45 protein-coding genes, 1 tRNA gene and 1 rRNA gene (1 of these 47 running past the window's edge) are annotated in these 57,671 nt (G+C 42.2%); 21 read left to right on the top strand and 26 right to left on the bottom strand.

Annotated elements, in window-relative coordinates; translation table 11 throughout:
- On the top strand, window positions 1–4,020 hold the 3' portion of the coding sequence (locus tag G5B43_RS18060) for a translocation/assembly module TamB domain-containing protein (RefSeq protein ID WP_165296202.1). Its footprint begins 312 nt before the window's first position; 4,020 of the gene's 4,332 nt are visible here — the last part of the coding sequence; the start codon falls outside the window, past its left edge; the stop codon is at window positions 4,018–4,020.
- Window position 4,021: 1 nt separating this feature from the next.
- Here the strand turns inward: G5B43_RS18060 and G5B43_RS18055 are convergent, their stop codons facing one another.
- Complete coding sequence (locus G5B43_RS18055) at window positions 4,022–4,321, bottom strand: hypothetical protein (protein ID WP_165296201.1); 300 nt, start codon at window positions 4,319–4,321, stop codon at window positions 4,022–4,024.
- Between the two features lie 206 nt (window positions 4,322–4,527).
- On the opposite strand from G5B43_RS18055, the gene G5B43_RS18050 reads away from it, so the two are divergent.
- On the top strand, window positions 4,528–8,013 hold the full coding sequence (locus G5B43_RS18050; protein ID WP_165296200.1) for a SusC/RagA family TonB-linked outer membrane protein: 3,486 nt from the start codon (window positions 4,528–4,530) through the stop codon (window positions 8,011–8,013).
- A gap of 20 nt (window positions 8,014–8,033) precedes the next feature.
- Complete coding sequence (locus tag G5B43_RS18045) at window positions 8,034–9,401, top strand: RagB/SusD family nutrient uptake outer membrane protein (protein ID WP_165296199.1); 1,368 nt, start codon at window positions 8,034–8,036, stop codon at window positions 9,399–9,401.
- Window positions 9,402–9,436: 35 nt separating this feature from the next.
- Here the strand turns inward: G5B43_RS18045 and G5B43_RS18040 are convergent, their stop codons facing one another.
- Both G5B43_RS18040 and G5B43_RS19635 read right to left on the bottom strand, forming a co-directional pair.
- Complete coding sequence (locus G5B43_RS18040) at window positions 9,437–11,668, bottom strand: Tex family protein (protein ID WP_165296198.1); 2,232 nt, start codon at window positions 11,666–11,668, stop codon at window positions 9,437–9,439.
- Between the two features lie 74 nt (window positions 11,669–11,742).
- Window positions 11,743–12,246: a twin-arginine translocase TatA/TatE family subunit gene (locus G5B43_RS19635; protein WP_165296197.1), complete on the bottom strand. Its 504-nt coding sequence runs from the start codon at window positions 12,244–12,246 to the stop codon at window positions 11,743–11,745.
- Between the two features lie 124 nt (window positions 12,247–12,370).
- Here G5B43_RS19635 and G5B43_RS18030 point away from each other — a divergent pair, with 124 nt between their 5' ends.
- Together G5B43_RS18030 and G5B43_RS18025 are read left to right on the top strand one after the other, a co-directional pair.
- Window positions 12,371–13,762: an MATE family efflux transporter gene (locus tag G5B43_RS18030; RefSeq protein WP_165296196.1), complete on the top strand. Its 1,392-nt coding sequence runs from the start codon at window positions 12,371–12,373 to the stop codon at window positions 13,760–13,762.
- A 102-nt stretch (window positions 13,763–13,864) separates the two neighbouring features.
- A complete protein-coding gene (locus G5B43_RS18025; protein WP_165296195.1) occupies window positions 13,865–14,158 on the top strand; it encodes a hypothetical protein in 294 nt (97 codons plus the stop codon).
- Between the two features lie 39 nt (window positions 14,159–14,197).
- Here the strand turns inward: G5B43_RS18025 and G5B43_RS18020 are convergent, their stop codons facing one another.
- The 3 genes from G5B43_RS18020 to G5B43_RS18010 form a co-directional block, all read right to left on the bottom strand.
- Window positions 14,198–15,592: a dihydrolipoamide acetyltransferase family protein gene (locus G5B43_RS18020; RefSeq protein ID WP_165296194.1), complete on the bottom strand. Its 1,395-nt coding sequence runs from the start codon at window positions 15,590–15,592 to the stop codon at window positions 14,198–14,200.
- 100 nt (window positions 15,593–15,692) lie between these two features.
- On the bottom strand, window positions 15,693–16,934 hold the full coding sequence (locus G5B43_RS18015; protein WP_165296193.1) for a competence/damage-inducible protein A: 1,242 nt from the start codon (window positions 16,932–16,934) through the stop codon (window positions 15,693–15,695).
- A 228-nt stretch (window positions 16,935–17,162) separates the two neighbouring features.
- On the bottom strand, window positions 17,163–19,835 hold the full coding sequence (locus G5B43_RS18010) for a putative LPS assembly protein LptD (RefSeq protein ID WP_240904920.1): 2,673 nt from the start codon (window positions 19,833–19,835) through the stop codon (window positions 17,163–17,165).
- Window positions 19,836–20,040: 205 nt separating this feature from the next.
- On the opposite strand from G5B43_RS18010, the gene G5B43_RS18005 reads away from it, so the two are divergent.
- From G5B43_RS18005 to G5B43_RS17995, 3 genes are all read left to right on the top strand, one after another.
- The gene (locus G5B43_RS18005) at window positions 20,041–20,901 is read left to right on the top strand and encodes an N-acetylmuramoyl-L-alanine amidase (RefSeq protein WP_165296192.1); all 861 of its coding nucleotides are present in this window, start codon (window positions 20,041–20,043) and stop codon (window positions 20,899–20,901) included.
- 62 nt (window positions 20,902–20,963) lie between these two features.
- Window positions 20,964–21,755 carry an N-acetylmuramoyl-L-alanine amidase gene (locus G5B43_RS18000; RefSeq protein WP_165296191.1) on the top strand — a complete coding sequence of 264 codons (792 nt, stop codon included), beginning with the start codon at window positions 20,964–20,966 and terminating at the stop codon, window positions 21,753–21,755.
- A 62-nt stretch (window positions 21,756–21,817) separates the two neighbouring features.
- Window positions 21,818–22,765, top strand: a complete 948-nt coding sequence (locus tag G5B43_RS17995; protein WP_165296190.1) for an MlaD family protein — start codon at window positions 21,818–21,820, stop codon at window positions 22,763–22,765.
- A 45-nt stretch (window positions 22,766–22,810) separates the two neighbouring features.
- Here G5B43_RS17995 and G5B43_RS17990 read toward each other — a convergent pair whose 3' ends face one another.
- The 4 genes from G5B43_RS17990 to G5B43_RS17975 all read right to left on the bottom strand — a co-directional run bounded on the left by G5B43_RS17990 (window position 22,811) and on the right by G5B43_RS17975 (window position 27,836).
- Window positions 22,811–24,907, bottom strand: a complete 2,097-nt coding sequence (locus G5B43_RS17990; RefSeq protein WP_206367416.1) for an alpha/beta hydrolase family protein — start codon at window positions 24,905–24,907, stop codon at window positions 22,811–22,813.
- 483 nt (window positions 24,908–25,390) lie between these two features.
- Window positions 25,391–26,863, bottom strand: coding sequence for a cell envelope integrity protein CreD (creD, locus tag G5B43_RS17985; RefSeq protein ID WP_165296189.1), 1,473 nt, complete (start codon window positions 26,861–26,863; stop codon window positions 25,391–25,393).
- A 50-nt stretch (window positions 26,864–26,913) separates the two neighbouring features.
- The gene (locus G5B43_RS17980; protein ID WP_165296188.1) at window positions 26,914–27,216 is read right to left on the bottom strand and encodes a winged helix-turn-helix domain-containing protein; all 303 of its coding nucleotides are present in this window, start codon (window positions 27,214–27,216) and stop codon (window positions 26,914–26,916) included.
- Window positions 27,217–27,218: 2 nt separating this feature from the next.
- Entirely contained in the window at window positions 27,219–27,836 is a 618-nt protein-coding gene (locus tag G5B43_RS17975; protein WP_165296187.1) for a hypothetical protein, read from the bottom strand.
- A gap of 204 nt (window positions 27,837–28,040) precedes the next feature.
- On the opposite strand from G5B43_RS17975, the gene G5B43_RS17970 reads away from it, so the two are divergent.
- The 3 genes from G5B43_RS17970 to G5B43_RS17960 all read left to right on the top strand — a co-directional run bounded on the left by G5B43_RS17970 (window position 28,041) and on the right by G5B43_RS17960 (window position 30,171).
- Window positions 28,041–28,122 (top strand) — tRNA-Leu (locus G5B43_RS17970).
- Window positions 28,123–28,194: 72 nt separating this feature from the next.
- Window positions 28,195–29,538: a trigger factor gene (locus G5B43_RS17965; protein ID WP_165296186.1), complete on the top strand. Its 1,344-nt coding sequence runs from the start codon at window positions 28,195–28,197 to the stop codon at window positions 29,536–29,538.
- A 69-nt stretch (window positions 29,539–29,607) separates the two neighbouring features.
- The gene (locus G5B43_RS17960; RefSeq protein WP_206367415.1) at window positions 29,608–30,171 is read left to right on the top strand and encodes a GNAT family N-acetyltransferase; all 564 of its coding nucleotides are present in this window, start codon (window positions 29,608–29,610) and stop codon (window positions 30,169–30,171) included.
- 20 nt (window positions 30,172–30,191) lie between these two features.
- On the opposite strand, the gene G5B43_RS17955 is transcribed toward G5B43_RS17960, so the two are convergent.
- Window positions 30,192–31,670, bottom strand: a complete 1,479-nt coding sequence (locus tag G5B43_RS17955; protein ID WP_240904919.1) for a DUF3943 domain-containing protein — start codon at window positions 31,668–31,670, stop codon at window positions 30,192–30,194.
- A 116-nt stretch (window positions 31,671–31,786) separates the two neighbouring features.
- Here G5B43_RS17955 and G5B43_RS17950 point away from each other — a divergent pair, with 116 nt between their 5' ends.
- Entirely contained in the window at window positions 31,787–32,482 is a 696-nt protein-coding gene (locus G5B43_RS17950) for a hypothetical protein (RefSeq protein WP_165296184.1), read from the top strand.
- 5 nt (window positions 32,483–32,487) lie between these two features.
- Here G5B43_RS17950 and G5B43_RS17945 read toward each other — a convergent pair whose 3' ends face one another.
- The 11 genes from G5B43_RS17945 to G5B43_RS17895 form a co-directional block, all read right to left on the bottom strand.
- Complete coding sequence (locus G5B43_RS17945; protein WP_165296183.1) at window positions 32,488–33,084, bottom strand: RNA polymerase sigma factor; 597 nt, start codon at window positions 33,082–33,084, stop codon at window positions 32,488–32,490.
- A gap of 104 nt (window positions 33,085–33,188) precedes the next feature.
- Window positions 33,189–34,193, bottom strand: a complete 1,005-nt coding sequence (locus G5B43_RS17940; RefSeq protein WP_165296182.1) for an MBL fold metallo-hydrolase — start codon at window positions 34,191–34,193, stop codon at window positions 33,189–33,191.
- A gap of 13 nt (window positions 34,194–34,206) precedes the next feature.
- A complete protein-coding gene (locus G5B43_RS17935; protein ID WP_165296181.1) occupies window positions 34,207–34,872 on the bottom strand; it encodes a DUF4998 domain-containing protein in 666 nt (221 codons plus the stop codon).
- Between the two features lie 40 nt (window positions 34,873–34,912).
- The gene (locus G5B43_RS17930; protein ID WP_165296180.1) at window positions 34,913–36,259 is read right to left on the bottom strand and encodes a DUF5126 domain-containing protein; all 1,347 of its coding nucleotides are present in this window, start codon (window positions 36,257–36,259) and stop codon (window positions 34,913–34,915) included.
- A 16-nt stretch (window positions 36,260–36,275) separates the two neighbouring features.
- Window positions 36,276–38,297 carry a RagB/SusD family nutrient uptake outer membrane protein gene (locus G5B43_RS17925; RefSeq protein WP_165296179.1) on the bottom strand — a complete coding sequence of 674 codons (2,022 nt, stop codon included), beginning with the start codon at window positions 38,295–38,297 and terminating at the stop codon, window positions 36,276–36,278.
- Between the two features lie 22 nt (window positions 38,298–38,319).
- Window positions 38,320–41,856: a SusC/RagA family TonB-linked outer membrane protein gene (locus G5B43_RS17920; RefSeq protein WP_206367414.1), complete on the bottom strand. Its 3,537-nt coding sequence runs from the start codon at window positions 41,854–41,856 to the stop codon at window positions 38,320–38,322.
- A gap of 179 nt (window positions 41,857–42,035) precedes the next feature.
- Window positions 42,036–43,187 carry a FecR family protein gene (locus G5B43_RS17915; protein WP_165296178.1) on the bottom strand — a complete coding sequence of 384 codons (1,152 nt, stop codon included), beginning with the start codon at window positions 43,185–43,187 and terminating at the stop codon, window positions 42,036–42,038.
- A gap of 134 nt (window positions 43,188–43,321) precedes the next feature.
- Window positions 43,322–44,194, bottom strand: a complete 873-nt coding sequence (cysM, locus tag G5B43_RS17910; protein ID WP_165296177.1) for a cysteine synthase CysM — start codon at window positions 44,192–44,194, stop codon at window positions 43,322–43,324.
- On the bottom strand, window positions 44,194–45,003 hold the full coding sequence (epsC, locus tag G5B43_RS17905; RefSeq protein ID WP_165296176.1) for a serine O-acetyltransferase EpsC: 810 nt from the start codon (window positions 45,001–45,003) through the stop codon (window positions 44,194–44,196). Before epsC ends, cysM begins: the two co-directional genes overlap by 1 nt.
- A gap of 63 nt (window positions 45,004–45,066) precedes the next feature.
- The gene (locus G5B43_RS17900; RefSeq protein ID WP_165296175.1) at window positions 45,067–45,450 is read right to left on the bottom strand and encodes a DUF3037 domain-containing protein; all 384 of its coding nucleotides are present in this window, start codon (window positions 45,448–45,450) and stop codon (window positions 45,067–45,069) included.
- On the bottom strand, window positions 45,428–46,225 hold the full coding sequence (locus G5B43_RS17895) for a HipA family kinase (RefSeq protein ID WP_165296174.1): 798 nt from the start codon (window positions 46,223–46,225) through the stop codon (window positions 45,428–45,430). The genes G5B43_RS17900 and G5B43_RS17895 overlap by 23 nt, the downstream gene beginning before the upstream one ends.
- Before the next feature lie 148 nt (window positions 46,226–46,373).
- Here G5B43_RS17895 and G5B43_RS17890 point away from each other — a divergent pair, with 148 nt between their 5' ends.
- The 5 genes from G5B43_RS17890 (at window position 46,374) to G5B43_RS17870 (ending at window position 50,287) form a co-directional block, all read left to right on the top strand.
- Window positions 46,374–46,922, top strand: coding sequence for a DUF1599 domain-containing protein (locus tag G5B43_RS17890; RefSeq protein WP_165296173.1), 549 nt, complete (start codon window positions 46,374–46,376; stop codon window positions 46,920–46,922).
- A 4-nt stretch (window positions 46,923–46,926) separates the two neighbouring features.
- Window positions 46,927–48,126 (top strand): BT_3928 family protein, encoded by a 1,200-nt coding sequence (locus G5B43_RS17885; protein ID WP_165296172.1) that lies wholly within the window; start codon window positions 46,927–46,929, stop codon window positions 48,124–48,126.
- Entirely contained in the window at window positions 48,126–48,647 is a 522-nt protein-coding gene (locus G5B43_RS17880) for a shikimate kinase (protein WP_165296171.1), read from the top strand. Before G5B43_RS17885 ends, G5B43_RS17880 begins: the two co-directional genes overlap by 1 nt.
- Window positions 48,631–49,578, top strand: a complete 948-nt coding sequence (locus G5B43_RS17875; protein WP_240904918.1) for a glycerophosphodiester phosphodiesterase family protein — start codon at window positions 48,631–48,633, stop codon at window positions 49,576–49,578. The genes G5B43_RS17880 and G5B43_RS17875 overlap by 17 nt, the downstream gene beginning before the upstream one ends.
- 130 nt (window positions 49,579–49,708) lie before the next feature.
- Window positions 49,709–50,287, top strand: a complete 579-nt coding sequence (locus G5B43_RS17870) for a hypothetical protein (protein WP_165296170.1) — start codon at window positions 49,709–49,711, stop codon at window positions 50,285–50,287.
- A 71-nt stretch (window positions 50,288–50,358) separates the two neighbouring features.
- On the opposite strand, the gene G5B43_RS17865 is transcribed toward G5B43_RS17870, so the two are convergent.
- Window positions 50,359–51,855, bottom strand: a complete 1,497-nt coding sequence (locus tag G5B43_RS17865; RefSeq protein WP_165296169.1) for a succinate CoA transferase — start codon at window positions 51,853–51,855, stop codon at window positions 50,359–50,361.
- 128 nt (window positions 51,856–51,983) lie between these two features.
- Between G5B43_RS17865 and G5B43_RS17860 the strand changes: the two genes are divergently transcribed.
- Together G5B43_RS17860 and G5B43_RS17855 are read left to right on the top strand one after the other, a co-directional pair.
- Window positions 51,984–52,799: an AraC family transcriptional regulator gene (locus G5B43_RS17860; protein ID WP_165296168.1), complete on the top strand. Its 816-nt coding sequence runs from the start codon at window positions 51,984–51,986 to the stop codon at window positions 52,797–52,799.
- Window positions 52,800–52,814: 15 nt separating this feature from the next.
- Entirely contained in the window at window positions 52,815–53,672 is an 858-nt protein-coding gene (locus G5B43_RS17855; RefSeq protein WP_165296167.1) for a DUF1080 domain-containing protein, read from the top strand.
- Window positions 53,673–53,756: 84 nt separating this feature from the next.
- Here the strand turns inward: G5B43_RS17855 and rpsT are convergent, their stop codons facing one another.
- Window positions 53,757–54,011, bottom strand: coding sequence for a 30S ribosomal protein S20 (gene rpsT / locus G5B43_RS17850; RefSeq protein WP_165296166.1), 255 nt, complete (start codon window positions 54,009–54,011; stop codon window positions 53,757–53,759).
- Window positions 54,012–54,148: 137 nt separating this feature from the next.
- On the opposite strand from rpsT, the gene G5B43_RS17845 reads away from it, so the two are divergent.
- Together G5B43_RS17845 and sucD are read left to right on the top strand one after the other, a co-directional pair.
- Window positions 54,149–54,682, top strand: a complete 534-nt coding sequence (locus tag G5B43_RS17845) for an RNA methyltransferase (protein WP_165296165.1) — start codon at window positions 54,149–54,151, stop codon at window positions 54,680–54,682.
- Between the two features lie 99 nt (window positions 54,683–54,781).
- A complete protein-coding gene (sucD, locus tag G5B43_RS17840; RefSeq protein ID WP_165296164.1) occupies window positions 54,782–55,654 on the top strand; it encodes a succinate--CoA ligase subunit alpha in 873 nt (290 codons plus the stop codon).
- 64 nt (window positions 55,655–55,718) lie between these two features.
- Here sucD and putP read toward each other — a convergent pair whose 3' ends face one another.
- Together putP and rrf are read right to left on the bottom strand one after the other, a co-directional pair.
- A complete protein-coding gene (gene putP, locus G5B43_RS17835; protein ID WP_165296163.1) occupies window positions 55,719–57,227 on the bottom strand; it encodes a sodium/proline symporter PutP in 1,509 nt (502 codons plus the stop codon).
- A gap of 148 nt (window positions 57,228–57,375) precedes the next feature.
- Window positions 57,376–57,487, bottom strand: a 5S ribosomal RNA gene (gene rrf, locus G5B43_RS17830).
- Between the last annotated feature and the right edge of the window lie 184 nt (window positions 57,488–57,671).

Genomic DNA, 57,671 nt, shown 5'->3' with positions numbered 1-57,671 from the left:
AATCTCAGTTTTTTGATTGACTACTTTTCACCTAAAAAGCAAGAGCAAACACCGAAAACAACGAAAATGCGGCTGGACTTGCAACATGTCACCTTGCACAATAATCGTTTCAAGCTTACCGACCATCGTTTTAATCACCATAATCGTGGCGTAGATTTCAGTAATCTGGATTTAACCGATATTTCGGGCGATTTTAAAGCGGTCCATTACACTGACACCACCCTGCGCGTAGACGTAGAACAACTCACATTCAAAGAAAAAAGCGGATTATACCTGCAAGAGTTTAGTGCACAATCGTATGTATCTGGCAAGAAGATGGAATTTACCGACCTTGTGTTGCACACCAACCGCTCCAAAGTAGGCGATTACCTTGCTTTTTATTATGATAATTTTAGCGACTTCTCGGATTTCATTGAGAAAGTAGGAATTGAAGGCACGCTTAGCGACGCTTTGGTGGATTCCCGAGATATTGAATTTTTTGCACCAGAAGTGGTAAACGTTCGGTTCATAACGGATGTTGTTCAAGCATCGGTATCGGGAACCGTCGAACAATTAAGGGCAAGCGATGTATATCTAAAGACGGGAACACAAACCAGTCTACAAGGCGATTTTACGATTGACGGCCTACCGGATATTGACAAAACGAGATTCCATTTCGCCTTGACCAAACTCCAAACGTCTGCAAAAGATATCGAAGAGCTTGTTCCTGCCCTATCCAACCAATCTTCGTTTTCCCTTCCAGATCAACTCCATCTTTTGGAAACGGTGGAATATCAAGGCACACTTGACGGATATTATCATCTATTTGATGTGCATGGAAAAGCTACAACAATGCTGGGTTCGTTGTCTACCGAGAGTACCGTCACCATAAAGCCCACGCTACAATATACCGGTACAGCAAAAGCGGATTCCTTTGATTTGGGAAAATTCATACATTCCAAGGAAATCGGAAAAACGGGATTTGACCTTCGGTTTGATGGTAAAGGAACAGATGCGAAATCATTACATTTAACCACGCACGGTCATTTATCCAATCTTCTCTTCAAAAACTATCCTTATCGACACGTCGAATTTGAAGGAGAGATGCTGGGTGAGGTTTTACTTGCTAATGGCGAAATTGATGACCAAAATGCTGCTTTAGACTTCAACGGCGAAGTCAATTGGCAAGATTCCATTCCGATGTACGAATTTAATTCTACCGTAGCGCACCTCGACCTAAAAAGGTTGCACCTTTACCACAAAGACAGTATTGTCGTGAGCCAATCCAATATTCAGGCAAAACTACACGGAAACTCATTGAATTCCTTAAACGGTCATATTGCCTCTGATCATGTACAGTTCAGCACCACAAGAGGCGATTTTGTTATGAACTATCTAGATTTTGAATCGGAAGGCAACGAACAGTCCAAAAAGTTGACTCTTAAATCCGACGTTGTTGATGGCGTGATGTCGGGACAAATAGATTTGTCCAGTATTGGTGCCTATTTTCGGTCGCTTGCTATGCGTTATGCCCCCGCCATCAATCTCGAAACGCAGCCCTATAATCCACAGAACTTTGATTTGCATGTCGACGTCAAATCTTTTGCTCCTATATCCGCACTGTTCGATCCCAACTTAGAGCTTGAAGACGGTGCACACCTGACGGCGAAATTCTCGTCCGATCATTATACGGCAAATTTTGAGGCTTTCAGTCCCGTTGTGACCTACAAAGGAATGAAAATCACCAATCTCGCCCTTACGGAAAACGCCGATGACCAAGCTTTTTCTTTGGATGTGACGGCCGACCGTTTTAGTATTTCTGACTCCGCGTATGTCGATCATGTCACCATCAATAATGTACTGGCAAACGACAGTCTGACCTTTCATATTTCCCTCTCGGAAACAACTCGCCCCAATTATCTTAAATTAAATGGAAACATACATTTTGCCTATAACCAGCCTGCCAATATCCGGTTTGAACAATCGCAGATTGTTTTAAACAACGAGTCATGGGACATCAATCAAGAAGCAGACCTCCGCGTCTCTAAAGGCAAGTTCTATCTAAACAACCTGCTTGTTTCCAGAGATCGCCAAGAGGTTAGCCTAAACGGGATCCTTTCCGATGAAGACGATAAGCTTGACATCGCTTTTAGAGACTTTAGTCTAGCTTCGTTATCCGGAATCACGCGACCGCTGGGTATTGACTTGATTGGGCATCTTAGTGGAGAAATGCAAGTTTATTCGGTCTTTGGTTCGCCAACGCTGTCTGCCAACGTTTCGACTACCCCTATTGTCTACAACAATCTCCCTATAGGCAACCTACAGGTCGATGCCGATTTTGATCCGCAAACCGGACTCATACAGCTCCAATCTCAATTATTGGATGTAGATGGTGACGGCATTAGGCTTAGTGGTTCGTATGACGTTAATTCCGAAGATGACGCATTACATTTAAAAGGAACAGCCAAAGATATAGATTTGGGTGTAGTGCAACCATTCCTGCGCACACTCGTTTCCAACTTATACGGCACTATGAGCGGCGACGTAACTATAAACGGTACGATCCGGCAACCAAAAATCAATGGAACAGCTCATATCAAAGAAGCGTCTTTTTTTGTTAACTACCTGCAAACGAAATACAGCATCTCGAATCAACATTCCATCATCCAACAGAATTCGATCTTTTTAAACGATTTGCTACTAAACGATGTCCGAAATGCCACAGCTACAGCAAACGGCGAAATCAACTTGAATACGCTCAGTGACCCCACGTTGGCTGTTCATGTGACAACAGATAACTTCCAGATTCTAAACACAGTTAGGAAAGATAATGAGTTGTTTTTTGGCACAGCCTACGCATCGGGTGCTTTCCGCTTCAACGGCCCCACCAGTGCGATGGTTATGGATATTGATGTACGTCCAAATCCCAATACCGTTATCACGCTTCCTTTTAATACTTCATTGAAAGTAAGTGATAATGACTTCATCTATTTCGTCAATCCGGATTCCGCCGAGCAGGAAACACCTGTCTCTAAAAGGCTTTTTCAAGGTTTAACCATGAATATGGATATTGCCGTGACACCAGATGCTGAAATTAATCTGGAAAACAATATCGGCTCCTTAACAGGTGTTGGTACCGGCGATATTTCGTTACGTATATCCAGTTTGGGCGATTTTGAGATGTTCGGAGACTATCATGTTATCTCCGGAAAATTCCACTTTACCGCACAAGATTTCTTTAACAAGTTCTTTGATCTGAAAGAAGGCGGAACGATTAGATGGGCAGGTAATCCTGGCGAAGCGACTATTAATCTGAGCGCGACTTACCAGCAACGGACGTCGATTGCTCCCCTATACAATGCAGCTGGTCGAGCGGAAAATAATGACCGTATCCTAGCACAGGCCGACATGATATTAAAAGGCACTTTATCACAACCTGATGTTTCCTTCGACCTTAATTTTCCGCAGACACCCTATATCAAAGATGAACTCCAAGGCTATTTGAGCGATATCAATAACGTCAACCAGCAAGCGATCAGTCTTATCGTACGAAGGAGTTTTACTCCTGCGTCTACACAGGAGTTTGGCCGCGAAGTCAATAATACACTTTTATCCGCAGGAACGGAAATCGCATTTAATCAGCTGAATAGTATCATCTCGCAATCGCTCAATATGAACTTTTTAGACCTCAATATCCGGTCTTTCAACGATGCGTCGGCTTCCTTACGTTTTTTCGATGACCGCTTGGTATTTACGGGGGGAGTTACCGATCGTAGCCAAAACCAGCTTAATGACCTCATGCTCTTCTCGGATCAGATAGCTACCGATGCAGAGGTCACGTTCCGTTTACGTCAAGATGGAAACCTCGTATTAAGAGCATACAATAGACTTAACACCCGAAATTTCCTGTTTACGCCTTATAGTGATTATATCAGCGCCGTGGGCGTCGTTTATCGACAGGAATTCAACTCACTATCTGAATTCTGGCGAAAATTATGGCTTTGGAACGAACGGAAGAGGACGATAAAAGATAAGCAATAAGCTATGAGTCATAAGCAATAAGCCCTTTCACCAATTGCTCCCACTCGTCTTTCAAATTGCCTTTATATTCCGGCTGTTTAGCACGGTTATACCAATAACGCGCATTCCATAAATCCCCTTCTACACGATGTAGATAAGCATGCACATGTGCTGAGACACGATCCTCCAGATGATCAATCAAATCATGGGCCGTTTGCCAATCTCCTTTCGCGTCATACCAAAGTGCCTGTAAATGGACGTTCAATTTATCTGGAACGATATCCGCATGCTCAATCGAAAATATGAATTCGTCGTAGGTCATAGTTGCTTCACTTATAAATATACAATCATTTATTCCCAACAAATTACGCCTTTTTCCTAAAATAAATACTATTTCTTACCAAAGACACGTTACTGTTAGGTGTTTGTAACAAAAATATTATAGATACAGAACTATTAAAACTAGTTGTTTGTTACACTATGTGAACATAAATAAAACAAATGATCTGAACGTAAATCGATATCCTTATGAAACACACCCTTTATGCTATTCCCTTGTTATTACTTAGCCCTTGTTGGGTCTTCTCCTCAAACGACGCTCATCTTCCTTCCAAAAAAAATTTCGACAACCCCAACTTATTTTGGACAGCATCTGTCGATGCACAAGATTCTCTGATTACCGTAAATGGTTCTGTCAAAGATGAACGGAGCAATGCTATAGCAGGTACTATTGTTTCGGTAAAAGGAGAATCCGTAAATACCGTATCCGACGATCAAGGTCTATTTACATTGGAGATGAAGCCCGATGCTTCACTGATTTTTAACAAAACAGATTTCGCACGACACGAAGAACCTGTAAATAACCGAAGCGAGATACATGTCATACTAAAAATAGCAGAAGCGGATTCATCGGCTGCAACGGATTCTGCACCCGGTACGGGGGATACTACCGTCACAGATTCAACGGTTATAGATACTACTGCCGCATCGCCGACTTCTCCGGTTTCTCCGACAACAGCCATGACATCAACTGATTCTACAGCGAATCCTCAAAACGTCGTCCAAGGCACCGTTAGTGATAAAAATGGACCAATTACGGGCGTCACCGTGTCGGTAAAAGGACAACCGGCTTCAGCGGCGACGGATGAACAAGGTCGGTTCAGTATCTCAGCCAATACCGGCGATATACTGGTGTTTAGTGCGGTTGGCTATAAGGAATATGAGGAATCGCTCAACAATAGAGAAAAAATAGATGTGTTGCTGAGTGAAGAATCAAAGACTATTGAATCTGTACAAGTAGTGGCGGTTGGCTATGGCACGATGGAACGTGCCACATTAGCCAGCTCGGTTTCCAGCATAGGAGCAGATGAGATCGAAAACGAAGTACTTCCCAGTATTCCGCAAGCTATCCAAGGAAAAGCCGGCGGAGTTCAGGTGACACAGAAATCCGGTTCACCTGGTGGCGGGCTTAGCATCCGGGTACGTGGTACCACTTCAATAAATGCGAGCTCCGATCCGCTATACGTCGTAGATGGTATTCCGGTAAATAGCACAACGAACTTTACGGGCGGTTCAGATTTTAACTTTGGTGGAGGTACGCAGGGGATCAATGTTCTTTCTTCGCTCAACCCTTCCGACGTACAGTCTGTCGAAGTACTAAAGGATGCAGCCTCCTCTTCTATTTACGGTGCTAGGGCAGCCAACGGTGTCGTCCTCATTACGACTAAAAAGGGTGAACCGGGCACAAGCCAATTTCATTTCAACATGTACGAGGGGTATTCGGAAATGCCATCCGAACGCAAATATGAAATGATGAATACGGCACAATACCAAGACTACATGCGGGATTATTATTTTTTTAGAGAACAGGACGACCCCACCTCTACCATGCCAGACCAAATTTTAGCTAATCCCCATATCAACACGGATTGGCAAGATGCGATGTTCCGGAAAGCCGGCACAAGAAGCTACGAACTTTCCGCAAGCGGGGGAAGTGAAAAAACACAATATTACACATCATTGGGCTATATGCGACAAGGGGGAATCATGCTCAACTCTGATTTTAACAGAATCAGCGGTCGAATAAACCTAAATCATCAGCACAATGATAAACTAAGGTTTGCAACGGCGATTAATGTGACACGAGCGGAAAATGATCGCATACAGGAAGAAAATTCAAAGGAAGGTCCAACGAAAACAGGTATTTTCTCTCCTCCTAATATACCGGTGTACGACAATAACGGAGATTACGTCTATGACCAGGTCAGCCTGTCACGGGAAAATCCTATAGCTATGCTCAATTTACCGGTAAATAATGCGCAGACCTGGCGCGTGTTGGCAAATGCAAGTGCTGAATATCAATTTGTCCCGTCATTAACATTGAAAACAAGTTTTGGAACCGACATCAGCTTTATCGACGAGACATTTTTTATGCCCCCGAATGGCATCCGCTCCTTTGCAAGCCAGGGGGGTATCGGTGCACGTCGCAATACACGCGACCAGCTTTGGATCAACGAAACAACTTTAACATTTGACAAGCTATTTGGCGACCATCAACTCAATGCGTTGGGTGGATTCTCCGTGCAGGAATCCCGACTGGAGTTTGTCCATGGACAACGTTCCAATTTCCCCTCCAATGATATCGAGCATATCAATGCTGGTGGTGTCATCACACGGGCAGATGCGTATCCAGAAGAGTGGGCTATCGCCTCCGCTTTCACGCGTGTAAATTATAATTATAAAAAGAAATATATCTTAACAGCCAATTTGCGGACCGATGGGTCATCCCGCTTCGGTAGCGATAACCGATGGGCGACCTTTCCTTCCCTTGCCGCGGCATGGCGTCTGTCAGAGGAAGACTTCATACAAAACCTTCCTGTTATCAGTGATTTGAAACTGCGGGCCAGTTGGGGTATTACCGGTAATCAAAATATCGGCAATTACGCCAGCTATTCCCTTTACGCGGGTGGGAACAACTACTTGGGGATGCCCGGTTTTATTCCATCGGTTTTAGGCGACAGAAACTTAAAATGGGAAACAACGGCGCAGACCGATGTCGGAATTGACGTTGGATTATTTGATGACCGAATTTTCCTTTTAGCTGACTATTACCATAAGAAAACTTCCGACCTTCTTATTGGTGTGCCTATCCTGACCAACTCTGGCTACATGAACCGATTTACTAACTCCGGCGATATTGAAAACAAAGGGTTCGAATTTGAGTTGACTACGCGCAACTTAGTCGGCGATTTTAAATGGACCACGTCTTTAAACATGACATTCAACCGCAACAGGGTTTTGGCGCTACCCGACGGGGTCGACCAAATCTTAGGTGGTGTCGGCAGTCTGAATATCGCTATGGCGGGATTACCTTTAGGTTCTTTTTATGGTTGGAAAATGATTGGTGTTAATCCCGAGACGGGTATGATCGACTACGTTGGACAAGACGGTCAACCGACTACACCGACGAGTGATGAGGACAGACAGATCATCGGCAATCCGCACCCAGACTTTTTCGGGGGTATCACGAACACCTTCCAATATAAGAACTTCGATTTTAGCGTGATGGGGCAATTTAGTTACGGTAATGAGATGTTTAACTATACATTAGCTTCGGGATTAGAGGGATATAATGCCAGTTCAAATGCTTTCATTGATTGGGTAGATCGCTGGCGTCAACCCGGTGATATTACGGACATGCCTCGTCCGAGCCCAGGTAGTTTCGATAATGGCGCCATCTCCGATCGGTTTGTGCAGGACGGTTCTTTTTTCCGTATACGTAATATCACACTAGGTTATACGCTTCCACAAGCGGTGACAGAACGGATGAAGGTAAACAGGCTTCGGGCATATATCACCGTGCAAAACGCGTATGTATTTACCAAATACCGCGGCTTCGATCCGGAAGTAAGCTCCAGCCACGGCGGAGCCAATACGGGGCTTATCTACGGATATGACTATGGTAGTTATCCGCAGCCACGCATATTTACTGCCGGTGTTAATTTATCTTTCTAATCTATTAAATGCATATACTTATGAACACGATACACAAATTATTTTTATCCGCTTTGCTGCTCTCTGGTTTTACATCATGCGAGAGCTTCCTGGATCGGGAGCCACTCGCGCAAGTCACGCAAGACGATTATTTCCATTCAGAAACCAATGCTAATTCCGCTGCAATAGGGATGTACCGCACCATGACCAGCTCGTTTACCTACGGACAGACGATGGTTATTGTACCCGAGTTTTCAGCGGGTCATGTTTCCCACGCCGCTATATTTCCAGAATACGAAAATTTTAAAACACACGAGGTTACCGCAACCAACCCGTGGGTTGCGAACGTATGGCAAGGGGTATACACAACTATCAATGCGGCCAATAACATCATCGCTCGCGTATCCGAAATGCCCGAAAACACCATTTCCGAAGAAAAAAGAGCACAATTTATCGGTGAAGCGAAATTTGTTCGTGCGCTGAACTATTTTTTCTTGGTACGCGCTTTTGGTCGTGTACCATTAAAATTAACAGCGACTACGGAGGACGAAGATATAGCTATTCCGCAGTCTGAACCGTCTGCCATCTATGAGCAACTGGTAAAAGATCTTGTCGAAAGCATTACAGAACTTCCTGAGGCGCACGAAACGACCGAAGCAACCAAAGGTAGAGCAACAAAGGCCGCGGCACAAGGCTTATTAGCCAAGGTTTATCTTTACCAAGCATCTATCACAAACGATTATGCCTTAGCTGCAAGTACAGCCGCGGACATAATCAATGCGGAAAACTTTCAATTGGTAGACGATTTCGGTAGTATTTGGGCCTCCGAAAATTCAGCTGAATCTATTTTTGAGCTGCAGTTTGATGATCAAACAACCAATACACTGGCATCGGTAAGTAACGATAATGCCAGTATGCTTTTTTATGTAAAAGACGAGTCTATCCGTGAACTATTTGAGATTGGCGATAAAAGACAAGATTTCTCCATATTTCAAGGATCAAATGATCGTTACTATATGGGAAAATTTCCAAACGCGACTCCACCAACTCAGAACCTCCCCATCATCCGTCTGGCAGAAATTTTACTCATTCATGCAGAAGCAGAAGCGAGGGTTAACAATAGTGTAAGTGATGCCGCATTTCATTCACTTCAACAAGTATTAACACGGGCAGGCGTACCAAGAAATAAGGGCGATTTTACTTCTGTAGATCGTTTTGTCAAGTTTGTACAGGAGGAAAAGGAACGGGAACTTCTCTTCGAAGGTGAGACATGGTTTGATTTCTGCCGAACAGGACTGGCGGTGGAAAAGTATGAAACATTAACAAACGAAAATCAGTTTGTTTATCCAATTCCTACAGCGCAAATCAATCTCCGTCCGGATATCCTAGAGCAGAACCCGGGGTATTAGCAACAAAGGGCAGACATTCGCGTCTGCCCTTTATATTATGATTTAAACTTACTTGCCAAGGCGGCTAATTTACTCGCCATATCGGTTTCGGGCGTCTTCGCTTTACGTTGATTGTCATGACGCTTACGTAGCAACGGAGGCTTTTCATCGGATTTCATCGACAGACCAATACGATTTCGCTTTTCATCGATTTCAGTTACCGTCACCATAACACGCTGCTGCACCTTGACAACCTCGTTCGGATCAGATACGAAGCGATTGGCAAGTTGGCTTAAATGTACCAGACCATCTTGATGGACACCAACATCCACAAATGCTCCGAAATTGGTGATATTCGTAACGATACCCGGTAATTTCATACCAATGCGTAAATCGCTTATACTGTTCACACCATCCGTAAACTTAAACTCTTCGAACTGCTCACGCGGGTCACGGCCTGGTTTAGATAACTCTGCTATAATATCGTTTAGCGTCGGAAGCCCCACTTCGTCCGAAACATATTTCTTTAGATCAATTTGCTTGCGCAGCGCGTCATCTGTTAGCAAATCCTGTACGTTGGCCCCGAGATCTTTTGCCATTTGCTCTACCAGCGGATACCTTTCAGGATGTACAGCGGAACCATCCAACGGATGTTCGCCGTGACGGATACGCAGGAAACCTGCTGCCTGTTCAAAGGCCTTATCTCCTAAACGTGGAACCTTTTTCAGTTCCTTACGTGATTTGAATGGCCCGTTCGCTACACGATAATTCACGATTTGCTGTGCAAGGGAGGGTCCAAGTCCGGAGACATACGCCAAAATCTGTTTCGATGCCGTGTTCAACTCCACACCTACCGCGTTCACACAGGAAATGACCGTATCATCCAACGAGCTTTGCAGTTTGTTTTGGTCGACATCGTGCTGATACTGGCCTACCCCGATGGATTTAGGGTCAATCTTCACCAGTTCCGCTAAAGGATCCATTAATCGTCGACCAATAGATACTGCTCCGCGAACCGTTACATCGTAGTCCGGAAATTCTTCGCGGGCTACTTCCGAAGCGGAATAAATCGATGCGCCAGATTCATTGACCATCACGACTGTAACATCTTTTAACCCCAACTTGCGGACAAATTCTTCCGTCTCGCGGCCGGCAGTACCATTACCAACAGCGATCGCTTCTACATCGTAGCGTTTCACCAACAATTCTACTGTTTTTGCAGCTTCCGCTAAACCTCCTGCGCCATTGTGCGGAAAGATGGTAGTATTCTCCAAGAGTGCACCTTGCGCATCCAATACAACCGTTTTACATCCGGTACGGAATCCCGGATCCAGCGCCAATAAGCGCTTCTGTCCCAAAGGTGCCGCCAGCAGTAATTGACGGACATTGTCTGCAAAAACGCGGATGGCTTCTTCATCTGCCTTTTGCCGGGTCAATACCCGCACCTCGGTTTCCATGGACGGCTTCAACAATCTTTTATAGCCATCCTGCAAGGCGAGTCGTACTTGCGCAGCAACATCATTACTGGCTTTTATATAGATTTTTTCGATAGTCGAAAGCACCATTTCCTCCTCTACAGTAATGTCAAGATAGAGCATTTCCTCTTTCTCGCCACGGCGCATGGCCAACACCCGGTGAGATGGCGCATTTTGAAGTGGTTCCGACCACTCAAAGTAATCTTTGTACTTCAACGCTTCCTCTTCTTTTCCAGGAACAACACGTGAAACAAACAGCCCTTTCTCCAAAAATATTTTCCGGGTTCTCGCACGAACTTCGGCATCTTCGGCAATCTGTTCCGCGATAATATCGCGGGCACCCGCCAAGGCCTCTTCTTCCGATGCCACACCCTTCTCCGAATTAATAAAATCAGCGGCCAATATCGATATATCATCTTTCTCCTGTAGCAGCAATCTGTCAGCCAACGGCTGTAGACCTTTTTCTCTCGCTACGGATGCACGGGTTTTACGTTTTGGTTTGAATGGCAGATAGATATCTTCCAGAATAGCCATTGTCTCCGCTTCTTGAATCTGCTGTTCCAGCTCGGACGTTAATTTCCCCTGCTCTGTAATAGATTTCAAGATCGCTTCCTTACGTTTGTCCAGATCGCGCAATTGCTGTACGCGATCACGAATGGAGGTAATCTGCACTTCGTCCAAACTACCGGTCATTTCCTTACGGTAACGGGCGATGAACGGGACGGTTGCTCCTTCGTCCAGTAAACTGATGGTTGTGGACACCTGACGGCTATTTACCCCCAGTTCCTGCGAAATAATAATTTCGTATGCCATATTTAAGTAAGTAAAAAAGAAAGCTGTAGGAATTTACCAACAGCTTTTCGAATAGTATTATACAATAAATAAATTTAAACGTTTTTAGGCTGCTCCGTATCGGAAGCCGACGTGTTGGTTTGCGCTTTTTCGGACTCCGAGGATTCCACCGTATTCTTTTCATCCGCAAAATGATCATTGTACCCGTAGGTGTAATGTTCATCTTCGGAAGATGGCTGTTCACCGGGGTGATGTTGCACCGTGTTCGCCGGCGTCGTAAACTTAGGAAACTCCTTCTTTGTTTCCTCTTCCTCGTCAACGGCCTCTGTTTTTGGCTGATTAATTTCGTCTGCGATTGTTTGGGATCTGGTCTTAGTAGCAGGTGTATCCTCTACGGTTACATCCAAATCCTTTTCAAAATTATTTATCTGATCTGAAATTTCCCGCTTTATGCCATCCGACGCATCTTTGAACTCGCGAATTCCGCGTCCTAATCCTCTCGCCAATTCCGGTAATTTCTTTCCGCCAAACAACAGCAAAATGACAATGACAATAAGTATCATCTCCTGTGTGCCGATATTCAAGAATCCTAAAGTCATTTTATCCTTCTCCTTTTAATCTTTCTTAACAAGCAACTAAGGTAAGTGTAAATTTACGTTTCCTCCAAATTTTGATGTAATTATTTAGTAACAAAAACGATTATCTTTGCACTCGCGAAACACTATGTTACATCATTACTACAAACAAAACAAACATTTTTACTGGAGTGCATTTGCACTTGCCGGCCCTGTCATTATTTCCCAATTGGGACATACCCTTGTGCAAACGGCGGATACGGTTGTGGTGGGTAAATTTGCGGGAACGATTCCTCTCGCGGCGGTTTCCCTCGTACACTCGGTGTTCATTGTGGTTATGGTGATCGGGCTTGGTGTTTCCTATGGTCTAACACCACTTATCGCGCAAGCCAACGGCAAAGGCGACAAGGAAGCATGTGGAAAATTACTATCCAACAGTCTTTGGTTAAATATTGCCACCGCTATTGTGCTATTTGGCCTCATTGGTTTTGGGTCGATGTACGCCATGGAACATCTTGATCAGGATCCCCTAGTCGTAAAAACGGCAAAGCCTTATTTATTGGTATTGATGTTTTCCGTTATCCCGTTGATGGCTTTCAATACCTTCAAACAGTTTGCCGAGGGACTTGGATTTACCCGGCAGGCGATGAACATCACGATCTGGGGCAATGTACTGAACGTGATTTTGGCGGTTATCTTCGTGAAAGGTATGTTCGGCATCAAACCAATGGGTATCGTGGGGGTTGGATATGCTACGTTAATTGACCGTGTTTTGATGATGTTGGCGATGGGCTTCTATGTTCTCCGTTCCGAAAGGTTCCGTTTATACACGAAAACATTTTCGTTTTTCCATGCGGAACTCGCCCGGATAAAGAGCATTTTCAAAATTGGTGCCCCCATGGCATTGCAATATGTTTTTGAAGTGGGATCCTTTGCTGCAGCTTCCTTGATTGCTGGAAAAATTGGTGCCGTGGAACAGGCCAGCCATCAGGTTGCCATTACCCTAGCTGCTATGACCTATATGATGGCAAGTGGTATCGCTTCTGCGGCAACGATTAAGACCGGTCATAGTTATGGGCGACGCAACATGATGCGTGTAAAGAAGTTTGCTACCGTTTCTTATCACCTGGTTATTGTCTTCATGTTGATCTGTGCGTTAATTTTTGCGGTCTTCAACCAATATCTGCCCCGGATAATCAGCGACGACCAAGCTGTTATCGGCCTTTCTGCACAACTCTTAATCATTGCTGGCCTGTTCCAGCTGTTTGATGGTACACAGGTTGTTGGACTGGGGGTTCTACGAGGAATGGGAGATGTCAATGTGCCCACCCTGATCACGTTCATTGCTTACTGGATTGTTGGCATCCCCGCAGCCTATCTTTTGGGCATCTATTTCAATATGGGTGTGCAGGGTGTATGGTATGGGCTTTCGCTCGGATTACTGACTTCTTCGATATTGTTGTATATGCGCTACCGTCGTATTATCCGGCAGCGGATGGATAGGTTTGGTTTCTATTCCCGAAATAACACATGCCCCTAAGGACATCGCCATATGCGTTTACGACCGTACTTTCGGGATATATTTTTCAAACAAATTACGTCCAAATACGTTTTATTATAAGGAACTAAAACAAAATGTGATATGGACAAGTTGAAAAAATTCAATCTGATGGAAAAGATTGCCAGAGAGTTGGAAGATGTACGAAATAGTCAGCAGGCTGTTTTAGAAAAGATAGGCAAAATTGAAGTAGACAACATAGAGTTGGGCGACAAACTCATAGAGTCCAAAATGCCCGATATTTATCAGCGAACCGCAGACAATGCCGATTCTATTCGGGAAATCTTGGAATCTTTTCAGGAAAAAACGGAAGAATACAGCGAAAAGAACAATATTGATAAATTGAGGGAGCAAGACGCTATTAACAATGTTAAATAACAAAAAACGGCGTGTAAAAAACACGCCGTTTTTTGTTATTTAAATCTCCCGACTTGTATCCCAGTTTTCGAGATAATCCGCAACACGTTTCAAGAAGGTACCTCCTAAAGCACCATCGATGATTCGATGGTCATAGGACATAGACAGGTACATCATATGGCGAATAGCAATGACGTCGCCGTGTTCCGTTTCCAGAACAGCAGGTTTCTTCTTAATGGTACCCACAGCCAAGATGGCTGCTTGCGGCTGATTGATAATCGGCACGCCCATAATATTTCCAAAAGCGCCAATATTGGTAAACGTAAAAGTTCCTCCTTGCGTATCATCAGGTTTCAGTTGATTCTGCCGGCTCCGGTGTGCCAGATCATTGACAGATTTGCTCAATCCCACCAAACTCAGCTGATCGGCATTTTTGATAACGGGAACAATCAAATTGCCGGAAGGCAATGCCGCCGCCATACCAATGTTAATATTCTTCCGCTTGATGATTTGATGTCCGTCAACGGACACATTAACCATTGGAAAGTCACGTAACGCTTTACTGATAGCTTCAATAAAAATGGGGGTAAAAGTAATATTTTCGCCTTCCCGCTTTTTGTAGCTATCCTTGATCTTATTTCTCCAATTGACCAAATTGGTTACGTCTGCTTCTACAAAGGACGCCACATGTGGCGACGTTTTAACGCTATGCACCATGTGATCCGCTATGAGCCTACGCATGCGATCCATTTCTACAATTTCATCACCAGATGTTACAGCTTTCGCAGCGCCATCCCTTTCCTGCCTTTCTTCCATAGGAACTGTCCGTACGTGCGCTGATGTCGTTTTAGGAGATTCTTTTGGTGATCCGATTTCGGGATAATCTGTTGCGCGTTTGGCAATGTAATCGAGTATATCCTGTTTAGTGACCCTGCCTTCTGCACCTGTACCTCGAATATGATCCAACTCCGACTGGCTAAGCCCTTCTTCTTGGGCGATATTCTTGACTAAAGGAGAATAGAAGCGCGAACCGGAATGTATCACTGTCTTTTCACGCATTTGCTCTGCCAATAGTTCCGTCCCGGGAATATCCGATGTCGGAGCCTCCTCTTCCTCTATAACCGAGGCAACCTCCGGCGGTTCTTCCGTGTTAGTATGCTGTTCTGTGATATTTTGAGATGCTTCTGGCTGAGGCTCAGGAACGGTATTTTCGCCCTCTACCTCAATCCATGCGATCACCTCGCCCACTTGTGCTATTTGGTTTTCCTCAAAGAAAATTTTGGACAATTTTCCTGCTACCGGAGCGGGAACGTCAGAATCTACCTTGTCTGTCGCTATCTCCACAATTGGATCATCCTCCTCAACGGAATCTCCAATTGCCTTCACCCATTTCGTAATGGTCGCTTCGGAAACACTTTCTCCCATCCTTGGAAGCACCACTTTATATATACCCATATTGACCTAAGTTCGTTGAATGATTTACTAAATTAACATTTAATCTAACAAATTCAATTAAACAAAACATAATATTTTATAATGAGTCAAAAATAAAATATTATTTCAATATATCCCAAAGCATCGTTAATCCTGCTACAACGGTACGTTCTATATTGATCGCTCTATCGTTTTTAAAATGGAACGTTTGTGTTCGTGTTTCGGATTTCCCCGCGACGGCTATACAGACTGTTCCAACCGGTTTTGTTTCGGTTCCTCCACCGGGCCCAGCAATACCACTTGTGGCAATAGCATAATCCGTACCGAATACACGTCTTGCCCCTTCCGCCATTTCTTTGACAGTCGGCTCGCTGACAGCGCCATATTGTGTTAATGTATCGGGTAAAACACCTAAAACATCTATCTTGGCCCGATTAGAATAAACAACTGCAGCGCCTTGAAACATTTGGCTGGCACCAGGGACTGCTGTAATCCGTGCTGAAATGGAACCGCCCGTACAACTTTCAGCAGTGGAAAGTGTAACACCTGTATCCGTAAAAGTTTGCACCAAAACTTCTTCAAATGAACGATTGTCTACCGAAACGACATGATCTTTTACGCGCTCCACCACTTGTTCCTTAACGCTATTCGTTAAACTTGTCAAAGCTTCCATATCCGTTCCTTCACCTGTAAAACGCAAACGTACCATCCCGATTCTCGGAAGATAGGCCAAGGAAATAAACGAGGGCAACGTATCTTCGATATCGGCAAGCTGCTCGGCCAAATGGGATTCCCCGATACCGACAGTCATTAAATAGGTGTTATAAATAAATACATCACTTTTGTAAGTATCGCGCAACATGGGTAGTACACGGTTGTCCATGAGAAACTTCATTTCAAATGGTACACCCGGTAAAAATGCGAAATATTTACCGTTATGTCCGACTGCCATCCCCGGCGCTGTGCCGAAATCGTTGAACAGGACCGTTGCGTTGGCCAATACATCTGCTTGACCAATATTCATAGCGGGCATGTGCTTTCTACCTGAACGATGAAAAATCTCCTGTACATGTGCCAATACAGCCTCGTTACGTACCAGTGTTGTACCAAAGTAATCTGCTACTGCAGCTTTTGTAATATCGTCTCGGGTAGGTCCCAATCCGCCGGTCATGATGATTACATCGGCACGCTCTTCAGCCTGCTGCAAAGCTTTTTTTATAGCATACGCTTTATCGGATATAGAGGTAATATGGACGACAGGAATATGGAGCTCCCCCATACGCTGGGCAATCCACGCGGAATTAGTGTCTACCACCTGACCGTTTAATAGCTCGTCACCTATCGTAATGATTTCTGCTTTCATTTTTATTCGATATTAGAGAATGAATATTAGACGCGGCTCTACCTTTTTTAATATCTAATATAAACTCCAGAAAGGACATCCACACGAGGTTGTACTATCCCTAATTAACACTTAAATGTGGCATGCGGGTATTTGAGGTATGTAGAAATTCATCCTTAGTACAGCCCTTCCTCTCAAATATCCGAAGCCACGAGTTTTTTGGTTCTTTTTCACGGGGAAAAAGAACATCTATCGATAAGTATAATGACTCTCCCGCTTCGTCAATTTCAAGTCTTGCAATATCGAAGCTTTGGCACGAATCGTTATATTGTAACTCTTATATTGTCCAAAAGGTGTCCAGCCTACCGACAGATCCCAGCAATGCAGATCACGATAAATACTAAACCGTGTTAGTGAAAGTGCTTTTTGTCGGAGGTCATAGCCCGTATTGAATTGTACTTTCCACTTCGGTGTAACGTTAAAATCGCCATTTATATTGACCGTGGCGGTAACGTTATTCTTCATCCGTCTTTCATCACGATCCCAGGACTTATTGTAGTTCATACTGAATGAACCGTTCAAATTCCATGGAATATTAAAATCCACAAACGCATTGGGGTCGGTACTGATACGCGCGAGGGCATTCGCCTGCTCCGCCGTCATATTGGGCATCTGGTTACGGAGGGAATCCAGATTGTCATTCCGGCTCTTGTTTGCATTGGGATTAAGGCTATAATCAAACGACAAACCGAAATTCGTCAGCCGGGCCAGGTTTCCATCCTGAATAGCAAACCTATTGATTTTTTGCCCTGTCTCGGGGTTAAAGGCATAAGGATCAAAGGTACCGTTGAAGTTTAAGTTTATCTTTTCCTTGAACAGGGAAGTACGCCCCGAGAAACTAATGTTGGAAAGCTTTAGGGAATCGGCCATGAAATTATAGTTTCCGCTGAAGGTCAGACCTTGCAGAATTTTCACTTTCCGAAACGCTTCATTGCCGGTGGTATCGTTATTGTTCCGAACTTTGGCTTCGATGTTATTATCCACCGAAAAACCGATACCCATAGACTTGCCTGCACCAGGGCCACCAAAGATACCTCCCTCAAAGATTGAATAACGTTCGACCACACCATTATCGTTTATAAAATCCCGATAGAAACCATAGCGGGGGTCAGAGAAATCGGGACGATAATTGAGGTTGACCGATGGAGTAATGACATGACGAATAGCTTCTACTTTTCCCATTTTAGGATACATACCATAAACCTTTGTGGAAAGACCTGCCGACATGGAATAATCATAGGCACGCTCAAAACCACTCACCGTATCACGTGTAGGCGTATAACCATTGATTTCGTTGGCCAATCTTTTACGGACACTCTGTAGATACCAACGTTCCGTATAATTTACAGATGTATTGAATTGAAAATATTTAAAGGCGTTTAAACTTAAACTAATCGGGATATTATGCTGGAAACCATTCGTGAAGTTGTTCAGCGCTTCTTTCTTGAAAAGTAAGGTATCATAAGTAGATATGGAGTTTCTTCCCTGCAAACTATATCCGACCGTAATCCGCTGATACCACTTTTGATCGCCGACACGATCTTTGGAATCGAATGGGTTAAACGTAGATACGTTCAGACTGAAAGAAGGCAGTTCCAGATCGACCTGTCCGGATGTCATGTCTTGCCGATGGCTCATATTAGCCGTGAAGTTCACTTTTCCATCGGCAAAAACTTTACCGTACGCAATTGAAGACGACATATTATTTCGTGTCAGATCTTCCATGGTATTCTGCATGTTGAAGCCTGTATTTTGGAAATAGGAACGTGTAGCGAAATTGACCGACGCAGAGAATGAGGTTCCCGGATTCGCTTCTTGTCGTTGTGTATGGTTCCAGGTCACGTTGAAATCCTTGCTACGCCCGTAGCTTTCCGTTCCTTCAACCCCCGTTGGAGTAGAACTATATCGAACGTTAAACCCACCGCTGTATTTATAATTCACGAGATAGTTTGTGCGCACACTGGCTTCCCATGCGCCCTTCGAATATAAGCTTCCTCTAATTTCGGAATCCCAATAATCACTAAATGCCAGGTACCATCCCATGTCGCGCATAGAAAAACCGCGCGCGGCATCTTCTCCAAAAGAAGGAAATAAAAGGCCGGAGGATCTTTTGTTGTTCTTCGGAAAAAAACCAAAAGGGATCGCTATAAATTTCAGGGGAATATTTTCAACCACAAGAAATGCTGGCCCCACTACAATATGGTTTTTTGCCAATAACCCCTTTGTAAACTGAATACCAAAGTGTGTGTGTGGATAGGGTAAATTACAGGTACTGTACATTCCCTTTTGCAGCGAAAGCTCATCGTATAGGTTCTTTCGGACGACTCTTGCCTGGATGTAAGCGCCGTCTTCCTCGGTCATGATACCATAGGTATTTCCTTCCCGGCTTTTGTAATCATACACTAATGAGTCAACGGATTTGGGGCTTTCGCCCGGAAATATAACTACTGGCCGACCAATGTACTTGCCGTTATGGTCTGTAACCCCACTGGCAAACAATTGATTGGTATTTCTATCTAACCGGATATAGTCAGCAGCCAACTCAAAGTCTTGATATTTAACTTTGGCACCATTATATAGATGGAGGATATTTTTACTGACTTCATTCCATGACGAATCATTAGCAACAATAGTAACCATAGTTTCTAGACCGCTATCGTCCTCCATAATCACGGTATCTTGCCCTTGTGTTTCCTTTAGGTGATTCCTCGTCGTGTCCGACAACATGGTTGAATCTGCCACAACCGTAGTGTCTGTTATATTTTTTATGGTGTCGGCAACAATTAATGCCGTGTCTTGAGCGTTAGAAGAGGTGGGATAAGAAGGGGTTACCACTTGAGATACAGCCAGTGAGCAACTCAACAAAAGAAATAAAATTTGACATAAAACTCGTGTAAACGCCTTCAAAATGAATTATGAATGTTATTTTTGTAAGAATCTTTTAAAATTGTTTCGACAAAAATAGTCAAAAACATTCACATCGCATGGTGTAAACATGTTAATGAAACATAAATTTTCAACTATTTTTGCACTTACTTAAACGGAGATAGAATAGGATATTGTACAGATGATTAGAATTTTAAATGTAAAACCTGCTAAACCAATTTTCGTTGCGGTAATGGCATTTGTATTGTGTGCCTTTTTTACATTTCCAGCTCACGCTATAAGTGATGACGAACGAGGGAAAGAAACGTTTGTCGTTGTCATCGATCCGGGACATGGGGGGAAGATTCCTGGAGCGAGGGGAAGGAAAGTTGCCGAAAAAGATATTGTGCTTGATGTATCCAAAAAGTTAAAAGAACTTCTGGAGGAGCAGGAGCCTAGTGTCAAAGTTATTTTGACGCGAGACACAGATGTTGATGTTCCTTTCAAAACCCGATCGGATATTGCCAACAGGAACAAGGCTAATCTTTTTATCTCGATCCATGCAAATTCAGCTGATCGTGATGTACGTGTTCGAAACAAACGAGGGCGATACGTCACAACGGTGAAAAGAGCACCACATGTCCGCGGGACGGAAACATTTGTTTTAGGTTTTCACCGCAGCAGCGAACAAGACGTCGCTATTCGAGAAAATGCCGATCTGCTACTGGAAGATAATTACGAGGAAGAGTACGGTTTTGATCCAAAAGATCCTTCAACCTACATCATCTTTCAATTGATGCGAAATCAATACCGTAAAGAAAGCATCAAATTGGCTTCCCTTATACAGGGAGAGTATGTAAAAAGCGCCTTGATAGATCGTGGTGTTAAAGAGTTAGGCCTAGCTGTACTTGCTAAGGCTGCTATGCCGGCTGTATTAACGGAAATTGGATTTATCAGTAGCCCTGAAGAGGAAGATTATATGATTTCACAGCAAGGTCAGATAGAAATAGCACAAAATCTTGCGAATGCAATCAAGGCGTATAAAGCTTATATGAGGCACTGATGCTTTGCTTGGTATGCTCCATATATATGTGTAAATTAGTATAGTTGAAAAGATCTTATAATTTGAATATTTTGAGAAGTTATCTTGTATTGGTCAGTCTTTGGCTATTTAGTTCTTTTATCCCGTCACAAGGCGATCGTAGTATTCCTCCTCGACAGCCATTCAAGCTTATCGTACTTGACCCCGGTCACGGCGGAAGAGACGCTGGTGCCGTCGGTAGAAAAGCGAATGAAAAGGATATCGCACTGGCGGTTGCGCTCAAACTGGGCAAAAAAATTGAAAACGAAATGCCAGGTGTAAAAATAATATACACGCGAAAGACGGATGTCTTTATACCTTTGTATGAACGACCTGCACTAGCAAATAAACATAACGCCGATCTTTTTATATCGATACATTGCAACGCCGCTGCAACGCGCCGATCGCCGGCGCGCGGTACCGAAACATTGGTGTGCGGGTACAATAGACTCGGTCAGCAAGATGCGGCTATCCGAGAGAATGCATCGATCTTACTAGAAGACAATTATGAGGAAAACTATGGTGGTTTTGATCCTAAAGATCCATCGAGTATGATTGTCTTTCAGTTGATGAAAAATCAACATCGTAGAGAGAGCATTAAGTTAGCCTCGCTTATGCAGGATAAATTTACCACATCCGGCAGGCCAGACAGAGGCGTAAAAGAACAATCCTTAGCAGTACTTGCAACAGCAGGTATGCCAGCCGTATTAACCGAGCTCGGTTTTATGAGTAGCTCCATTGAAGAAAACTATATGTTGTCAACCGCAGGTCAAAAAGAAATGGTTCAAAATTTATTCGACGCAATAAAAACGTACAAAACGTCTGTAGAACGATAAACATTTGTTACATTCGTTTGTTGTTAACATATAAGGATTTAATTTACCCAAGCTAGACTATTTTGAAGATATCAAACGAAACGAAAGTCGGTATCATTACCGTGATTGCGCTTGCCCTATTGTTCATAGGCTATAACTTCTTGAAGGGGAATGATGTTTTCTCTAGAGAAAATGAGTTTTACACGGATTATGATAATGTGGATGGCTTAACCATATCGAAGCCCGTTGTAGTCAGTGGTTACCAAATTGGGCGCGTATCGGAAATGACGCTTTTAAAAAATGGTAAGATACGTACGCATTTCAAAATAAAAAATGAATACGATATCCCTTCGAATACAGTTGCCCGTATTGTCAGTGCCGATCTATTAGGTAGTAAGGCCATCGTCTTTGAATTGGGGAATAGTAAAACCCTGGCCAAAAGTGGCGATCCACTTCTATCAGATGTACAAGCTAATTTATTGGAGAAAGTCGAGCCCCTCCAACTAAAAGTGGAGAATCTCGTCGTCAAATTAGATTCTGTACTTTCTGCTGTCAATACGGCACTAGATAAAGAGTTTCAACGTGATTTTAAAGGTAGCTTGCGCAGCATTTCTGTCTCGTTGCGTAACATGGAGAGGATCACGAGTGATGTGGAAGGGCTGATGGGTTCAGAAAAAATTCGGTTGGCAAAAATCATGCAGAACCTCGAGTCTATTACCAATAACTTTCAGAAAAACAACGCCAAAATTAACAGTATTCTTTCTAATCTGGATAGCTTGTCTGGTGACTTGGCCCAGACGGAAATCAAAGCTACTATTGACAACGCAACCCAGGTGATGAAAAACGTGGAAGTTATTACGACTAAAATCAATAATGGTGAAGGATCTATCGGCTTGTTACTGAATGATGATAACCTTTACAACAATCTTAACAATGCTTCCGAAAGCCTTGATAATCTAATTAAAGATGTAGAGGAAAGACCGGGTAAATATATCCGTTTAAGTATTTTCGGAAAAAAAGACACCAAATAACCATAAGAGAAAACGGTTCGGGTGACAAGTCCGAACCGTTTTCATTTACAAAGTCTCCTTCAACCAACCAAAAAACTCCCGTTGCCATACCAGCGCATTGTGGCCGGATAGTACCCAATGGTTTTCTTCAGGCAGGTAAACCAAACGACTTTTGATATTTTTCAGCTGAGCGGCTTGGAAAGCTGCCAAGCCTTGTCCTATTGGTACCCGATAGTCTTTCCCACCCTGGAAAATTAAGATCGGTGTATTCCATTTATCGACATGCGTTATAGGATTAAAATCTGTATATGTTTTCGCATTGTTTTTATCCCAATATGGCCCACCTAAATCATGATTCGCAAAGAACAATTCTTCTGTTGTTCCGTACCAAGACGTCATATCAAACAACCCACAATGCGAAATGAAAGTTTTAAAACGCCCTTCGTGAACGCCTGCCAATTGAAATACGGAGTAGCCGCCATAGCTAGCCCCCACAGCACCTATACGTTCCTTATCTACATAGGGTTCTTTAGCGAGATCGTCTATGGCCGAAAGATAATCACGTATCGGCTGGCCTCCCCAATCTTTCGATATATCTGCATTCCATTTTTCGCCCCAACCCGGCATTCCCCTCCGATTAGGCATGATAACAATGTAACCCTGCGACGCCATCAACTGGAAATTCCATCGATAAGAATACGTTTGTGTTAAAGCCGATTGCGGTCCCCCTTGACAATAAAGCAATGTTGGATATTTCTTCGAAGGGTCGAAATCAGGCGGATAGATAACCCAGGAGAATAGTTCTTCCCCATCCGAGGTCTTGGTAAAGCGTCCTTCTACTTTTGTCTCCGCTACATGTTTGTAAATATTGTCGTTTATCTTGGTGATAGCTACCAATGCTTTCTTTTTAAAATCGTAACGATATATTTCCGCAGCGCGCGTCATGGTGGTCGATGTCACCATTATACCACCATCTACCTCTCCGACAATACCTGCAATATCAAATTTACCTTCACTGATTTGCGTTATTCTGGCCAATGTATTCCGAGCAGAACTTTTGGGCAATTCCACTTCAAACAACTGTACCGTGCCACGAACTGGAGCTGTAAAATATATCTTTCTGCCATCTTTACTCCATATATAGGAATTAACCGTTCCATCCCAGTGCGCAGTCAAATTTTTGCGTTGTGTTGTTGCCTTATCGAAGATGATAATATCATTTTTATCAGCTTCATAGCCGTCAGTTTTCATACTCAGCCAAGCTAGTTGCTGCCCATTCGGACTATATACAGGATGTGTATCATAACCGTTCATCCCCTCCGTAATATTCGTGGTTACTTTGCTGGCTACATCGTATCGGTATATATCCGTATTGGTGCTGGAGGCATATTCTTTCCCAAATCTCTTCTTGCATACATATAACACGGCTTTGCCATCTGACGTCCAGGTAAAATCGTCCGCTCCGCCAAAAGGCGCTTGCGGGCTGTAAAACGGTTCGCCTTCCATAATATCCAGCGGCTCTCCTATCTTACCGTTATCATAAGTGGCTATGAACGGATGATTAAAACGACCATCATTAAATGTATCCCAATGCCGGTAATCTAAATCATCATAAATATAGACATCTGATTTAGTCAAATCACTATATTTATCTCTGCTGTGGTAAGGATGGATGAGCACTGCCCGGCTAAAGATAATCTGTTTGCCATCTGGGGATAACTTCACATTTGCCAATCCACCTTCTATATCTGTCAGCTGTTTCGCTTCGCCTCCAGCCAAAGGTTTTGACCATAACTGTCCTTTGAACAGATAAATGACTTCGCCTTCTTTATTTATCTGGACTACTGATTCACCACCTTCTTCCTGCGTAAATTGGACTGGCTCCCCTCCTTTTATTGGAATGACATAGAGGTTTTTTTCTGATTTATTCTCGCCGAACGTATAATTGGATAGACCATACACCAACCATTTGCCATCTGCCGATAGTCCTTCTGCTGATACACGCCCTAATTCCCACAGTTTTTCCGGGGTCATCACTTCTTTTTTCAATTGATATACTTTGTTTGTCGTTATTGGTCTAGACACTCTCATATTCGGATTCTCCTGTCCAAAAGAAAGAGTGCTTGCGGTTATAGCACAGGCTAAAATTGAAATTTTATCCATAAGGTCTGCTCTTTTTTTTATCGCAAGATAGGAAATGTAGCTTCGATTTAAAAATCAAAGGTTTTCTTTAAATGTTTTTATGCCGCTCAAGCCGCGACTGGCTCTTCTTTTTTTTCCGCAAAAAAAGGAAGCAAAAAAACTCGCCACTTTAAAATTTTGATGGGATGGATAGTGCATCTATGATAGTTCTACATATTTCAAAATTTTATATGTGGCATTTAGGGGTTAAATAAGGGGCAATACAATTGCATGATCCCTCCTTAACATTAAAATGCCGCATCCGAACTATTCTCGATGCTGGATAAGTGCGGGGTAGAGGGACGCATCAAATGTTTTACAACTGTACAAACTCATTCTTAGTATTGTCCCAAATGTAAAACATTCGAAGCGGCGAGGTTTATGAACGTGTGTTTATTTTGGTGTTCATGAGCTCCCGTTGGTCGGTTTTGGTTCTTTTTTACGGAAAAAAAGAACATAAAGAAGTTATTTCTTTTCAAACTGATACCAATTTACCCGAGTGGACAACCTCATCAATAGAGCCAAAATGACAAACACACCTATTGTACCGACAATCAATGAATAATCCTGCAGTTGCATCAATGAGAAAATAAAGATGTAGAAAGCGGAAAGGATACCGCTGAAAATAAATGCAATCTTTTTGTCTTTCGTGATACCGAAAATAAACGAGGAAATGAGCATAATCGTCGCTATCGCAGCAATCAGATACCCCCAATTAAACCCTGTGTGCTCACTTAATGCCAATAGCAATGAATAAAACAACACCATAGCACAACCAATCAACACATATTGAACAATATGAACCCGTTGCTTTTTTATGACTTCGGTAAAGAATAGTGATGTAAACGTTAAGAGTACGACTAAAATACCATATTTGGCAACGCGTGTTGTTTTCTGGTAGTTATTGACAGACTCTAAAAAATTGACTTGTACCATATCTTGTTCTGTAGATAGCTGTACATTTGTTCCAGAAGAAGAAACGCTAGGTTCCGGTATAGCAACAACAGGGTAATCCACATCCGTAATTTCATAGTTTGTTATTTGGTACATACGACCTCGCGCCCCTTTCCACTGCTGTGGAAATTTTCGGCTGAAGCTTGGAATTCGCCATTTGGCGGTAAAATCCTGTTCTGAAATAGTCCGATCTTCTGGCAAGAATCCACCGTTAAAGCTGGGGTTGTCCCAGATACCGGAGACGATTATACTCGTCTCGTTACTGGTTGGAAAAACAGTCAGATTCCGCGATCCTCGTATATCTAAATTTATCGCAAATTCGTTTTTAGTCGATCTATCCGATAAATCTACATTGGCGACCATGGTCTGCTCAAAGAGTGATACATCGGCATTACCAACTTCAAATTCCACCTCATCCTGCCCCATACTCAGTTTCGGAATTGCTTTTATACCTTTTAGGTCACTTAGTCCAATAAATACCTTTGCGTTTTCCCATGATAGATCTTCGGGATTTAAATCCAATTTTGCCAAGTCTATTTCATCAAATTCACCACGCAACGCAATAGTCGCATTATAAACGACCGTTTGATAGATTCCGCGTTTCAAATAGGTAGGTTCCACTGTAGATTTCACATCGAGCGTTTTGGAAACGAGAAAGACATAATCTTTTTCGACATGTTTTTCTGCCTTAATCTCACCTTTTTCATCGGTTGTATTCACATTATACGAATAGGTATAGGGAATTCCGATAATAGGTCCCGAAACAACTTGTGTATTACCCCATTTGCTCGCTATTTCATTGCTGACAGCTTGATCCCTATTTTTACGTTCCCTTATTAAATCCTTCACGCTCTCCATAGGGATAAGCAATAGGAGAACTAAAAAGAGAATAATTCCTAATTTCAAGATGACAGAATTAGCCAACCGTTCAAAAAAAGAAGATGGAGACGGTGGAAATGCAGGCGGAGTGTTTTGATTTTCCATTTTTTTGTTTTTAAAAGAACTTTGAATTTCAAAGTTGAAGAATAAAAAAATTATTTATACTGTTGTTTTATTAAATTTTCTAAGGCTGTTAAATGATTCTCAAAAGCTTTTGCTCCTTTTTCAGTTCGTTTATATTGGGTGTTGGGTTTTCTATCAACAAAACTTTTCTCCACATTTATATACCCTTCTTTCTCCAATGTTTTTAAATTGGACGCCAGGTTCCCATCGGTTACCTCCAGCATTTCCCTGAGCGAGGTGAAATCATACGAATCGTTTGCCATCAGCACGCTCATGATTTGCAGGCGTATACGATTCTCGAATACCTTATCATATAGAGAAAAATCCAACCCCACTATTATTCGTATCTTTTATGTACAATAAAACCATAAATGATGTGCAATACACCAAATCCAAATGCCCAAAACCATAAGCCGTATCCTGGAAACAATAGCGCGCATAACCCTAACAAAATCTCCAATACACCTAGCCAACGTACTTCTTTAAACGTGTAAATACCGCCAGATGTTAAAGACAGACCATAAAAAATAAGAAGTGTGGCACCTATTAAACTGAAATAACCTTTCGATAGCAGTACTAAGGAGAACAACCCTCCTGTCATCAATGGAATAACCATAGCCAACAACATGGCTTTACTAGACGGATTCCAAATGTGCTGACGAGCCTTCTTCGCCTTCTTTCGAGCCATCCATAGACCTGTCGTTAATGAAGCGATTAGAACAACCAATGCGATACCGATTAAGTTGTTGATAACAGCTGGTTCCGTGACATAATGATCCCTATAATCGAAACCACTATCAAAACCATACACCACTATGTAACCCGCCGCAGCTCCAAGCAATGCGTAAATGCCGATCAGTACGCCAGAAAGTCCCGAAATAGATAACACCTTGGACGATTTTTCCATCATCGAGCGGATATGCCCTATTTCTTTTATTAAATCCTGTTGATCCATATATGAATAATAATGTATTTACACACTCCTTTTTAGTTACCTTCGCAAACAAGTAAAGTACTTTGAAAAACAAAGTAAATGAAAACAAAGCATTTATACAAGCGTAAAATATCTTTTTTTTATTTTTATAAAATAATCAAAAAAAATCTTGCAAGATAAAAGGAGGCTTACTATCTTTGTGCCACAATAAAAGTCCTAATAACTGCGGAAGTGGCGTAATTGGTAGCCGCACCAGACTTAGGATCTGGCGCCGCAAGGCGTGGGGGTTCGAGTCCCTTCTTCCGCACTTGATGTCCTCCCGAACTTAATAAACTCGGGAGGATTTTTTTTGTAAAATGCGTAAAAGCGAAACGAGAGTATGAATATTTCACACCAAACAGTTGACGATGTCAACGCGAACATTAAGGTTGAACTAGCGCCCGAAGATTACAACCCTTCGGTAGATAAAGCTATTAAAGAACAAGCAAAAAAGGCTAAGCTGCCTGGTTTCCGTCCGGGTATGGTTCCTCCGGGCCACATCAGACGTACATACGGGAAATCGATCTTATTTGATGAAATCAATAAGTTGGTCAACGATAAGATTTCGGAATACATCAGCGAAAACAAATTGGAAGTTTTAGGACAGCCTCTTCCAATAGAGGATGATGCCGATGCGAAATATAATTGGGATTTTAACGACACGTTTGCTTTCACATACGAAATCGGTATCGCGCCTGAATTCGAAACACCGTTCTCTAAAGCAACAGAATTTACGACTTACGATATCAAGGCAGACGATGCTACGTTAGCGGAGCGTGTTAAAAATCTTCGTCGCAGCTACGGCAAGATGACTAACCCAGAGGTGTCTGAAGAAGGAGATGTGCTTTACGCCACATTGAAACAGATCAAAGAAGAGGGCATTGAAAAAACGACTTCTGTACGTACAGACATTATTGAAGATGCAAAAACGAAGAAAGCTTTGACAGGCTTGAAACAAGATGATACCGTTAAAATCGACATCAAAAAGGCATTTAAAGTAGCTGATCTTGCACGTATCTTAGGCATTACGGAAGACGAGGCTGAAAACTTGGATGTAACAAAGTTTGAGTTGACGGTTAAAAACATCAATCGTTTGGAAGAGGCAGACTTAAACCAAGAATTCTTTGATAAGCTATTCCCGGCAGGGGATGTAACAAAGGAAGAAGAGTTCGAAGCTAAAGTAAAGGAAGAAGTTGAAGGTCTTTTCAAACAAAATGCCGACCAGAAGTTACGTAACGACATGTATACGTATGGTATGGAGAAAGTAGATGTAAAATTTCCAGAGGCTTTCTTGAAAAAATGGTTGAAAGCAACAAATCCTAATATTTCTGACGAGGAGTTGGAAGAAGGGTTTGGGGATTTCTTAAGTAACTTGAAATGGACAATCATTGAAAACCGCGTCGTTACAGCAAATAACCTGGAAGTTAAATATGACGAGGTAATTAACTTGGCAAAAGAACGCATCTATGCGCAAATCAAAATGTACAACATGAACGATGAGCCTACAGATGAACAATTAGGTCAATATGCTCTTCAATTATTGCAGGATAGAGAACAAGCAAATCGTCTTTTCGAAGAAGCAAAAGCCCTGAAAGTGTTCGATTATCTAAAAGAAAATGTAACGTTAAAACCACAGGAGATCTCTTATGTAGATTTCGAGAAGTTGGAAAAAGACAGCAAATAAACGTCTTAGAAAATAATGACCACAAACAAAGGCTACCTTTTTGGGGTAGCCTTTGCTATTTTTTGAAAGATGATACAGATTAGAAAGGCACGGCCTACAGATGCGGAAGCAATTGCTCCCATCATGTTGACCGCGATGGAAGAAATTATTTATTATTTTATTGGTGAACAAGACCAGCAGAAGGCGACTGCCTTTCTGAAACATCATATCGCACAACCGCGGAATCAATATAGCTATGAACATATCATCGTTGCGGAAGAAGAGGGAAACGTCGTCGGACAAATTTGTCTTTATCCGGGATATATGCTAGAACAATTACGGACACCTATCCTCTCTTATTTACAAACACATTTTAAGAGGGAACCGAACTTAGGGAACGAAACGCAGGTGGGGGAAGTTTATATTGATACCTTAGCCGTCTCGACTGCGGCACAAGGAAAAGGCATTGGAAAAATATTATTGCTTTACGCTATTGACCTTTTCGTATATAGGCAAAAAGAAGTGTTAGGGTTATTGGTAGACAAGGAAAACCCCAAAGCACAGAACCTCTATTTGAAAATGGGTTTCAAACTTATACGGGATGTTCAGCTCTTCGGGAAAGAATTAACGCACTTACAATTTTCGTTGCCGTGACTGGCTTATCGCTTTTGGAACTAGAACCGAACGTTATATCCTATCGATATCCGGCCAAATGGGAACTTTCGATTAAAATCAGCGTACTGTTCATCTTCGAAATGCCCTTCCAATGCAAAATAACCAGAGCTAACATTTAGGGAGAAATTTCTAATGATACGTAAGTTGGCCTCTAATGTCGCAGCGTGCAAAATATAATACGATTCGTTTCCGCTAACGGTGAAAAAGATACCACCATTGTAGTCGCCGGTGATAAGCAAACGGTTCAGTACACTTAACTCACCACGGTAGCGATAACCAGCCCCCGAACCGTAATTGTAATTCCGGCTTGCACCATATAGCAAATAGGGATCTGGTACAGCGGCTAACAAAATTGCTCCCACCCCCACACTCATATTGAGCCGATTCTGTTTTTTATATCGGAACTCGGAGTTCCAATTATACATTAAATTCTGTGCCCCGTAAAAAAAAGCATCATTATTATAAAAGTCGTAGTTGGCACTCAGTATCCCATAATGGTCGCCGCGCTTGGTTTTGAAGAACTTATTACCATACAAGAGCGCATGTACATTGACTGCATTGATAAATGTACTATCTCCTTTTCCAAACTCAAGATTCACATAAAATTGATCAAACGGACGTTTTATATTTTCGGAACCGCTGCTGTACCACAGTCTCAGTCGACCGTACGAACCATTTTTCCCTTTCTCCAAAATATCCCCTTCTTGTGCATCGAATCGACGCACCCCTATATTGACTTCTGCCCATACGGTTGAAGAGTCGACGGCATTATATTCATCAATCTTCCCCCATTTACCGTCTAATAAACGATTTAAACCGTTCACCGGATTAACGAAAAACGCGCCTATTTCATTCGAAGTTCTTAAACGGCGATGCCTACTTCCTCTTCCTAAAATATTACGGGCTATACGGTGCGTCATTTCTCCAAGAATGATTCCACCATAAGTAGTATTTACTAAATCGTTAATCGAGGGTGCCTGCGTTTCGCCACCTGTCTCCCAAATATAGCTTCCCGCCAACGTAGCGATACTGGACTGATAAAAGTTGTAACCATTACTTCTAAATGCATTAAAATAAAGTTGTCCATGGTAAGGATGATCTAAATGATTGGTTGTAAACTGATTATCATCCCAATCCCATGCAGAGAATCGTTGATGGTCAATGAAATTTTTAAAACTGATATACGAATAAGGATCTTTCGTAATAAACCGATTGAATGTTGCAGGAAAAGCCTGTGTTAAAAACCATTCGACACCTGCTCTCCAAAATTTCTTTTCTCTTTTAGGTTCTTCTGTCGTACGAGTAAAGCGAGGTAGCGGATCAACCTGCACATGCTGCCCCCAACGCTCCTGCCGACCGGTATCCAGCAGCTGTATTGTTGTATCGATATGATGTAAGTTGCCAAAGTGTTGCGCATTCGCATTGATGCTATACAGTGCTAACACCGTCAACAAGAAACAATAGCGTAGTAACTTCATTATTATCTTAAAACCAACAAAGTTATAATTTGTGTGATGGAAAACTGAAAATTGAACAAAAAAAACATGTTTCATGTTAATTTGTTATTTTTATGTTGAACCAACATAGACATATCATGAAGAAATTAATTTTATCGGCTGTTTTGTTGTTTTTTGCTACATTGATTATGGCACAGACGGCGGCAAATCTTAAAGGTGTATATACAGCGAAAAAAGATGACGCAAATATCGTTTGGATGTTTATTGATGGATATTCTTCTCAAACGACCTATAAAGACAACGCTTATATATCAACTTTCGGTGGCCCTTACACGTATCAAGATGGAGCACTAAACGTTCAAGTTGAATATGATGATGCCGATGCCAGTACTATTGGCCAAACAAAAAGCTTTGCTTTGACTGCAAAAGCGGACGGTTTACAGGAACAATCTGGACAAGTATGGAAAAAAGAAGCGGCTAAAGCTCAAGATTTGGATGGGTTATGGCGGATAACCGGAAGAAAACAAGGCAACGACATCGTCCAAATACACCAAAGTGGTACCCGCAAAACCATTAAGCTCTTAGTGGATGGCTATTTCCAATGGATGGCTATCGATCCAGGAGCGAAGACTTTTTCCGGTACAGGAGGAGGACATTATACGTTTACTAGTGGCAAATATAGTGAACACATCCTATTTTTCTCACGAGATAATTCGCGTGTTGGTGCTAGTCTGAGTTTTGATGGCGAATTAAAAGACGGAATTTGGCATCACAGCGGCTTGAGCTCAAAAGGTGACCCTATCTATGAAATTTGGAGTAGAGATAACAAATAAAGGGGTTAAAAATTAGTCAAGAATGTAAACACTAAAAAGGCGGTATAAAAACTGATATCTTTTTCTTTAAATATCAGACGTAAAGCTGAAAGGGCTTTTGACCTGGCAAAGTATACATTGCTCGCAGTAGTTCCTAAGGTTTCGCAAATTTCCAGTGTGCCCAGTCCCTCAAGATAGGACAGGCGAAACACTTCTGCCTGTTGTGTGGGGAGCGTGTCCAATTCTGCAACAATCTGATCAATCAGCTCTGTGTAGATGATATGCGTGAGTATATCTGTCCTCGTCTCTACCATGTCCCCCAACAGCTCTTCCCGTAAATCAACTGTTTTATGATACGAAGAACCTATATGATTATAACAGGCATTACGGATCGTCAGGTACAGAAAGGATTTGATTGCTTCCACAGATACGGCCTTTTCACGTCCTTGCCACAACTTATAAAATGACTCAGAAACAATCTCCTCCGAAGCCTCTCTATTTTTGGTAATTTTATATGCAAAAAAACGCAACTGTTCGCCATACTGCAGCATAAAAAACAGCAGTCCGTCTTCTTCACCGGCTCGTAGCATATCAAGGTATTTTCTGCTCTCTAATAATTGCATTTCAGGTTTTTCATATCTAGTATAAAAACAGAAGCAAAATAACAAAAATAAATATGACTAGCTTGAGAATGAGCCGTTATGTTTTTGTTAAGAAAAGTTACTTTTCATCTAATCAATTTTCCATTCTTCCAAACCATCTGCTCGCCCCAAAAAGGCATAATCGTATTTTCGCAGTCTACGCCGGTAAGATGCTTCAAGGTCTGCGTGATAGACGCTTGCCCCTTCGGTTCATGTCGTAGTTCAATCAGATGCGATAATACTGCATATTTTGGATTAACCAATCCCTCTGCAGTGCCGATAATATCATTTTCCCTTGGCGCGCCCCAACGTAAGATCAGCATATCGACATCACCCTGTACATTAGCGAAGCGATCGGATTCAAAACCAGAATCTCCACAATGTAATAGCGAGAAACCTCCCCCATCGGCACCGCAATCTATACGTAAGGACATCACGAAATCGGGAAGTTTAGGACTTCTTAAATGACTGGAAATATCTGTTCGGACGGTAAACTTACCAATCTGATAACTTGTAGCCGTTGTTGACAAATACTCCGCACAACCTTTATAGAAATTTGTAATGACTGGTTTACCGGCTTTTGTCATTGCTTCCATTAGCTTCACATGCGCGTGATCACCATGGTTATGCGTGATACAAAGAAAATCCAGATAAGGTTCTAATTGCTCGGCCAATCGGTGTTCTACATCGATACCAAAACAGCCAGAGGGGGTTTTTACGACAAATCCCATGTTATACAATAACCAAACCCGGGCTGTTCCCTTTTTTAACTTGGTCTTCTTCACCTCATCCAGCACTTTATCGAAAGCTTCCCGATAGCAGTAGATCATCGGAACTTCTTTTTCCATTTGCTCAGCTTCGTCTTCCGGCTTGGTTAAATAGGCTTTAAACGTGCTAGCTTCCAAACGATCCGAATAGCGCTGAAACTGATGTAAAAAGGCTAAGCGTTTCTCATCCAAGCATAAAGGCGATGTTTTGCGAAATGCCGCCATCGAGTCTATGGCAGTATTGGTGGCGCGTTCAAGTTTCTGCGCAAAACCGGATTGCACGATCATGATAAGCGCAATCAACGTGGTGAATATATTTTTCATCTTCAGTAGGATTTTATGGAATAACCGTCTCCAGATAGCTTGGCGTCACGAGTGTATCAATATCACTTTCATTAATTAGATATCGTGTTTTACTCCGCACGACCCCTCCGGGTTTAGCATCATGCAGCTCTAAGCGTTCTACGACACGCACCTCCTCCGTAAACTGACCGTTGCTCTGCTCGTAACTGACCAAATTATCGACAACCCCTACCCGATTATCGAATTCGATCGTTTGACCATCAGAAATAAATCGAGGCATGGCGTGCAACAATGTTCCTACATAGTTCGGACCATACACAAAACCTCCTTGATCCGTCAGTAATGATCTGTTTCCAAAAGCATCCACATTCCACGCCTCGATCAAAACATTCCCTTCAATACCGGACATATCCAATTCAGCATAATAACTGTCCAAATCTTCATCATAGTTTTCCGGCACATAATTCACCTTTACCGAATCCGGAGTACCCGAAGCAGCGTTCCATCTCAACACACAGTGTGCTCTGTTCACATCCTCCACAGGTAGAATTCGAACGCCCACTTTTTCATAACCTGATTTCACTTCCAATTCTGCAATTTTTCCTGCATATATAATCGGTCCGTCTTTGATGTGCTGATTCAGCAATTCATCTGCGTCATCGCAGCTTATTCCTGTAAACACCAACAAGCTTATTGTCATTTGTTTTATATACCTATACATTGTCAACATTCTTTTTTGATTAATAATACTTCAATACTTCCCCAAACATTTTGAACTCATTGATGGTATAGAAGTTCTCGTTTGCCGTATAACTTTCCATAAGTTGAAGCCGCATATAACGGAACGACTCGGTAGGAGTTGCTTCTGAGCTTACGTTGTCCTCGGAGATTGCGTATTCCTGTCTGTTATAAAAATAATCAGTCTCTTCCTGCGTGATACTTGCTGAATTGGCTGGCATCTTACCTTCGTATTCACCAATTAACGTCCACCCTTCCGGAAACTTAGACCAACGCGATGCATTGGCATCATCAGTTCCCCAGATTCTGAATCGCTTTACACTCGACCGAGAATACAGGTAACTAGACGATGGACGTGGGTAAAGTTGCACACGACTAAGTCGTAAATCTTGGCGCAAGTCAAACGTTACGTAAACATCGTCGATATATGTACGTTGCCCATCCGAAGATTCCTCGTAAAACTTACGCGCCAAAAAGTTATTTGCGGTCGTTACGCCGTTAAACATGGTTATCGGCGCAAAGCCTGCACTATGGGTGGTGGCATCGTTTAGCAAACCTGTTACCGGATCAACTCCAAATTCTGCAAAATCTTTACTTGTTGTCCCATAAGTTGGATTGAAATAAGTAACCGCCTCTACCAAATTATAATCAATGATATCTTCCTTAAAAGGAGTGATCATTTCAATCAGGGTATCCGTCCGATTACCCCACTTATCCGACAACGCAAATCCAAAGGTTTGCTCCACATTATCGTATTGTCTCAAATAAGTAGCTGTATTGACGGAATCCGAACTATAAATCGTTTTAGAAGGGTCTTCAATCAGCGTTTTCACCCCCAGTTGTATTTCATCTTCCGTCAACACATGGATCGCAAAAGGCAAGGCCTCTTTGTTGTCCCATTCCAGTTTTACACCACCAAAAGCCGGCGTAGCCAACAAACTTGCCCGGGCAACCTCCACCGGCGACAGCAAAGGCTTATCACGTACTTGCGTAATATCCGATCTGTTGCCGCTTTCATCCATGACCGCCAAATCCACCGTGACTTCATCGGTACCGGTAAAACCTTCCACCAAAATCGTATTGCTATAACGCGACACTTTGAATTCCACTTCATTGCCAGCCTTATTGATATAGGTAGCCACCACCTGTGCGTGATTCGGATTTCCCGCCGGCAAACTAAAATGAATTTCTAACGCTCCGGCCATCGGCACCACACGGTTCACCGTCAATTTTTCGGGCGTATCCGTACCAAAATCAGGTTGTTCTATTCCTAAATAGGAGTCCATGCAGGAGACCGCCATCATACTGATAATCAGCATTAGGATTGCATATATTCTATTGTTTTTCATTTTCACTATCAATTAATTACCATCCCGGGTTTTGTATAAGATTTCTATTCTGAAGTAATGTATTGGTTTTTATCGGCATGAGGTAGTCCTTCATCGAAAACCTCGGCTGCAAAAGCACTTTCAAGGTATAAAAATCAGCCTTATTTTCGCCTTCTTTATTCCAGCCCAAAATAGGTTGATTGTACACTTCCTCTGCTATAAGCCAGCGACGCACATCATAATAATAATGCCCTTCAAAAGCCAGTTCATTGAGACGTTCCTGGCGGATGATCTGCCGCAGTCCGTTTTGGTTCTGCGGTTTAGATTTATACGGCCCTAAGGCATATTTTTGCCAGCTATCGACCACGCCTTCCATTCCCGAACGAGCACGAAGGACATCTAGGTAATGATAGGCGTTGTTTCCCTGAGAATCTGTCGCACGAGGTCCATCGACCTCATTAAGACATTCGGCCAAGAGCAAATGCAAATCTGCTAAGCGAATAATCGGAAAAGAATACGGTTCGTAAATTAATTCTACTCGCGTCGCGGTATACGTTGTCCTGAGATGCACCATTTTTTTCGCCAGATAACCCGATAAAGGATAAAAACCGTACTCTACCCCATATTTAAAGCCACTTCCCATGTGCCGCATAAAATTCGGAAAAGCCGGATTCGACAAGGGTTCAGAACGGCCTTCCCAAATACCACCGTCAAAACCTACGGAAGCATAAAATCGCAGGGAACGATTATGGTGTAACAATGCTGTTTCTTGTCCACTTTTTATCAAAAACTTGGTATGATCTGCCTCCGGCAATTGCGTTGTATAACGATTCGCATACCAGCCATTTTGATCCCATTCGGCATCTTCCTCTATGGGTACTCCGTTAGCTGAATAAAAAGACTCCACCACATTCAATGTAGGTGCATGCCGTTGTCCTATATCCGGGGCACCAGAGCCGGCCATATTATCCCATTCGGAATTGCTTAACATACTGGCAAAGCGCTGCAACTGCCGTGTACTCGCATTCGTCGCCCAAATAATTTCCTGATTCCAAGGCTGGGTTACAGCCTGACGCAGGCTAATCATCGCTTTGGTCGTATCGTTAATATTGGTACTATTCACATCCGGAATAGCGCCTGAACCGGCATCGGCACTGATCAGTATACGATATCCGGCCTCCTCGGCAGAACGTACCGCCTCATCAGTCGCTGTCAAAGCTCGCTGCCATCTTTCCCGACTATCGCCCTCCGGAAAAAGCTCTACTCCACGGTTATCGGTGTAGCCACGATAATAGTTGTTGTTGTTAAAAAGAGGGCTGGCAGCAAGGACCAGCGTCTTGGCTTTGATACTCCGCGCAATCGTTTTGGTAAAACGACCATATTCCGATGCCGGATCGATCTCCCCGACAACGGGTAAAGATTCAATCGCCTCGTCCAACAAATTGACGATATAATCCGCTACCTGATCAACCGGCTCTCGGTAAAAAGCTAATTCCTCGCCCTTTGCAGCAATAGGAATCACCTTATCCACAATTGGAATTGGGCCGTAGAGTTGAAACAAATAGAAATTAAGGTACGCTTTAATGGTTTTCACCTCAGCGATCCACCGTTCCCGTTCCATTTCGTCCATATCTCTAGGGCCTCCATCTTCCGGACCAATATGCTCCAGAAATACGTTGCAATGCCGTATCCCTTGCCATATATTTTTGGTTGCACCATTCTCACCATCCCAGAAATTCATATAAGGGTTTGCCGTATTATTTCCGTTAAAGAATAGCAGGGTGGTGCTGGTAATATGTGCCGTATTCCCTCCTGGCGTATTCAACGGATCGTATACCACATCACCACCTCCGGAAAGGCCAAGCGTATTGATCGGATCTGCAACTACAGGAAGACTTCCATAGCAGGTAAACAAATATTTCTCTGCGTTATACCGATCTTTAAATGCGTCCTCCAAAACCGGTTTATCGTCCGGCAATATATCCAAGTATTTATTACATCCCACAGCGGTCAATAACAAGACTACTATCGCTGCGTATATTTTATTTTTGACTATCATATCAATGCGTTCCAACTTGTTATTAAAAATTAACCTGAATCCCTAAGTTAAATACCTTTTGTAAGGGATAAGAAAGTCCGTTCCCTCGCATTTCTGGATCCCACAACTTAAAAGCAGAAAGGGTAAAAAGATTCGTGCCACTGGCATATATCCGCGGGCTCAGTCCATAAAAATCATTTATTTTGTATCCCATTTCGACAGATTTTAAGCGAATATAACTGGCTGAGCGAAGCCAATAATTACTATTCACAAAATTATTAGCGTTACCTATCGCTTCATTTCCGGCATCTGGTGACAAGCGTGGCCATTGTGCATAGAGATCTCTATTTGTTTCAGTCCACAAACTCTCTTTAATAAAATTCAGCATCGCCCGATCCCCTCGCATTCCACCGGAGGTCACGGACACAAAAGGCGCCATGGCGCTAGCGTTCATAAAAAAGGAAAAACGGGAAGATCCCTGAATAAAGGCAGAAATATCAAAATTTTTAAATCCAAACGACCCACCTATACCATATTGGATTTCCGGATTTGTTGGATAACCCATAGGGACAATATCAAACTGGTCGATAACGCCGTCGTTATTGATATCTCTATATTTTATGTCGCCCGCCTGATATAAGGCATTGCTGCCATTCACCATCTGCACCGGTGAATTCAACACCTCGTTGTCATCGATAAATAGACGTTCTGCAACATATCCTTGGGACTGACCTACTTTTCGTCCTACAACGGAGCGCCAAGGTGCAACACCGGAGTAATCCAACTCATCATACACGGTGATTTCCGAGGTTCCATAGGTAAAATTACCTCGCAGGATATACCACATCCCATTGAACAAGGATTTATTATAATTTAAGGTCAAATCAAGCCCCTTCCCCATCGCTTCCCCATAGTTAGTTCGCACATTGGACGTCAAGCCTACGATCGATGGAATATCCTGTCGTACCTGCACAATATTTGTCCGGTTTTCATGATACACTTCCGCAATCAATTCTAAGTCGTTGTTGAATAAACCGAGCTCTAAAGCTAAATTCGTTTTGTAAGAAACCTCCCACGTGATATTTGGATTAGCATAGCGCAACACCTCTATCGTTGGTCGACTAGTAAGCGAGTTAAAATTATTCCCGAAATAGCCTGCATTTGGCCCGTTTAGGTTGATGTTGGACGTAAAGAAAAAACGATCAGAATCAGACACGATGACGTCGTTACCGACTAAACCATAGGTACCACGAAGCTTCAATTTAGGTACGGCATTTCGTAAGTTGTCCCAAAAGGGTTCATCCGAAACTTGCCAGCCTAATCCGATGGATGGGAAAAACCCCCAACGAAAACGCGGATCAAAACGCTCCGATCCGTTGAGCCCGAAATTAAGCTCGGCAAAATATTTATTCGCATAACCATAGGTAAAGCGACCTGCCAACGCTACATTCCTAGATGGCAACGACGAGTCTAAATTATTCGCGCTACCATCCAAGCGATCTTTAATCGAGCCTACCAATAAGGAGCCAACATCATGCTTGCCAAAGGAACGATTATACAACAATGCGCCCTCTGCATATCCTCTTGCTTCAACAAACTTACTTCCCGCCTGGTAATCAATGTAATCATAGCCATCCTCCGGATTTAATGCCGCCAATTGATAAGGAAAGCTGTTACTTGGATCATACGTGCCTCTTATATATTGATAATAAAAAGGGTCATAGCTCCGCTGGAGACTAAAACCTGAATAGCGTGTAATACTACCGATAAAGCGGGCCTTTAAACCTTTTGTAAAAGAGCCTAAATCTTGGTGCAACTCCAACTGTGTAAGCAAGGTATTGTTTCGCACATCCTCATAGCCTCGCATAATATCTGCGTAGGGATTTAAATATCCCGGGCTGCCCTCCCCGAAGTCGTTGCCGGCATTATTACCAAACAAAATTCGATCAACATATTGTGTATTATAATCTGGCTCATAGTATGCAGGGAAGAGCACCGGATTAGCCAGTAAGGTTTTACCATAAGTGTTCGCACCTCCACTCCCCGACTCACCGATAGGGCCAGTATAGTCATCGAAATTTGCGCTCAAGCGGACTTTTGCTTCTAAGTTTTTCGTCAAATTCAAATTTACGTTGGAACGTACGGTATATTTTTTCAGATTAATATTTGAATTGAAAGGGTTCTTATTATCGACCTTTAGGATACCGTTATCCTGCGAAAAGGATCCTGCCAGATAATACGTAGCGGCATTTCCTCCCCCTGTAAGGTTAAGGTTTGTTCGATGATTCAGTGAATGATCCCTCGTTAGCATATCCTTCCAATCTACAGCTGGATACACATTCGGGTTTCTATTCGGATCGCTGGTGAAATCAATCTTGCTTTGTGGGTAAGTCAGTTCGCCGTGCCTTGTCATATTTGCGATATTCGCATATTCCATATAACTAATCGGATCCGCCATATCGACCTTCGTTGTTGGCGTAGAAAGAGAGCTTTCATGCCGGAAGGAAACCTTCACCTTTCCCCGTTCTCCCTCTTTCGTCGTCACTAAAACTACACCATTAGCCCCTCTCGCTCCGTACAACGCTGTTGCGGATGCATCTTTCAAAATCGAAAAACTCGCGATATCATCCGGATTTAATCGGGCGAGGTCTTTGGAGGTCATTTCAATATTATCAATCAAAATCAACGGAGATGTCAACCCACTCCCAAAAGAAGTAACACTACGCACAAAGAACTGTGCATCCTCTTCGCCCGGAGCGCCGGTAGATTGGTAGGCTACCAAACCCGCCATGCGACCGGCGAGCGCGGTAGTAAGATTGCTCGACGGTGTGCGCAAGTCTTTTACATTAACGGTCGTGATTGAAGACACCACACTTTCCTTTTTCTGTTTGCCAAAGGCAACCACTACCGTTTCCTCGATCTCCTCAGTATCTTTTGAAAGACGCGTATTAATCAACCGAACCCGACCGACGACCACGGTATCCGCTAGATAACCAATAGCCGAAAAGATCAGAGAATCGCCTTGATTGGCCTCGAGTTCATAAATACCGTCGGCATCTGTCATTGTGCCTAATTGCTGCCTTTGTACGGTGATCGTCACGCCAGCGATAGGTGTGTCGTCAAACGCATCCGTCACTTTGCCGGTAATTTTATTTTGCTGACGGGGCGAAACGACACGGACAGGTTCTCTTACCGGTACCGGAGGCTTGCTCTCCGCAACCGTGTTGGGGCGAGGTTTAATAACTATGGTATTGCCCTCGAGCAACCAGGTAGCGGCTTTGTCTTGCAGCAACACTTGCATAGTCTGGTTCATAGGCAGACCGTCAATATCAGCATGAACCTTGATTCTGCCCAGCTCTCTGCTCTTGATAAAAAACTCGTATCCGGTTTGCTGTTGTATGGCCTTCATAACCTGTAGCAAGGACATGCCATTCGTCTTCAAGGAAATGTCCTGCGCAACCCCCTCGGCCATTACGGTGGTCAGATTCAACAGGATAAGTGCAACGATCCATTTCATAATAAGGAGAAAACGGTTTACGGAAGACCCCTGCAGGTCTTCAGGTTTTGTGTTAAAATTCATACATTTGTGCGGTTTAGATCATATTGTAATTTGTTAAAATGAAGAATTTCTCTTAGACCAGAGATAAATAATTACGATAGACCGCTAAAACAATGGCGGGCAGTGTTGGCGCACTGTCCGTTTTTTAGGGACTATCTTCTGTTGGCTATTGTGCTAATTCATCATGACTTTTGTGCTAGTTAGTTAAAAATTGTTAGTTTATTCCTGTCTCCCAAGCGTTCTAATCTAAATTTGATTCCACTACTTTCGATAATTCTGAGCACCTCTTTTAGACTTTTACCGCGGTTGATACTGGCATATAGATAGGTGTGCTTCACGGTCTGATCAATCTGAAAATCAAAATCATACCAACGGCTCAGTATTTTCAGTGCTTCGCGTAACTCTAACTCTTCAAACATAAACCGGTTATCCTTCCATGCTATATATGAGCTGACGTCCACCTTTTTCTTACTTAACGCCCGTCCATCGTTAAGCCCTTGTTCGCCCGGCATTAGTGGGAGGACGTTACCAGCTGCGTGCAACAACACCGCCCCTTCTACTAGGGTAGTACGGGTGTCTCCTTCCTCATCAGCATAGGCCTTGATATTAAATTGGGTACCGAGTACTTCAATTTCTTGTTGTGCCGTTTTGACCAAAAAGGGGATTCTGTGATCTTGTGTAGTAAAGGGCTTTACTTCAAAATAGGCTTCTCCCTCCAACTCGACCATTCTTAATCCACCCGTAAAGTGCGAAGGGTAGGTTAGCTTTGTCTCCGCATTTAGCCATACTTTAGTACCGTCGGCCAAGGTAATCTGATACTGTCCCCCTCTAGGCGTTTGTATGGTGGAATATACGACCTCCTCCTCACTAAGCCGTATTATGGATGTGCCATCCTCGTAAGTCAGCTCCTCACCCAAAACTACTCCGTCCTGGTCGTCGCTCAATTCGATAACGCTGCCATCCGAAAGGGTTATCAACGCTTTGTTCGTTCCCGGAGCTAGATCATGTATTTCAACATAGTGCTCTGTCAACACATGACTACGATAATATATAAAAATGAAAGTCAATATCGTTAATAGCACCGCAACATAAGGTAGAAGTTGGCGGAAAATGGACATGCGGTATATTTGACTCTTCTTACTGTCGGCATGTATCTTATACAGCGTTTTCGATTTCAGTCGTTCATCCCATACACCGTTTCGTTCTCCATTTCTAAGTGCTAACCAATCCCGGATATCTTCTAAGACTATCTCTTCGTCTTCTGCTCTTTTTAACAATTCTGCATGCAATGGACTTTCCGCTACCCATTTTTCCAGAAAAAGCAGTTCCTGATCACTGATCGTGCCAGCCATCTTTTTCCTTATCAAAATTATTACGTCAGAAATGTCGTCCATCTTTTGTCTTCCCTTGGTAAGACTATATACAAACGACTTAGAAAAACCTTAGTAAAAAATGAAATATTTTTTAAAAAATTTTTGAAGGAAGATTATCCAAACAAATCGGAGCTTAAATAACGATCCCCACGATCACAAGCTATAAAGACAACGATACCTTCATCAATTTCATTTGCGACCTGTAACGCTGCATGAAACGCACCACCAGTACTCATACCGGCAAAAACCCCCTCGCGTCTGACTAACTCCCGCGTTCTTCTAACAGCATCTTGTTGAGCGATATCAATTACGCGATCTACACGCGCAGCATCGAATATTTTAGGCAAATAAGCTGCTGGCCACCGACGAATCCCCGGTATAGAAGATTCCTCTGTCGGCTGACAACCAACAATTTGAATAGCCGGATTTTTATCTTTTAAGAACATCGAACACCCCATAATCGTACCGGTTGTTCCCATAGCACTTACAAAGTGCGTAATGTTCCCTTCGGTATCACGCCAAATTTCTGGTCCGGTGGTCTTGATATGGGCTCTATAGTTATCTGGGTTAGCAAACTGATTTAAAATAAAGTAATCTCCTGAGGCCGCTTTTTCTTCTGCATAGTCACGACAGGTTTCCATATTATCCAATAGCGTTACCTTCGCACCGTACGCTTCCATCGTTAATGTTCGTTCGCGCGTAGATGTAGCGGGCATAACCAATTCCAGTTCTAATCCATAAAGGCCTGCAATCATTGCCAAGGCAATACCTGTATTACCCGAGGTAGCCTCAATCAATCTCGATTCTTTTGTAATCTCACCTCTTTCTAGCGCCGAGCGGATCATATTCAACGCCGCTCTATCCTTCACCGAGCCAGCTGGATTATTTCCTTCCATTTTAGCAAAAATCTTGACGTTGGAATTGTCATGGAAGGAGGTAATTTCCACAAGAGGAGTGTTGCCGATGGCCTCTATCAAATTTCCCATTATGCGATAGGTTTTGAGTCAATAAATTTAGAATTAGGTTGATGATACACGGTGGTATAAGGATCTACACTAGAAGTCAACCATACATTTCCGCCGATGACGGAGTGATGACCGATCACCGTTTGTCCTCCTAAAATCGTAGCTCCTGCATAGATAATGACATGGTCTTCGATCATAGGATGGCGTTGGGTGTCTACCATATTTTTCTCCACGCTTAACGCACCCAGTGTTACGCCTTGATATAGCTTGACATGATCTCCAATGATACAAGTCTCCCCTATCACCAAACCAGTTCCGTGATCAATATATAAATACCGGCCTATTCGGGCGCCCGGATGGATGTCGATTCCGGTTTTGGAGTGTGCATGTTCGGTTAATATACGTGGGATAAGCGGCACGTTTGATTTCCACAGTTGATGTGCCAGGCGATAAACACATATCGCTGTAAAACCGGGATATGTACGTATAACCTCCCGTAAACTGCGTGCAGCGGGGTCGCCATCCATAATCGCTTGCGCATCCGTGAGCATCACATCATAAATAGCCGGGAGCTCTTCCAAAAAACGGCGGGCAATCAGTTTGTTGTCACAATGCGAACATGCTTTTGTTTTCATCAACAATTCCAACAATTCTTCTTCAGCTTCTTCAAAAGCTTCACGGACGTCACCCACATCCTGAAAATGAGACGATTGTCTTTCCGGAAATAGCAAATGGAGCACATGCATAGCCCAATCTGCGATACGGGCGTTGCTCGGCATGTCTTGGACTTCCATTTGCTTTTGATATATATGTTGATAAAATTCTTCCATTTTTTATCTGTAAGGTTTAGTGTTTCTCCAAATTTAAGATTCCTTTTAAAAAAACTATGCTTTCTATAATACTAATTTTTCAAATAGTTCTTGATGGGTATCCTCTGCTGAAATGCACAAACCGGGATGCACCACCGAACATTGTATAATGGTACTTCTTTTTGCTGTTAGCCAACGGAAGCGTTCTGCTTGTTCTAAAGTTGCTAGTTTCCCTCCTCCTTTATCTCCCACACAAATACGCTGAAAGGAATCGATATGCTTCGTAATTAGTTCCAAATCGATATCCGGATCAAGCATTCTACATTTAACTTCGTCTATGTAGATCTTGACCTGTGCATATCGCTGTTTCCGACAATAAAATGCTACACCAACATTGATAAACTCATCACGTTCCACGCGAGGGACTACGCGTACGATAGCATACTCATACAGTGTTCTCTCGCTCATGTCGTATCTGTTTTATAAAGTTTGCCGAATGGGCCAATCTTCCCAACAAAAAAGATATATATACTCTGCGGGCATCGTCTGCACTCAATTCCCGATGCTCGTCTACCAACCATTCATCAGGCACAATCTGCAATATATTCCACAAATTTTCTTGTGTAAAAAGAGACCGGTACCGCGCATCGACTTCTTCTACCTTTGACGCAAACTTAAGCAGTACATGATCCTTTATTTGTATAAACGGCTTTTCCAACTGCTCTTCCCAATTATCCCATGCGTGATGAAAATAAAGTGACGCGCCGTGGTCTATCAACCAAAGCTCTTGATGCCATATCAACATGTTGGTATTTCGTACGGTACGGTCTACGTTCATAAGCAGTGCATCTAACCAGACAATTTTGGAAGCTTCTTCTTCGCTTATTTCGTCGACATTCGGATCAAACGTAATCGCGCCGTTCAAAAAATGCACCCCTAAATTTTTTCCAATCGAGAAACGTAATAAGTCCTGTATTTCCTCATCCGGTTCCATACGTGCGAAGGATTCGTCGAGGTCTGCAAAGACCAATTCGGGCATACGAAGCCCCAAGAAACGACAAAGCTCACCTCCTATCAGCTCCGCTACCAGTGCCTTTTTCCCTTGCCCTGCACCGCGAAACTTAATGACATAGCTAAATCCATCGTCCGCATCCACCAAAGCAGGCAACGATCCGCCTTCTCGAAAAGGTTGGATGTAACGTATAATACGCACTTCACGTATCTCTGGTTTAAATATTTTCATCGGCCTGTCCTTATATCTAATTTTTCATACCTCAAAGAACGGAATTTTTTCGTTTATAGCAAATTGTACCTTTTTTTGACCTAACCCTTAAACATATTCTAATTATATTTGTAGTTCGTACAATGATCAAAAAAAAAGATAGGCAACGATGACGGACACGACTACCGAGTATAATAACGTTATAAAACATTGTAAGGATTTATTCCTAAAGAAAACAAAAGATTACGGTACTGCTTGGCGGATTATGCGTCCACCGTCTATAACGGATCAGATTTATATCAAAGCACAACGCATACGGACACTGGAGGTTAAAAAAGTTTCCAAAGTCGGGGAAGACATTTTAGGGGAATACATCGGTATCGTCAATTATTGTGTGATTGCGATGATGCAGTTGGAGTTAGCTGACGATGCAGAGGAAAACCTGGCGTATGATGTTGTAGACAGACAGTATACCAACAAGGTAGATGAGACACGTGACTTAATGTTTGCCAAAAATCATGACTATGGTGAGGCATGGCGAGAAATGCGCATCTCTTCTCTAACAGACCTTATTCTGATGAAAATTCATCGGGTCAAACAAATTGAAGATAATGATGGACAAACCCTTGTGTCGGAGGGGTTGAAAGCAAATTATCAAGACATGCTTAACTATGCTGTTTTTGCACTTATAAAACTAGGACTTGCCGAACAAAAATAGACTCATGGAAACGAACTTTAACCCCACAAGTAAAAAGAATGCTGGCACCATTGATATTGCATTAGGATTTAGCCGCATATTTGTTGGCTTGCTCTTCATTTTTTCAGGCTTTATCAAAGCCAACGATCCTACAGGTTTTGGCTATAAACTGGAAGAATACTTTCTGGTTTTCCACATGGATTTTCTCAACGACTACAGTACTTGGCTTGCTGTCCTTATCTGTGGCTTAGAAATCATTCTCGGGATATTCCTGTTATTAGGATTCTATAAAAATAAAGTAGCTTGGGGTTTATTGCTGTTAACCGTATTTTTTCTCTTTCTGACATTCTATTCTGCTTTTTTTGAGGTTGTGACCTCCTGCGGATGTTTTGGTGATGCCATCCCACTAACGCCTTGGCAATCGTTTATCAAAGATATTATCCTATTGGCATTCGTTATCGTGATTTTCAAATACAGAGCACGCATAAAACCTATTCTCTCCAACCCAACGACAAGAAGTCTAATCAGTACATTGGTCATCCTTTTATCTTTTGGAGTAGGTGTTTACACCATTTACTTTCTCCCATTTATTGATTTCCTTCCTTATAAAGAGGGAAATAACATACCAGAATTAATGGTAATGCCTGAGGGAGAAGAAGCGGACGTATATGAATCCATCTATGAAATCAAACATCAACAAACCGGCGAAGTAAAAAAAGTCACTGATAAAGAATATATGGATGGCATTTGGGAAGATGATAATTGGGAAGTTGTAGGCGAACCTGAATCGAAGCTTGTCAAAAAAGGATATCAAATCCCCATCCCGGATTTGTTGATATCGGATGCAGAAGGAAATGATCTGACACAAGAAATCATTACAAACCCTTATTACAACTTTGTCGTGGTCACCACCTATGTAGACAAGCTATCTTTAGCGGATATTATTGCGTTGGATCGCATTAACACAACGATTCGTGATTTAGCAAGTGACTATCCGCTCCGAGCCATATTGTTAACCTCTAGTTCATCCGAGGTGGCAAGAGGACTTCAAGACGAAATGGATCTCGTACTAGAAACATTATACGCAGATAATGTTCCTCTTAAAAGTATGGTACGCTCCAATCCCGGCGTACTCTTACTACAAAATGGTACGGTCATCAAAAAATGGTCAAAAATCACGTTCCCATCAAAAGAAGAATTGGAAGAAGATTATTTAGCAAAATAATGGACAAGCCTATATTTTTAATTGGTTTTATGGGTAGCGGGAAAACTACGTTAGGTAGGAAGTTAGCTAACCACCTCAATCTGAAGTTTATTGATTTAGACCATGTGATTGTAGAACGCATCGGTATGTCGATACCAGCGTACTTTACACAATATGGCGAACAGAAATTTCGTGAAATGGAAAGTCAGCTACTCAAAGAACAACGGGGAAAACGTGCTGTTATCTCGACCGGGGGTGGAAGCCCTTGTTTTTTTGACAACATGGAATGGATTCTAGAAAATGGTATATCCATTTACCTCTATCTCACGCCCAAAGCGCTACACAATAGATTGCAACAATCAAACATCGCTTCCCGCCCAGCTCTTCAAGGGTTACGTGATGAAGCTCTTTTACAATTTATTGAGGAAAAACTAGATGAAAGAGCGCCTTTTTATAAACAGGCACATATCCATATTGACCAACTAAATACCTCTTTAGATACGATATGCCAATCCATTGAAACCTATGCGGAAAATAAATAGTCACTATTTACTTCTTATGTTTTTGTTGTTTTTCTGTAGCTGTTTCAGAAGCAACACCACAGCGGATACTGTTCGATTCGGTAGTTCTCGACAAGTATTTAATTTTAAAGGAATTGAGGATTTGTATCGTTTCCTCACCTATTCAGAAAATAGGGTTCCGTTGGTGAGCGCACATCGGGGAGGACCGGATACAGACTATCCCGAGAATGCCATCGAAACTTTTCAACGCGTGGCCTCGAAAATGCCTGCCATTATCGAGTGTGACATTGCACTCACGAAAGATTCTGTTCTCGTTTTAATGCATGACGAAACATTAGACCGCACTACAACTGGAACGGGAAAAGTAAATCGATACACATTAGCTGAACTGAAAGAATTGCACTTAAAAGATCCTGCAGGAACGGTAACCAACTACCGTATTCCAACATTGGAAGAGACATTACAATGGGGTATAGGACAGGTTATTTTCACACTGGATGTAAAAAGAAACGTACCTTACCAACTCGTGGTAGATGCTATCAGGAAAACAAAGTCCGAAGCATATTCTGTCATCATTACCTACAGTGCCAATCAAGCGGCAGTAGTGCATAACCTCGCACCAGATTTAATGATTTCGGCTTCTATAAAAAATGTAGAAGACTTGATACGCTTAAATGACCTAGATATTCCGGATACGAGACTTGTTGCTTTTATCGGTACATCGCAGGTTGACAAAAATCTCACCGATCTATTGCATCAGCACGGTATCCTATGTATTTTGGGCACTATTGGAAACTTAGATCGCCAAGCGCAGCAAAGGGGCGAACAGGTTTATGCAGAATATATTGAAAACGGTGCTGATATACTGAGTACAGACCGACCATTTCAAGCAGCAAAGACATTAGATTATTATAGTAAACAACGGGGTCTTTCCTCTCCTTTTATCAATTAGCATTGTACCTAGGTAGTTATTCCGCTACATTTTCATATCGTTTATTTAATTTATTAAATTACACCAAACAATTATGATCGCAAAACGTTATTAACTTAGATAAAATAATTTTAACGTAATAGATCGTAATATGAAGAAGTTTACATTTTTATGCCTCTTATTAGGAGGTTTCGCAATCAGCGCCCAAGCACAACGTGTAGAGACTAGGCCACAATCTACGGCCAGTGTAGGAATGGAACCTATTAGACAAGGTAATTGGATGGTCGGTGGAGAGTTAGCCGGGCTCGGATACAATTTTGAAGCAGAATCGTTTAACATTGGGTTAAGACCACGTGCAGGTTACTTTGTATCCGACGGGGTAGCAATCGGTGCTCAGGCCAGCCTAGGGTTTGCTTCAGTTAAAGAAGGGGATAACGAGTGGACTTACGGTGTAGCTCCTTTTGTACGTTATTATTTTCCGGGAGGGGCTAGTGCAAGCGGACGTTTCTTTGGTCATGGCAACGTAGGTATTGCCGGTAGTTCGAGAGGAGACGATGTATCGCTAGAACTTGGTATAGCTGCTGGATACGCTCATTTTATTACACAAACTGTCGCACTTGAAACGACGTTAGGTTACAATTACAACAAAGCTAATATCAATTCCGGCGGTGGACAAAGCGGTCTTGGTGTAAGTCTTGGTTTCCAGATCTATCTGCCTGGGCAAAGATAAAAAGGAAGAAATCCCATTGCAGTAAAAAAGCACGTCCCTTACGAGTGGGATGTGCTTTTTTACTGAATATCCTACAGTTGCTTTTTCATCGTACCGGTTTCCGCGAGCCGCAAGTGCCAGCTAAAAACTTCTTCTAATAAATGAGGTGTATGCCCCCCTCTTTCACATGCTCTATCAAAATAAGATTGAAGTTCTCCTCTAAAATCCGGATGAACACAATTATCAATAATTTTTTGAGCGCGTTCCCTCGGAGCAAGTCCGCGCAAATCCGCCAAACCGATATCAGTAACTAAAATATCGACATCGTGTTCCGTATGGTCTACATGCGATACCATAGGCAGCACATGCGAAATGGTATTATCTTTAGAAGCCGCCTGTGTCACGAAGATACTGAGGTATGCATTCCGAGCAAAATCACCAGAACCACCAATACCGTTCATAATTTTTGAACCCGCAATATGTGTAGAGTTGACATTTCCATAGATATCAAATTCAATTGCCGTATTGATAGCAATAACCCCTAACCGACGAATCAGACCGGGTGTATTGGAAATATTTTGGGGGCGAAGTACTATTTTATCACGATATCGCTGTAGATTACCGAATACCCTTTCATAGCACGCTTCGGATACTGTGATCGACGACGCGGAAGCAAAAGATAATATTCCAGCATCTATCAAATCAAAAGTGCTATCCTGCAATACTTCGGAAAACATCGTTAAATCATAAAAATTACTATTTTTAAAACCCATCAATACAGCGTTGGCTACTTTTCCAATTCCAGCCTGCAGTGGCTGAAGCCGATCACTAAGATGCCCCAACTGTACTTCGTTCTCAAAGAAATTCAAGATATGAGCAGCTATAGCTGTGGTTTTCGCATCGGGTTCGGCGATGTCTGCCGGACTGTCTTTTTTATCGGTAAAAACGATTCCAACAATTTTATCGGGATTAATAGATATGGTCTTACGACCGATCTTGTTCCATGGAGCAACAATAGGGATGACATTTCGATGTGGATAGTTCTCCGGTTTATAGATATCATGAATCCCGTAGACCTCCATGGGGATAGCCGTATTAACCTCAATAATCAGTTTTTCGGCCAGCTCAGCAAATGTAGCTGAATTTCCGACAGAAGTAGTAGGCACAAGACTGCCGTCTCGATCGATATAGGCCACTTCAATAACAGCAATGTCGACAGGCGGAAGGTTCTTATTATGTAGCAATTCTGCACTCTCACTAAGATGTTGATCTATAAACAACACTTCACCTGCATTAATTTTGTTCCGCAGCGTACGGTCTACTTGAAATGGCATTCTTTTTTTTAACACACCTGCTGCTGCAAGCTTTCCATCTGTATCATGTCCCAGCGACGCGCCAGTAACCAGTGTAATTTTTATATCTTCATTTTTTCCCCGTTCTGCCAATGCTTCCAGCACAACCTTACTGTCTCCCGCTTTTGTAAAGCCACTGGCACCAACTACCATATCGTTCTCAAAAAAACCGACCGCTTCTTGCACGGTCATCACTTTATCTTTTAGCCTTTCTAACTTTATTCTTTCCGCTTCCATAATTAAACGCTGTTACCTTTTCAATAGGATGTAATATAAGCAATAATAAGTAATTTTCTGCATGCCTTCTACTTTTTTGGTTATGTCGTTAAAAAACTAGAAATTTATGCCTCTTACTGAAGAAAACAATGGATAGAACGCTTTATGTAGACAAATATTATATGACGGAAGTAGACACTTTCGAAAATAGTATTTATTGCCATCATGCGCTTATGGGCGAAAGCTTTATTTCCGAACACAGTCATATAAAAGGACAATTTCTTTATACAGAAGGAGGTATCGTTTTTTTAAAAACAGAGGAAAAATCTTACTTCTTGCCAGCACGTCATTACATATGGATTCCAGGCGGGATAAAACATAGCATATATCCTAGTAGTCCGGAGGTGGTGATGCGAAATTTATATTTCCCAAAATTTGATACCGACACTGATTTTTTCGATAAAGTAAACATTTACCCCGTAAATGATTTTTTGATCGAGTTTATCATGTTTACTAATCGTTGGACAGGTAATATATTTCCTACCGAGGAACCTAAGTTCTCCATCGCTAAGGCTTTTAAATTAATCCTCCCGGAAATATCTCAAACGGAATTGCCTCTAGCACTTCCGTACCCGAAGCATGAAAAACTCAAGGCAATTGTCAATTATCTCGAACAACGGATAGACGAAAACATTAGCTTTAAAAAGTTGGCAGAAGAATTTGATGTTAGTGAACGGACTTTGGCTCGCCTCTTTCAACGAGAGCTAAACATGAGTTTTATCCAATATTATACGATTCTTCGCATGCTTACCGCTCTGAAACTTCTTTTAGACGAAAAGATGAGCGTAAACGAAGTAGCGATGCAAGTGGGATACAGCAGCTTACCAACCTTCAGCAATACATTCAACAAAGTTATTGGGGTAAGACCTAGTGAATATGTCAAAAACAAAAATTTATTATTATAACCTTAGACCAAGCGCATGAACGTCAAACTCAGCTTTCTATCCGCATTAGCAACCGGCACCATTTTATTTGCCTGCTCTTCAGCAGGAAGTAAAACAACATCATCAACCGATGAAACACTTCAACCTATTCAACTCTTTAATGGAAAAGATATAAATGATTGGACGCCAAAAATCCGATTACACGAAGTAGGCGAAAACTACGCCAATACATTTCGTGTAGAAGATGGCCTACTGAAAGTACGCTACGATGGTTATGACGACTTCAACAAACAATATGGTCATCTAGCCTATAACAAACCCTATGGCTACTACCTCCTCCGGGTAGAATATCGCTTTGTTGACGAACAGGTTAAAGGAGGTGAAGGCTGGGCTTGGCGTAATAGCGGAGCGATGCTTCACGGACAAGATCCGAACACTATGCTGAAGGAACAAGATTTTCCTATTTCTGTAGAAGGACAGTTTCTGGGCGGAGACGGCAAAACTGAACGAACTACGTCTAATTTATGTACCCCGGGAACAAACGTCGTTATTAATGATGAATTATATACACCGCACTGCATAAGTTCTTCTTCTAGAACATACCATGGAGATGAATGGGTAACTGCTGATTTCCTAGTACTAGGAGATTCTCTCATTCAACACATTTTAGAAGGAGAAGTGGTAATGGAATATAACAAACCTCAAATCGGAGGAGGAAATGTAGAACATTATGACGCCGCACAAAAAACCGATAGCAAACTTTTAGATAAAGGATTTATCTATCTTCAAAGCGAGAGCCATCCTATTGACTTCCGGAAAGTAGAATTATACGACTTGGCTCCATACAAAGACAATAAGGCTAAACTAGACGAGATTATCCAAAAGCTCTTATAGCAACATGTTCTCACCAAAAGCCAACAAGAAAAGGGATGTAAATCAATACATCCCTTCTTTTATTCTCGAAGAATAGGCTACAAATTAACCTAATTTATTAACTAACTTCGTTAATTTAGATTTGTTGTTAGAAGCCTTATTCTTATGGATAACATTTTTCTTAGCCAAACGATCAAGCATAGAAACAACTCTTGGTAACAACGCCTTAGCTTCTTCAGCATCTGTTGTATTACGTAATTTTTTAATTGCGTTACGAGTAGTTTTTGCTTGGTAACGGTTTCTTAAGCGTTTCGCTGCGTTTGCTCTAATTCTTTTAAGCGCTGATTTATGATTTGCCATTTCTCTTAGCTATTTTATTTTCTTTCTTATTCCAATTTCGGAATGCAAAAATAACATCTTATCTCCAATATTCAAAATGTATTTGCAAAATGTATACTGTTATTCTTTTTTTCTTCTTTTACTTTTTAATTTCGCCCATGCGAAAACTATCAATGGAAGAGTTGAATCGGGTTGATGTTGATTCTTTTAAAAACCAGGAAAAAATTCCGATTGTCGTTGTATTGGATAATGTGCGCAGTATGCATAATGTCGGGTCAACGTTCCGCACTGCAGACGGGTTTGCCGTAGAAAGAATTATTTTATGTGGTATTACAGGCACACCTCCACATCGTGAAATTGAAAAAACGGCATTGGGAGCCACACAATCTGTCGATTGGGAGTATCATCCAAATACGATGACCGCTATTGAACAATTGAAGAAAGAGCATTATACCCTCCTTGCCATAGAACAAGCTGCTGGAAGCACTGTATTACAAAACTTCGAGACAGATTCACAAAAAAAATATGCGCTGATATTCGGCAACGAGGTGCATGGCGTATCGGATGACGTCATGAAAGCCGTTGACGGGTGTATTGAAATACCCCAATTTGGCACTAAACACTCCTTAAATGTGTCAGTTACCATCGGAATTGTATTGTGGCAATTCCTACAAAAGTTAAAGCTTTTGTAAGGTTACAAATCATTGTAGAAAAAAAGACGAATAGCGCGAGCTTAAATTTTTAGAAGTCATTGCAAAATAGTAGATTTGCTTTGCAAAAAAACAGAAAAAATGAGTGTATTAGTAAATAAAGATTCAAAGGTAATTGTACAAGGCTTTACCGGAAATGAAGGTACTTATCACGCATCTCAAATGATTGAGTACGGTACGAATGTAGTTGGAGGTGTTACTCCAGGTAAAGGAGGGCAATCTCATTTAGATCGTCCCGTGTTCAATACAGTACAAGATGCAGTAGAAGCAACTGGTGCTAACGTTTCTATCATTTTTGTTCCCCCTGCATTTGCTGCTGATGCGATTATGGAAGCAGCTCAAGCAGGTATTGAAGTTATTGTTTGTATCACAGAGGGTATTCCTACTAAAGATATGATTCAAGTAAAATCATACTTGAGCGATAAAAATTCTAGATTAATTGGGCCAAACTGTCCCGGTATTATCACTGCTGAAGAAGCTAAGATTGGTATTATGCCTGGTTTTATTTTCAAAAAAGGAAAAGTGGGTGTTGTTTCTAAATCAGGAACATTGACGTACGAAGCGGTAGACCAGACGGTGAAAGCAGGTTTAGGTATCAGTACAGCTATTGGTATCGGTGGAGACCCTATCATCGGCACCACAACAAAAGAAGCTGTAGAATTATTAATGAACGACCCTGAAACAGAAGGCATTATCATGATTGGAGAAATCGGCGGCGGCATGGAAGCAGAAGCTGCTCGCTGGATTAAAGAACATGGTACTAAACCCGTAGTTGGTTTTATTGCAGGACAGACAGCGCCCCCAGGACGCCGTATGGGTCATGCTGGTGCTATTGTAGGCGGAGCTGATGATACGGCAGCCGCAAAAATGAAAATTATGCGTGAATGCGGTATTCGCGTTGTAGAATCTCCTGCGGAAATTGGAGTTGCTATGGCAGAAGAATTGGCAAAATAACTATACACAAAGCCTTTCTTTTTAATTATAAAAGCCCGAACTTCCGTTCGGGCTTTCTCTTTTTCTATTTATCTCCGTGATTGGAAGTTATCTTCCCAACTTTGTCAAACTCATCTTCCACTTCCTTAGAAACAGGTTTCGTCAGGAAAGACACGATGATCGTGATTAGAAAACTAGCTAAAAAGCCTGGTATAATTTCGTATACTTCTTTATAACCGTGAGGTACATAAACCCAAAGTAACACAACAGTTCCTCCTGTTAACATACCCGCCAAACCACCCATTGCCGTGATGCGCTTCCACAAAAGAGAGAGAATAATTAACGGTCCAAACGCCGCACCGAAACCTGCCCACGCATTCCCTACTAATCCTAAAATGCTTTCTTTCGGATTTAAAGATAATAGTACGGCAATCGCTGCTACAACGAGAACAGATACTCTACTCATGACTAACATGCTTTTCGGACTAGCTTGTTTATTTAAAAAAGTACGGTAAATATCTTCGGTCATCGAGCTTGATGTTACTAAGAGTTGTGAAGATATCGTACTCATAACAGCCGCTAAGATAGCAGACAGAAAAAAACCACCGATTAACGGATGAAATAGCACTCGGGATAAATGAATAAATATCGTTTCTGCCAATTCCCGTGAGCTATCGAATTTCTGCATCGTCGCGATATCAAATTTCTGTAAGTAAGCGATCCCAAAAAAACCAACTAATAAGGCTCCGCCTACCGTCAACATCATCCAAGTTATACCGATACGTCGTGCCTTTGGTATATCACGAACGCTATCAATCGCCATAAAACGGACTAATATATGCGGTTGGCCAAAATATCCTAAACCCCAAGCTAACAAGGAAATAATAGAAATGGTCGTTGTACCTCTCCACAAATCCATATAATTCTCATTCTTGCTATATATAATATCGACCGTTTTACCTAAACCGTCGACATGAAAGACAAGAACGGCGGGGACAATCAATAATGCAAGAAGCATAATAGTACCTTGCACGACGTCTGTCAAACTTACTGCCATAAAACCGCCAAAAAAAGTATAAAAAACCACAACTAGTGTTGTTACCCATAAACCGGTTTGGTAATCAATTCCAAACGCTGATTCAAAGAGTCTCCCTCCTGAAACCATTCCTGCTGACGTATATAAAGTAAAAAAAACAAGAATAAGAACAGAAGACACAAACTTCAATAGCTGCGTTTTGTCGTGAAAACGATTTTCGAAGAAAACCGGCAATGTAATAGCATTCTTAGCTACTTCGGTATATACACGTAATCGGGGGGCAACAATGACATAATTTAAAAAGGCTCCTATTGTCAATCCAATAGCAAGCCAAGCTCCTGATAGCCCCATAAAATACATCGCTCCTGGCAAACCCATCAATAACCAGCCGCTCATGTCAGATGCTCCCGCAGATAATGCTGTCACAAGAGGCCCCATCTTTCGTCCCCCAATTAAAAATTCTTCTGAGTTGCTGGTCGATCTTCGATAAGCATATATTCCTATCAAAACCATCACCAACATATATAATCCGATAGAAATTAGTTCATAAATATTCATACGCAATTAATTTTTCTTAATGTTTCTGTTATACTATTCTAATTCTATTTTGGCTACAAAACAACAATACTAGCAAAATACGACGAGTTCTATACACAGGAGACAAACAAAAAAGCCCCTCCAGTTTCCTGCAGGGGCTTTGTATAAAATTTGGCACCGACCTACTCTCCCACCCTTTACGGCAGTACCATCGGCTCTGGCGGGCTTGACTGCTCTGTTCGGAATGGGAAGAGGTAGACACCGCCGATATAGGCACCTAAAATGCTGTTTTATGCTTCGTCCCTCGCGGACGTTGCTGATACAATCCATTTACTTTCTGTTCAATATCAAAAAGGGATAGTATCCGAATATCTTTATCCTAGCTGCCATACTGTAACAGTATAAAACATATACCAACAATATCAAATGGCCTTTAAGGATTGACATTCATTGGGATAGAAAAAG

Source organism: Sphingobacterium sp. SGR-19 (assembly GCF_011043555.1).
Taxonomy (GTDB): Bacteria; Bacteroidota; Bacteroidia; order Sphingobacteriales; family Sphingobacteriaceae; genus Sphingobacterium.
The sequence above is the reverse complement of the archived record's forward strand: the minus strand, read 5'-3'. Positions and strand labels throughout refer to the sequence as shown.

Coding starts and splice junctions, on each gene's coding strand:
- putP (WP_165296163.1), bottom strand. CDS start 57,227: ATGAATATTTATGAACTAATTTCTATCGGATTATATATGTTGGTGATG.
- G5B43_RS17860 (WP_165296168.1), top strand. CDS start 51,984: ATGGATAGAACGCTTTATGTAGACAAATATTATATGACGGAAGTAGAC.
- G5B43_RS17955 (WP_240904919.1), bottom strand. CDS start 31,670: ATGAAGTTACTACGCTATTGTTTCTTGTTGACGGTGTTAGCACTGTAT.
- G5B43_RS18040 (WP_165296198.1), bottom strand. CDS start 11,668: ATGGCATACGAAATTATTATTTCGCAGGAACTGGGGGTAAATAGCCGT.
- G5B43_RS17930 (WP_165296180.1), bottom strand. CDS start 36,259: ATGAAAAACAATAGAATATATGCAATCCTAATGCTGATTATCAGTATG.
- G5B43_RS18055 (WP_165296201.1), bottom strand. CDS start 4,321: ATGACCTACGACGAATTCATATTTTCGATTGAGCATGCGGATATCGTT.
- G5B43_RS17925 (WP_165296179.1), bottom strand. CDS start 38,297: ATGATAGTCAAAAATAAAATATACGCAGCGATAGTAGTCTTGTTATTG.
- G5B43_RS18005 (WP_165296192.1), top strand. CDS start 20,041: ATGATTAGAATTTTAAATGTAAAACCTGCTAAACCAATTTTCGTTGCG.
- G5B43_RS17900 (WP_165296175.1), bottom strand. CDS start 45,450: ATGAGCGAGAGAACACTGTATGAGTATGCTATCGTACGCGTAGTCCCT.
- G5B43_RS17965 (WP_165296186.1), top strand. CDS start 28,195: ATGAATATTTCACACCAAACAGTTGACGATGTCAACGCGAACATTAAG.
- G5B43_RS19635 (WP_165296197.1), bottom strand. CDS start 12,246: ATGACTTTAGGATTCTTGAATATCGGCACACAGGAGATGATACTTATT.
- epsC (WP_165296176.1), bottom strand. CDS start 45,003: ATGGAAGAATTTTATCAACATATATATCAAAAGCAAATGGAAGTCCAA.
- G5B43_RS17945 (WP_165296183.1), bottom strand. CDS start 33,084: ATGCAATTATTAGAGAGCAGAAAATACCTTGATATGCTACGAGCCGGT.
- G5B43_RS17975 (WP_165296187.1), bottom strand. CDS start 27,836: ATGGATCAACAGGATTTAATAAAAGAAATAGGGCATATCCGCTCGATG.
- G5B43_RS17915 (WP_165296178.1), bottom strand. CDS start 43,187: ATGGCTGGCACGATCAGTGATCAGGAACTGCTTTTTCTGGAAAAATGG.
- sucD (WP_165296164.1), top strand. CDS start 54,782: ATGAGTGTATTAGTAAATAAAGATTCAAAGGTAATTGTACAAGGCTTT.
- G5B43_RS17990 (WP_206367416.1), bottom strand. CDS start 24,907: ATGGATAAAATTTCAATTTTAGCCTGTGCTATAACCGCAAGCACTCTT.
- G5B43_RS17885 (WP_165296172.1), top strand. CDS start 46,927: ATGGAAACGAACTTTAACCCCACAAGTAAAAAGAATGCTGGCACCATT.
- creD (WP_165296189.1), bottom strand. CDS start 26,863: ATGGAAAATCAAAACACTCCGCCTGCATTTCCACCGTCTCCATCTTCT.
- G5B43_RS18030 (WP_165296196.1), top strand. CDS start 12,371: ATGTTACATCATTACTACAAACAAAACAAACATTTTTACTGGAGTGCA.
- G5B43_RS17875 (WP_240904918.1), top strand. CDS start 48,631: ATGCGGAAAATAAATAGTCACTATTTACTTCTTATGTTTTTGTTGTTT.
- G5B43_RS17855 (WP_165296167.1), top strand. CDS start 52,815: ATGAACGTCAAACTCAGCTTTCTATCCGCATTAGCAACCGGCACCATT.
- G5B43_RS17960 (WP_206367415.1), top strand. CDS start 29,608: ATGATACAGATTAGAAAGGCACGGCCTACAGATGCGGAAGCAATTGCT.
- G5B43_RS18015 (WP_165296193.1), bottom strand. CDS start 16,934: ATGAAAGCAGAAATCATTACGATAGGTGACGAGCTATTAAACGGTCAG.
- G5B43_RS18045 (WP_165296199.1), top strand. CDS start 8,034: ATGAACACGATACACAAATTATTTTTATCCGCTTTGCTGCTCTCTGGT.
- G5B43_RS17935 (WP_165296181.1), bottom strand. CDS start 34,872: ATGACAATAAGCTTGTTGGTGTTTACAGGAATAAGCTGCGATGACGCA.
- cysM (WP_165296177.1), bottom strand. CDS start 44,194: ATGGGAAATTTGATAGAGGCCATCGGCAACACTCCTCTTGTGGAAATT.
- G5B43_RS17880 (WP_165296171.1), top strand. CDS start 48,126: ATGGACAAGCCTATATTTTTAATTGGTTTTATGGGTAGCGGGAAAACT.
- rpsT (WP_165296166.1), bottom strand. CDS start 54,011: ATGGCAAATCATAAATCAGCGCTTAAAAGAATTAGAGCAAACGCAGCG.
- G5B43_RS17950 (WP_165296184.1), top strand. CDS start 31,787: ATGAAGAAATTAATTTTATCGGCTGTTTTGTTGTTTTTTGCTACATTG.
- G5B43_RS17870 (WP_165296170.1), top strand. CDS start 49,709: ATGAAGAAGTTTACATTTTTATGCCTCTTATTAGGAGGTTTCGCAATC.
- G5B43_RS17920 (WP_206367414.1), bottom strand. CDS start 41,856: ATGAATTTTAACACAAAACCTGAAGACCTGCAGGGGTCTTCCGTAAAC.
- G5B43_RS17845 (WP_165296165.1), top strand. CDS start 54,149: ATGCGAAAACTATCAATGGAAGAGTTGAATCGGGTTGATGTTGATTCT.
- G5B43_RS18050 (WP_165296200.1), top strand. CDS start 4,528: ATGAAACACACCCTTTATGCTATTCCCTTGTTATTACTTAGCCCTTGT.
- G5B43_RS17895 (WP_165296174.1), bottom strand. CDS start 46,225: ATGAAAATATTTAAACCAGAGATACGTGAAGTGCGTATTATACGTTAC.
- G5B43_RS18020 (WP_165296194.1), bottom strand. CDS start 15,592: ATGGGTATATATAAAGTGGTGCTTCCAAGGATGGGAGAAAGTGTTTCC.
- G5B43_RS17890 (WP_165296173.1), top strand. CDS start 46,374: ATGACGGACACGACTACCGAGTATAATAACGTTATAAAACATTGTAAG.
- G5B43_RS17865 (WP_165296169.1), bottom strand. CDS start 51,855: ATGGAAGCGGAAAGAATAAAGTTAGAAAGGCTAAAAGATAAAGTGATG.
- G5B43_RS17940 (WP_165296182.1), bottom strand. CDS start 34,193: ATGAAAAATATATTCACCACGTTGATTGCGCTTATCATGATCGTGCAA.
- G5B43_RS18025 (WP_165296195.1), top strand. CDS start 13,865: ATGGACAAGTTGAAAAAATTCAATCTGATGGAAAAGATTGCCAGAGAG.